This window comes from Pseudarthrobacter sp. TAF60_1 (assembly GCF_052113505.1).
GTDB lineage: Bacteria > Actinomycetota > Actinomycetes > Actinomycetales > Micrococcaceae > Arthrobacter.
Genome location: NZ_JBFRDI010000008.1, coordinates 1 through 55,767, shown reverse-complemented (window position 1 = coordinate 55,767; position 55,767 = coordinate 1). Strand labels below are relative to the sequence as shown.

At 67.2% G+C, this 55,767-nt stretch carries 52 protein-coding genes and 1 pseudogene (1 of these 53 only partly in view); 22 read left to right on the top strand and 31 right to left on the bottom strand.

Going from position 1 to position 55,767, the window contains the following annotated elements:
* On the top strand, positions 1-453 hold the end of the coding sequence (locus AB4Y73_RS11015; protein WP_441871474.1) for a PHP domain-containing protein. It extends 567 nt beyond the left edge of the window; the window shows 453 of its 1,020 coding nt (coding positions 568-1,020); the start codon falls outside the window, past its left edge; it ends in the stop codon at positions 451-453.
* Between the two features lie 10 nt (positions 454-463).
* Here AB4Y73_RS11015 and AB4Y73_RS11010 read toward each other — a convergent pair whose 3' ends face one another.
* The gene (locus AB4Y73_RS11010) at positions 464-1,165 is read right to left on the bottom strand and encodes a DsbA family protein (RefSeq protein ID WP_441871473.1); all 702 of its coding nucleotides are present in this window, start codon (positions 1,163-1,165) and stop codon (positions 464-466) included.
* Between the two features lie 127 nt (positions 1,166-1,292).
* On the opposite strand from AB4Y73_RS11010, the gene AB4Y73_RS11005 reads away from it, so the two are divergent.
* From AB4Y73_RS11005 to AB4Y73_RS10990, 4 genes are all read left to right on the top strand, one after another.
* Entirely contained in the window at positions 1,293-2,252 is a 960-nt protein-coding gene (locus tag AB4Y73_RS11005) for a DMT family transporter (RefSeq protein ID WP_441871472.1), read from the top strand.
* A 41-nt stretch (positions 2,253-2,293) separates the two neighbouring features.
* Positions 2,294-2,722, top strand: a complete 429-nt coding sequence (locus AB4Y73_RS11000; protein ID WP_441871471.1) for a metallopeptidase family protein — start codon at positions 2,294-2,296, stop codon at positions 2,720-2,722.
* Between the two features lie 9 nt (positions 2,723-2,731).
* Positions 2,732-3,652, top strand: a complete 921-nt coding sequence (locus AB4Y73_RS10995; protein ID WP_441871470.1) for a cation diffusion facilitator family transporter — start codon at positions 2,732-2,734, stop codon at positions 3,650-3,652.
* 213 nt (positions 3,653-3,865) lie between these two features.
* Positions 3,866-5,368, top strand: a complete 1,503-nt coding sequence (locus AB4Y73_RS10990) for a C40 family peptidase (RefSeq protein WP_441871469.1) — start codon at positions 3,866-3,868, stop codon at positions 5,366-5,368.
* 48 nt (positions 5,369-5,416) lie between these two features.
* Here the strand turns inward: AB4Y73_RS10990 and AB4Y73_RS10985 are convergent, their stop codons facing one another.
* The 5 genes from AB4Y73_RS10985 to AB4Y73_RS10965 form a co-directional block, all read right to left on the bottom strand.
* Positions 5,417-6,328 carry an ABC transporter permease gene (locus tag AB4Y73_RS10985; protein WP_441871468.1) on the bottom strand — a complete coding sequence of 304 codons (912 nt, stop codon included), beginning with the start codon at positions 6,326-6,328 and terminating at the stop codon, positions 5,417-5,419.
* Positions 6,318-7,346, bottom strand: coding sequence for an ABC transporter ATP-binding protein (locus AB4Y73_RS10980; RefSeq protein WP_441871467.1), 1,029 nt, complete (start codon positions 7,344-7,346; stop codon positions 6,318-6,320). The genes AB4Y73_RS10985 and AB4Y73_RS10980 overlap by 11 nt, the downstream gene beginning before the upstream one ends.
* Entirely contained in the window at positions 7,343-8,509 is a 1,167-nt protein-coding gene (locus tag AB4Y73_RS10975) for a hypothetical protein (protein ID WP_441871466.1), read from the bottom strand. Before AB4Y73_RS10975 ends, AB4Y73_RS10980 begins: the two co-directional genes overlap by 4 nt.
* 100 nt (positions 8,510-8,609) lie before the next feature.
* On the bottom strand, positions 8,610-11,330 hold the full coding sequence (locus AB4Y73_RS10970) for a PEP/pyruvate-binding domain-containing protein (RefSeq protein ID WP_441871702.1): 2,721 nt from the start codon (positions 11,328-11,330) through the stop codon (positions 8,610-8,612).
* A gap of 79 nt (positions 11,331-11,409) precedes the next feature.
* Positions 11,410-12,447 (bottom strand): universal stress protein, encoded by a 1,038-nt coding sequence (locus AB4Y73_RS10965; RefSeq protein WP_441871465.1) that lies wholly within the window; start codon positions 12,445-12,447, stop codon positions 11,410-11,412.
* 444 nt (positions 12,448-12,891) lie between these two features.
* Here AB4Y73_RS10965 and AB4Y73_RS10960 point away from each other — a divergent pair, with 444 nt between their 5' ends.
* Entirely contained in the window at positions 12,892-13,530 is a 639-nt protein-coding gene (locus tag AB4Y73_RS10960; protein ID WP_441871700.1) for an FAD-binding protein, read from the top strand.
* Between the two features lie 16 nt (positions 13,531-13,546).
* On the opposite strand, the gene AB4Y73_RS10955 is transcribed toward AB4Y73_RS10960, so the two are convergent.
* Both AB4Y73_RS10955 and AB4Y73_RS10950 read right to left on the bottom strand, forming a co-directional pair.
* A complete protein-coding gene (locus tag AB4Y73_RS10955) occupies positions 13,547-14,188 on the bottom strand; it encodes a copper resistance CopC family protein (RefSeq protein WP_441871464.1) in 642 nt (213 codons plus the stop codon).
* 66 nt (positions 14,189-14,254) lie between these two features.
* Positions 14,255-16,660: an ATP-binding cassette domain-containing protein gene (locus AB4Y73_RS10950; RefSeq protein ID WP_441871463.1), complete on the bottom strand. Its 2,406-nt coding sequence runs from the start codon at positions 16,658-16,660 to the stop codon at positions 14,255-14,257.
* A 177-nt stretch (positions 16,661-16,837) separates the two neighbouring features.
* Between AB4Y73_RS10950 and AB4Y73_RS10945 the strand changes: the two genes are divergently transcribed.
* A complete protein-coding gene (locus tag AB4Y73_RS10945; RefSeq protein ID WP_441871462.1) occupies positions 16,838-18,283 on the top strand; it encodes an NCS2 family permease in 1,446 nt (481 codons plus the stop codon).
* 157 nt (positions 18,284-18,440) lie between these two features.
* Positions 18,441-19,400 carry a formimidoylglutamase gene (gene hutG, locus AB4Y73_RS10940; RefSeq protein ID WP_441871461.1) on the top strand — a complete coding sequence of 320 codons (960 nt, stop codon included), beginning with the start codon at positions 18,441-18,443 and terminating at the stop codon, positions 19,398-19,400.
* Positions 19,401-19,439: 39 nt separating this feature from the next.
* Here hutG and AB4Y73_RS10935 read toward each other — a convergent pair whose 3' ends face one another.
* On the bottom strand, positions 19,440-20,105 hold the full coding sequence (locus tag AB4Y73_RS10935; protein ID WP_441871460.1) for a response regulator: 666 nt from the start codon (positions 20,103-20,105) through the stop codon (positions 19,440-19,442).
* The gene (locus AB4Y73_RS10930) at positions 20,102-21,676 is read right to left on the bottom strand and encodes a sensor histidine kinase (RefSeq protein ID WP_441871459.1); all 1,575 of its coding nucleotides are present in this window, start codon (positions 21,674-21,676) and stop codon (positions 20,102-20,104) included. The genes AB4Y73_RS10935 and AB4Y73_RS10930 overlap by 4 nt, the downstream gene beginning before the upstream one ends.
* Before the next feature lie 283 nt (positions 21,677-21,959).
* On the opposite strand from AB4Y73_RS10930, the gene AB4Y73_RS10925 reads away from it, so the two are divergent.
* The 5 genes from AB4Y73_RS10925 to AB4Y73_RS10905 all read left to right on the top strand — a co-directional run bounded on the left by AB4Y73_RS10925 (position 21,960) and on the right by AB4Y73_RS10905 (position 25,868).
* Complete coding sequence (locus AB4Y73_RS10925) at positions 21,960-22,967, top strand: Bug family tripartite tricarboxylate transporter substrate binding protein (RefSeq protein ID WP_441871458.1); 1,008 nt, start codon at positions 21,960-21,962, stop codon at positions 22,965-22,967.
* Positions 22,964-23,476, top strand: a complete 513-nt coding sequence (locus tag AB4Y73_RS10920; protein ID WP_441871457.1) for a tripartite tricarboxylate transporter TctB family protein — start codon at positions 22,964-22,966, stop codon at positions 23,474-23,476. The genes AB4Y73_RS10925 and AB4Y73_RS10920 overlap by 4 nt, the downstream gene beginning before the upstream one ends.
* Positions 23,476-25,014, top strand: coding sequence for a tripartite tricarboxylate transporter permease (locus tag AB4Y73_RS10915; RefSeq protein WP_441871456.1), 1,539 nt, complete (start codon positions 23,476-23,478; stop codon positions 25,012-25,014). The genes AB4Y73_RS10920 and AB4Y73_RS10915 overlap by 1 nt, the downstream gene beginning before the upstream one ends.
* 50 nt (positions 25,015-25,064) lie before the next feature.
* Positions 25,065-25,466 (top strand): universal stress protein, encoded by a 402-nt coding sequence (locus tag AB4Y73_RS10910; RefSeq protein WP_441871455.1) that lies wholly within the window; start codon positions 25,065-25,067, stop codon positions 25,464-25,466.
* Between the two features lie 144 nt (positions 25,467-25,610).
* The gene (locus AB4Y73_RS10905) at positions 25,611-25,868 is read left to right on the top strand and encodes a hypothetical protein (protein ID WP_441871454.1); all 258 of its coding nucleotides are present in this window, start codon (positions 25,611-25,613) and stop codon (positions 25,866-25,868) included.
* A 70-nt stretch (positions 25,869-25,938) separates the two neighbouring features.
* Here the strand turns inward: AB4Y73_RS10905 and AB4Y73_RS10900 are convergent, their stop codons facing one another.
* The 4 genes from AB4Y73_RS10900 to AB4Y73_RS10885 all read right to left on the bottom strand — a co-directional run bounded on the left by AB4Y73_RS10900 (position 25,939) and on the right by AB4Y73_RS10885 (position 30,727).
* On the bottom strand, positions 25,939-26,175 hold the full coding sequence (locus AB4Y73_RS10900) for a hypothetical protein (protein ID WP_441871453.1): 237 nt from the start codon (positions 26,173-26,175) through the stop codon (positions 25,939-25,941).
* Positions 26,176-26,335: 160 nt separating this feature from the next.
* The gene (gene hutH, locus AB4Y73_RS10895; protein WP_441871452.1) at positions 26,336-27,928 is read right to left on the bottom strand and encodes a histidine ammonia-lyase; all 1,593 of its coding nucleotides are present in this window, start codon (positions 27,926-27,928) and stop codon (positions 26,336-26,338) included.
* A 9-nt stretch (positions 27,929-27,937) separates the two neighbouring features.
* Positions 27,938-29,656: a urocanate hydratase gene (locus tag AB4Y73_RS10890; protein WP_441871451.1), complete on the bottom strand. Its 1,719-nt coding sequence runs from the start codon at positions 29,654-29,656 to the stop codon at positions 27,938-27,940.
* 273 nt (positions 29,657-29,929) lie between these two features.
* Positions 29,930-30,727, bottom strand: coding sequence for an IclR family transcriptional regulator (locus AB4Y73_RS10885; RefSeq protein WP_441871450.1), 798 nt, complete (start codon positions 30,725-30,727; stop codon positions 29,930-29,932).
* A gap of 236 nt (positions 30,728-30,963) precedes the next feature.
* Here AB4Y73_RS10885 and AB4Y73_RS10880 point away from each other — a divergent pair, with 236 nt between their 5' ends.
* On the top strand, positions 30,964-31,176 hold the full coding sequence (locus tag AB4Y73_RS10880; RefSeq protein WP_441871449.1) for a hypothetical protein: 213 nt from the start codon (positions 30,964-30,966) through the stop codon (positions 31,174-31,176).
* Between the two features lie 14 nt (positions 31,177-31,190).
* Here the strand turns inward: AB4Y73_RS10880 and AB4Y73_RS10875 are convergent, their stop codons facing one another.
* Together AB4Y73_RS10875 and AB4Y73_RS10870 are read right to left on the bottom strand one after the other, a co-directional pair.
* Positions 31,191-32,162 (bottom strand): NAD(P)-dependent alcohol dehydrogenase, encoded by a 972-nt coding sequence (locus tag AB4Y73_RS10875; protein WP_441871448.1) that lies wholly within the window; start codon positions 32,160-32,162, stop codon positions 31,191-31,193.
* On the bottom strand, positions 32,159-32,284 hold the full coding sequence (locus AB4Y73_RS10870) for a helix-turn-helix transcriptional regulator (RefSeq protein WP_441871447.1): 126 nt from the start codon (positions 32,282-32,284) through the stop codon (positions 32,159-32,161). Before AB4Y73_RS10870 ends, AB4Y73_RS10875 begins: the two co-directional genes overlap by 4 nt.
* A 177-nt stretch (positions 32,285-32,461) precedes the next feature.
* Here AB4Y73_RS10870 and AB4Y73_RS10865 point away from each other — a divergent pair, with 177 nt between their 5' ends.
* Positions 32,462-33,970, top strand: coding sequence for an amino acid permease (locus AB4Y73_RS10865; protein WP_441871446.1), 1,509 nt, complete (start codon positions 32,462-32,464; stop codon positions 33,968-33,970).
* 166 nt (positions 33,971-34,136) lie between these two features.
* On the opposite strand, the gene AB4Y73_RS10860 is transcribed toward AB4Y73_RS10865, so the two are convergent.
* Positions 34,137-35,000: an SDR family oxidoreductase gene (locus AB4Y73_RS10860; protein ID WP_441871445.1), complete on the bottom strand. Its 864-nt coding sequence runs from the start codon at positions 34,998-35,000 to the stop codon at positions 34,137-34,139.
* A 121-nt stretch (positions 35,001-35,121) separates the two neighbouring features.
* On the opposite strand from AB4Y73_RS10860, the gene AB4Y73_RS10855 reads away from it, so the two are divergent.
* Together AB4Y73_RS10855 and AB4Y73_RS10850 are read left to right on the top strand one after the other, a co-directional pair.
* Complete coding sequence (locus AB4Y73_RS10855; protein ID WP_441871444.1) at positions 35,122-35,499, top strand: winged helix-turn-helix transcriptional regulator; 378 nt, start codon at positions 35,122-35,124, stop codon at positions 35,497-35,499.
* Positions 35,500-35,581: 82 nt separating this feature from the next.
* Complete coding sequence (locus tag AB4Y73_RS10850; RefSeq protein WP_441871443.1) at positions 35,582-35,941, top strand: hypothetical protein; 360 nt, start codon at positions 35,582-35,584, stop codon at positions 35,939-35,941.
* A 35-nt stretch (positions 35,942-35,976) separates the two neighbouring features.
* Here AB4Y73_RS10850 and AB4Y73_RS10845 read toward each other — a convergent pair whose 3' ends face one another.
* Both AB4Y73_RS10845 and AB4Y73_RS10840 read right to left on the bottom strand, forming a co-directional pair.
* On the bottom strand, positions 35,977-36,726 hold the full coding sequence (locus tag AB4Y73_RS10845; protein ID WP_441871442.1) for a 3-hydroxybutyrate dehydrogenase: 750 nt from the start codon (positions 36,724-36,726) through the stop codon (positions 35,977-35,979).
* Between the two features lie 64 nt (positions 36,727-36,790).
* Complete coding sequence (locus AB4Y73_RS10840) at positions 36,791-38,173, bottom strand: MFS transporter (RefSeq protein WP_441871441.1); 1,383 nt, start codon at positions 38,171-38,173, stop codon at positions 36,791-36,793.
* A gap of 129 nt (positions 38,174-38,302) precedes the next feature.
* On the opposite strand from AB4Y73_RS10840, the gene AB4Y73_RS10835 reads away from it, so the two are divergent.
* On the top strand, positions 38,303-39,205 hold the full coding sequence (locus AB4Y73_RS10835) for a LysR family transcriptional regulator (protein ID WP_441871440.1): 903 nt from the start codon (positions 38,303-38,305) through the stop codon (positions 39,203-39,205).
* On the opposite strand, the gene AB4Y73_RS10830 is transcribed toward AB4Y73_RS10835, so the two are convergent.
* Genes AB4Y73_RS10830 through AB4Y73_RS10820 form a run of 3 tightly spaced genes read right to left on the bottom strand, consistent with a single transcriptional unit; the run spans position 39,202 to position 43,203 of the window.
* Positions 39,202-40,101 (bottom strand): spermidine synthase, encoded by a 900-nt coding sequence (locus AB4Y73_RS10830; RefSeq protein WP_441871439.1) that lies wholly within the window; start codon positions 40,099-40,101, stop codon positions 39,202-39,204. The genes AB4Y73_RS10835 and AB4Y73_RS10830 overlap by 4 nt on opposite strands.
* 40 nt (positions 40,102-40,141) lie before the next feature.
* Complete coding sequence (gene rfaE2, locus AB4Y73_RS10825) at positions 40,142-41,722, bottom strand: D-glycero-beta-D-manno-heptose 1-phosphate adenylyltransferase (RefSeq protein WP_441871438.1); 1,581 nt, start codon at positions 41,720-41,722, stop codon at positions 40,142-40,144.
* Entirely contained in the window at positions 41,719-43,203 is a 1,485-nt protein-coding gene (locus AB4Y73_RS10820) for an aldehyde dehydrogenase family protein (RefSeq protein ID WP_441871437.1), read from the bottom strand. The genes rfaE2 (AB4Y73_RS10825) and AB4Y73_RS10820 overlap by 4 nt, the downstream gene beginning before the upstream one ends.
* Before the next feature lie 181 nt (positions 43,204-43,384).
* Between AB4Y73_RS10820 and AB4Y73_RS10815 the strand changes: the two genes are divergently transcribed.
* Positions 43,385-44,503, top strand: coding sequence for a glycosyltransferase family 9 protein (locus AB4Y73_RS10815; RefSeq protein WP_441871436.1), 1,119 nt, complete (start codon positions 43,385-43,387; stop codon positions 44,501-44,503).
* Between the two features lie 31 nt (positions 44,504-44,534).
* Here the strand turns inward: AB4Y73_RS10815 and AB4Y73_RS10810 are convergent, their stop codons facing one another.
* Genes AB4Y73_RS10810 through AB4Y73_RS10780 form a run of 7 tightly spaced genes read right to left on the bottom strand, consistent with a single transcriptional unit; the run spans position 44,535 to position 51,295 of the window.
* Complete coding sequence (locus AB4Y73_RS10810) at positions 44,535-45,236, bottom strand: SDR family oxidoreductase (RefSeq protein WP_441871435.1); 702 nt, start codon at positions 45,234-45,236, stop codon at positions 44,535-44,537.
* 55 nt (positions 45,237-45,291) lie between these two features.
* Positions 45,292-46,674, bottom strand: a complete 1,383-nt coding sequence (gene rfaE2 / locus AB4Y73_RS10805) for a D-glycero-beta-D-manno-heptose 1-phosphate adenylyltransferase (RefSeq protein WP_441871434.1) — start codon at positions 46,672-46,674, stop codon at positions 45,292-45,294.
* Positions 46,671-47,360 (bottom strand): D-sedoheptulose-7-phosphate isomerase, encoded by a 690-nt coding sequence (locus AB4Y73_RS10800; protein ID WP_441871433.1) that lies wholly within the window; start codon positions 47,358-47,360, stop codon positions 46,671-46,673. Before AB4Y73_RS10800 ends, rfaE2 (AB4Y73_RS10805) begins: the two co-directional genes overlap by 4 nt.
* Positions 47,357-48,607, bottom strand: coding sequence for a glycosyltransferase (locus AB4Y73_RS10795; protein ID WP_441871432.1), 1,251 nt, complete (start codon positions 48,605-48,607; stop codon positions 47,357-47,359). The genes AB4Y73_RS10800 and AB4Y73_RS10795 overlap by 4 nt, the downstream gene beginning before the upstream one ends.
* Positions 48,604-49,662, bottom strand: a complete 1,059-nt coding sequence (locus AB4Y73_RS10790) for a glycosyltransferase (RefSeq protein WP_441871431.1) — start codon at positions 49,660-49,662, stop codon at positions 48,604-48,606. Before AB4Y73_RS10790 ends, AB4Y73_RS10795 begins: the two co-directional genes overlap by 4 nt.
* Entirely contained in the window at positions 49,659-50,762 is a 1,104-nt protein-coding gene (locus tag AB4Y73_RS10785) for a glycosyltransferase family 9 protein (RefSeq protein WP_441871430.1), read from the bottom strand. The genes AB4Y73_RS10790 and AB4Y73_RS10785 overlap by 4 nt, the downstream gene beginning before the upstream one ends.
* Entirely contained in the window at positions 50,759-51,295 is a 537-nt protein-coding gene (locus tag AB4Y73_RS10780) for a D-glycero-alpha-D-manno-heptose-1,7-bisphosphate 7-phosphatase (protein WP_441871429.1), read from the bottom strand. The genes AB4Y73_RS10785 and AB4Y73_RS10780 overlap by 4 nt, the downstream gene beginning before the upstream one ends.
* Before the next feature lie 126 nt (positions 51,296-51,421).
* Here AB4Y73_RS10780 and AB4Y73_RS10775 point away from each other — a divergent pair, with 126 nt between their 5' ends.
* Positions 51,422-52,375 carry a glycosyltransferase family 9 protein gene (locus AB4Y73_RS10775; protein WP_441871428.1) on the top strand — a complete coding sequence of 318 codons (954 nt, stop codon included), beginning with the start codon at positions 51,422-51,424 and terminating at the stop codon, positions 52,373-52,375.
* 89 nt (positions 52,376-52,464) lie between these two features.
* On the opposite strand, the pseudogene AB4Y73_RS10770 reads toward AB4Y73_RS10775, so the two are convergent.
* Together AB4Y73_RS10770 and AB4Y73_RS10765 are read right to left on the bottom strand one after the other, a co-directional pair.
* Positions 52,465-53,274 (bottom strand): annotated as a pseudogene (locus AB4Y73_RS10770) (sigma-70 family RNA polymerase sigma factor); the annotation flags it as partial.
* Positions 53,275-53,435: 161 nt separating this feature from the next.
* Positions 53,436-54,068 (bottom strand): hypothetical protein, encoded by a 633-nt coding sequence (locus tag AB4Y73_RS10765; RefSeq protein ID WP_441871427.1) that lies wholly within the window; start codon positions 54,066-54,068, stop codon positions 53,436-53,438.
* A gap of 200 nt (positions 54,069-54,268) precedes the next feature.
* On the opposite strand from AB4Y73_RS10765, the gene AB4Y73_RS10760 reads away from it, so the two are divergent.
* Positions 54,269-55,288 (top strand): hypothetical protein, encoded by a 1,020-nt coding sequence (locus tag AB4Y73_RS10760; RefSeq protein ID WP_441871426.1) that lies wholly within the window; start codon positions 54,269-54,271, stop codon positions 55,286-55,288.
* The gene (locus AB4Y73_RS10755; protein WP_441871425.1) at positions 55,288-55,719 is read left to right on the top strand and encodes a phage holin family protein; all 432 of its coding nucleotides are present in this window, start codon (positions 55,288-55,290) and stop codon (positions 55,717-55,719) included. Before AB4Y73_RS10760 ends, AB4Y73_RS10755 begins: the two co-directional genes overlap by 1 nt.
* Positions 55,720-55,767: the final 48 nt, after the last annotated feature.

The window sequence follows — 55,767 nt, the reverse complement described above, 5'->3', positions numbered from 1 at the left end:
GAGATGCTGGACCGGCTGGACATCGTGGTGGCCAGCGTCCACTCCAAACTCCGCGCGGACCGGAACACCATGACCGAGCGCATGTTGGGAGGCATCCGGGATCCGCACACCAACGTCCTGGGCCACTGCACCGGCCGCCTCGTGGAAGGTTCACGGGGCACCCGGCCCCAGTCCGAGTTTGATGCCAAGGAAGTCTTCGCTGCCTGCGCCGAACACAACGTGGCCGTGGAGATCAACTCGCGGCCCGAGCGGCAGGACCCGCCGGACGACCTGATCCGGCTTGCCCTGGACGCCGGCTGCCTGTTCTCCATCGACAGCGACGCCCACGCCCCGGGGCAGCTCGACTTCCTCCAGTACGGAGCGGCCCGCGCCGCCCGGAACGATGTCCCTGCCGAGCGGATTGTCACCACATGGCCCCTGGACCGGCTTCTGGCGTGGGCGGCGAAGGACTGACGCAGGCCGGCTACTTCACCGCGGCCGCCAGCTTCTCCCGGAAATCCTGCTTGGTCGTCAACGTCAGCTTCTCGCCATTCAGGAAGAAAGTCGGGGTGCTTCTCACGCCCAAGGCCGTGCCGTCCGCAATGTCGGCGCGGATGCGTTCCTTCGTTTTCTCGTCAACCACTACAGCGTCGAACGCGGCAAGGTCGAGTCCAAGTCCCTGGGCGAAGGTCCGGAACAGCGGCCCCTGGGACTCGGTTTTTCCGTGCCACAGGTCCTGGGTTTCAAATAATTTTGCGGACATCGCTTCAAATTTTCCCTGCTGCGCAGCAGCTTCCACAGCGAGCGCGGCCGTGCCGGAGTTCGGATGCCCGGGCAACGGGAAGTAGCGGTTGACGAACGTGACCCTGTCGCCAAATTCCTGTTTCAGTTCCTCCACGAAGGGATGGACGGCGCGGCAGGCTTCGCATTCAAAGTCCAGGAATTCCACCAGCTGCGCCTTTTCCACCGCCGGGGCGGTGAGCCGGTGACTGTCCGTCCGGACCAGCTGTTCGGCGCCTGCAGCGCCTGTGGCAGGCGCTGGGGCCGCCGGGGGCTTGTTCAGCGTCAGCATCGCGTACCAGGCACCGCCTGCCAGGACAATGACACCGAGCAGGATCCAGATGACCAGGCGGATCCGTTTCGCCGGATCCGGCGCGGAGCCGCGGGAACTTGAAGCTGTGACCATGAATCGCATCCTAACCGGGACCGCGGTATCGCCCGCCCATTACGGGCCCCCACCCGCGGCGGGCACCTGACGAGACGTGACCGATTTCCGCCAGCTTCCAGCGGAGGCGCAGGGCTACATTGGCAGCATGGCTTCAACCTCCCCCACCGGCTCCAGGGCATCATCAGCACCTCACACGCGACAGGGCGGCGTCAGCGCCCGGGGAGTCGCAGCCGTGCTGGTCACGGTGGTGCTGTGGGCCTCGGCGTTCGTGGGAATCCGGGCGATCGGACCCAGCTTTTCCCCCGGTTCCCTGACGCTGGGCAGGTTGGCAGTTGCCGCCGTCGTACTCGGTGCCCTGGTGCTGCCGCAGCTGACGAAGAGCAAGATACTGCCGCGCGGCCGCGAATGGTGGCCGATCGTCGGGTACGGCGTGATGTGGTTCGGCGGTTACAATGTGGCGCTGAACGCGGCGGAGCACCTCCTGGACGCCGGCACCGCGGCCCTGCTGATCAACGTCAATCCCGTCCTCGTGGCCATCATGGCGGGCTTCGTCCTCAAGGAAGGCTTCCCCCGCTGGCTGATCATCGGCAGCCTCGTTGCCTTTGGCGGGGTGGCAATGATCGCGCTCGGATCCGGCGCGGCATCCGGCGAACGTTCGACGGCGGATGTTGCGGGCGTGCTGCTCTGCCTCCTTGCCGCGGTGCTCGCCGCTGTCAGTGTCATCATCCAGAAGCCGGTGCTGCGGAAGGTCCCGGCAGGCCAGGCAACGTGGTTCGGGATCATGGTGGGCGCACTCTGCTGCCTGCCATTTGCCGGACAACTGGTGTCCGAACTGCAGGCTGCCCCGTTGTCCGCAACGCTGGGGCTCGTGTACCTCGGCGTCTTCCCCACTGCGATCGCGTTCACCACGTGGGCCTACGCGCTCTCCCTCATCGACGCCGGGAAGCTGGCTGCCACCACGTATTTGGTGCCCGGAAGTACCATCCTGATCTCCTGGCTGCTCCTTAGCGAAGTCCCCTCCCTCTGGGGCCTCGTGGGCGGCGTGGTCTGCCTGATTGGGGTGGGCCTGACCCGCAGCCGGTCCCGTACTGCCGTCCGTCCTTGAGCACAGGCGGGAAGGGCGGAATTCCGCGCTACAGTCGGGAGATGCCCGCCAATCCGCCGCCCGGACTGCCCATCATCCCTGAGGGTCCCCACGAGCCGCTTCCCTTCGAGATGTCCGCTGACGACTTCGAAGCCGCTGTCACGGACGCCCTGGGCCTGATCCCGCCCAAGCTCGCAGCCGCCATGGACAACGTGGCCGTCTTTGTCGAAGACGACTATGTCCCGGGCCCTGGCGAAGACCTGGACACCGTCCTGCTGGGCCTCTATGAAGGCGTCCCCCTGACCGAGCGGGATTCCTGGTGGGACGCCGGTTCGCTGCCGGACCGGATCACTATATTCCGCCAGCCCATCCTGGACATCTGCACGTCCCGGGACGAGGTGATCCAGGAGGTGGCGGTGACGGTGGTGCACGAGATCGCCCACCACTTCGGCATCGATGACCACCGCCTGCATGAGCTTGGCTGGGACTAGCCTGTAGTCATGGGACACGACCACAGCCACACTCACGGCATCACGGCGACGGGCAGGCACCGCAAACGGCTCATCGCCGTCCTGGCCATCACCCTGACGGTTGTCCTGATCCAGGTTGTAGGCGCGGCCCTGTCCGGATCGCTGGCGCTGCTGGCCGATGCCGGCCACATGCTGTCCGACGCGGCAGGCGTGACCATCGCGCTTCTGGCGGCCTGGATCGCCGGACGGCCCGCGAGCGACCAGCGGACCTACGGTTACCAGCGCGCGGAGGTCCTCGCCGCCCTTGCCAACGCGCTCATCCTGATTGTCATCTCCGTGGTCATCTTCACCGAGGCCATCCGGCGGATCGGGTCGACGCCCGAAGTGCACACCGACATCATGCTCTTCGCGGCCATCCTGGGCGCGGTTGCCAACCTGGTGTCACTGCTGATCCTGCACGGCGCGCACCAGGACAGCCTCAATGTGCGCGGCGCCTACCTTGAAGTGCTCGGCGACCTGCTGGGCTCCTTCGCCGTCATAGTCGCGGCGGTGATCATCATGTTCACGGGCTACCAGGCGGCCGATACCATCGCGTCGGTCCTCATTGCCCTGATGATCCTCCCGCGCGCGTGGAACCTGCTCCGCGATGTAGTGGACGTGCTCCTGGAAGCCACCCCCAAAGGCGTGGAGGTGCAGATGATCCGCGAACACATCCTCAGCGTCGACGGCGTGGTGGACGTCCATGACATCCACATCTGGACCATTACCTCGGGCGTGCCGGTGTTTTCCGCCCATGTGGTGGTGGAGGACGGCGTGCTGAACGCCCGGGGCGCAGACCAGGTCCTGGACAAGCTCACGGCGTGCCTCGGCTCCCACTTCGACACCGAGCACTGCACCTTCCAACTCGAGCCCGCGAGCCATTCCGAGCACGAATCGCACCAGCACGCCTAAGACCTCCCCCGCTGATGCCCTCGGGACTAGGCAGACACGCCGACGCTGGTTGTGGCGAAATAACACTGTTGTTGTTTATGTTATTGATGTGACTCCTGTTGCTAAAGTGCAATATGTCACGTAGCCTCTGACTGCTGGGGGATCAGCAGAGGGGCATTTTGTGCCGCCACCAGACCTCGCCCGCCAGCCTTACTATGCTGCGAGGTTCTGAGAATGGGTTTGTCCGGGTCCGGCCTGAAGGCCATCGTGCTGTGTACCGCCGTCGTGCTTTCCGGAACACTCGCCCTCCCTGCCCAGGCATCGCCAACGGCAATGGCGCCCGTCATCCAGCGTCCCGCGTCACCAGACGTGCCCTCCGCCGAGGACATCGCCGCGGCGAAGTCCAGTGAAAGCGCGACGGCGGACCAGGTCACGGCCATCGAGCGACTCCTGGCGGATGCCGCCGGCGCGCAGCAGGTCACCTTCGCGCTGACGCTGCAGGCAAACAACGCCTACAGCGAGGCGCTGGTGGAACTGCAGACCCGCCGGAGCGCGGCAGACGTTGCCACCGCGCGGGCAGAGGCGGCGCTGCAGACACAGGACAAGACCCGCAAACAGGTGGGCCAACTGGCCGGAGGCCTCTACCGCAACGGCGGCCTGAACCCGACGCTCACCACCTTCGTCAGCGGCAATGGTGAGGCGCTCCAGCAGGCCGCAACCTTGGAGGCCATTTCGGCCAGCCGCAGCCGGGCCTTCGAATCCGCGGAGACAGCGGCTGCCGCGGCGCAATCGCTCACCGCCGCCGCCCAGGACGCAAACCGGGCCGCCGACGACGCCGCCAAAACCGCCGAAGCCCGCAAGGCCGAGGCCGAAGGAGCCAACGCAGCCCAGGTCCGGGCAGTGACCGACGCGCGGGCCCAGCGCACCGTTCTGGTGGACCAGCTGGCGCAGCTGAGGAACACCACCGTGGCACTGGAATCCGCCCGGGTGGACGAACTCGACCGGCAACGCGAAGAGGCCACGCTCGCGGCCATCACCGCGGCTGCGGCACAGGGTGCGCCCGGCCAGTCGGTTGGCACTTCCGCTGCGTCGGGCGGAACCCCTCCGGACCGGAATGCCATTCAGGCGCCGGCGGCCCCGCGGTCTGTGCCGACACCAGCTCCCGCGCCTGCCCCTGCCCCTGCTCCCGCCCCGGCACCAGCACCGGCTCCTGCGCCCGCCCCAGCACCCGCGCCAGCGCCAGCACCCGCACCCGCACCGGCTCCTGCCCCCGCCCCAGCACCCGCACCAGCTCCTGCGCCCGCCCCAGCACCAGCTCCCGCGCCAGCACCCGCCCCAGCACCAGCTCCCGCGCCAGCACCCGGCGGCTCGGTGGAGACTGCCATCTCGGTGGCGCTGTCAAAGACGGGGTCGCCCTACTTCTACCAGTACGGCGGGACCGGCCCCACCGGTTTTGACTGCTCCGGCCTGGTCCAGACTGCGTTCGCCGCGGCCGGCAAATACCTGCCCCGCACCGCTGCCCAGCAATACGCGGCTGCTCCGGTACACGTGCCTCTTTCCGAGGCCCGGCGCGGCGACCTGTTGGTCTGGGGTTCGGCCCCGGGCTTTTATCACGTCGCCATCTACCTTGGCAACGGCCAGGTGGTGCAGGCACTCAACCCCGATGAGGGCATCGGGGTCACCCAGCTGAGCCGGATGGCCGGAATGCAGCTCTACCCCTACGCCGCGCGCTACTAAGGTTCATACTCCAAGCGGGCGCGCACTCCGACCACAGGGTTTCCTGCCTCAGGACAGGATGTCCTTGGTGACGAACCGGGCATAGGCGAGCGCTCCGAACACAGCCATGTACCCGGCCTGCAGCAGGGCATTGTTCGCGAAGGAGTCCCACACCACCGGCTGGCGCATGACATCCGCGAACCCGAACCAGTAGTGCGTGAACAGCCACGGGTGCAGCCACTCAAGCTGCGGCAGCTGGTCGGCGATCTGGGACGCCACGGATACCACCACTGTTGCCGCCATCGCCCCGACCGGAACCACGGTCAGGGTGGACAGGAACAGCCCGATCGCCGACAACCCGGCAAGGGACACCGCCAGATACGCCGCGATCAGGACAAGCCGTAGCGCTGCCTCCGGCGGCTGGACCACGTCGCCGGAGAGAAGGGTCACGGGCCCGATCGGGAACAGGGCGGCTCCGATCGCTGCTCCGGCGAGGGCCACCGTGAGGGGAGCGGCGAGGCAGAAAGCCAGCGCACCGGCGTACTTCACCAGCAGCAGCCGGACGCGGCCGGCGGGCGCCACCAGCAGGTACCGCAGGGTGCCCAGGCTCGCCTCGCCCGCGATGGTATCGCCCGCCACCACCCCGATGGTCAGGGGCAGGAACAGCGGCACCGCCACGAGCATCGCAGTGACGGCCACGAACACCCCGTTCTGCGTGATCCGGTCCAGGAATGCCGGCCCGCGGCCGGGAGGAACGGTCGACGAGAGCCTGACGGCGACGGCGATCAGTACCGGTATTGCGGCCAAGGCCGCCAGCATCGCCCAGGTCCGGCGACGACGGAAAAGCGTGGTCAGTTCAGACGCGAGCAGGGACAGGCCGGACGTGGCGGCCGGTGCACTTCCGGGGGCCGGTGCACTCGCGGGATCTGCAGCCCCGTCAGCACTGCCAGCAGGGTCAGCACTGGTGACTTCACTGGGCAACGTCGAACCCCTCCCCCGTCAGGGCAACAAAGCGGTCCTCCAGGCTTTCGCGCTCAACTGAAAAGCCGCGGACACGCACCCCAGCCGCCACGAGCCCGGCAACAATGTCTTCCGGATGGGGCAAGTCCGGCTCTGGCGGCTGTTGCACGTTACCCGCGGCAGTCGCCGCACTCGCCGCCGGGGCAGCAACTGCCGCCCCGGCGGTGACCACTTCGCCGTCCACACCGTCCCCGCGCTCCGTAGTCATGCCCAACCGCAGCAGGACCTCACAGGCGGTGCCGGCGTCGGGCGTTAACAGCCGGATCCGCATGTCGCCGCCCCGGCGGAGCTCCTCAAGCGGCCCCTGGGCGACCAGCCGGCCGGCACTCATGATCGCCGCGTGCGTGCAGATCTGTTCCACTTCGGCCAGCAGGTGGCTGGAGACGAAGACAGTGGCGCCGTCGGCGGCGAGGGAGCGGACCAGGCTGCGCACCTCACGCGTGCCCTGCGGGTCCAGGCCGTTGGTGGGCTCATCCAGTACCAGCAACTCGCGTGGCGACAGCAGCGCGTTGGCGATCCCGAGCCGCTGCTTCATGCCCAGCGAATAGGCGTGCACCCGTTTGCCGGCGGCGTGCGAGAGCCCCACCCGCTCAAGCGCTGCCGCCACGCGCGCGTTCCTGGTGCCCGGCGTTCCATACCGGCTTGCAGCGTCGAACCGGTGCAAATTGGCGGTGCCGGAGAGAAAGGGATAAAACGCCGGCCCCTCCACCAGCGCACCCACGCGAGGCAGCACCTCCTGCAGGCGATGGGGCATCGGCATACCGAGGACGCTGACAGTTCCGGCGGACGCCGCGGCGAGGCCAAGCAGCATCCGGATAGTGGTTGTTTTGCCGGATCCATTGGGCCCCAGGAATCCGAAGACGGCGCCGTGGGGCACGGCAAGATCCACATCGTTCACCGCCACCTGGCGGCCGAACCGTTTAGTCAGGCCCCGCGTTTCGATGGTCAGACCGGCAGCAGTGCTGCCGGCCGCGCTCACGCTGCGCCGGCGGCGGCTTCAAGCCGCTCCGCCGGAACCATCCCCACAAAGATCCTGCCGTCGTCGGTCAGCAGGACGTTGACCAGCGCCGTGGACAGGAGCCGCCCGCCGGGTACGACGCCGGCGGCCTGGGACAGGAGCGGGTCCTTCAGAATCGTTTCGGTCAACTGAGCGCCCTGTCCATCAGGTGCCGCCGGGAACCCCACCACAGATTCCCAGCCCGTGCCGGTCACAGTGGGCGTGGGGCCGTCATGATGCCGCAGCTTAGCTGCGTCGCCCGGGACATGGTCCGGGCTGCCCATTCCGGGCTTCCCGGGGAGGCCGGACATGGGCGGGACGGCAGGCGCCTGCAGCTGTTTGACCGTGGCTCCCGGCGGGGCCACGAAGTTGAACGTGGCATCCTCAGGGGCAGCAAGGGACAGGCTGGTGAACCCTGCCTCGAAGGCGGGTTTCACTTGGCCCCGGGCGGACACCGTCACCCTGAGCGGCATGCCGGTCTGGCCGTCGACGGCGATGGCCACCTTCGCGAGCAGGGTCCCGTCGGTGCGCGGTGCGAGCTCCAGGCTGTAGGCGGACCGGCCGGCCACCTGCACCTCGGGGCCAACGGTCACAGCCGTGGAGCTGTCAACCTTGGCGAGGAACTTCGCGGCCAGGTCTTCCGGGGTGGGGAAGGCCTTCGTTGGCTGGTCCGAAGTGGACCCGTCGTGGCCCGGCAGGTCCTTGGCGACGGCTGGCAGGGTCAGGTGGGCGGCGGAGTTGTCCTTGGAGTTATAGAACCAGACCTCCTGGTCGCGCCGGATGACATCGCGTTCGGCCAACCGGTCCATCACCTGGACGCGCATTTTGGCGGGGCCGTCCATAAAAATGCGGGCAGTGTGCTCGCCGGTCAGGAGTTCGATGATCGATGCCGGGCCGCCTGCTGAAGCGGGCCCTGAGGTGGGGGCACCGGCCGGCAGTTCGGGCAGCCCAAGGTTGGAGACCTGCTCAACGGTGCCGGAAAACGTCTTGGTGTTGTGCTGCCCCAACAACGTGAGGACCTCGGCCGGAGACTTCTCCGGCAACGGATCACCCGCCCGCGCGGGAATGGATCCCACCAGCACACCGGCGGCGATCAAGGCGGGTACAGCTGCGGCCGGCACCCAGCGCTTCCATGCGCGGTTCATGCCCGGCCCGCTTCATCGTTGGAGCCCATACGTTCAGGTTACGCCTGCGGACGCCTGCGCACACCCCCGGAGGGACGGCACCGCAGACGGCACCCGAGGGTTACGAAGGCACCACGGTTCCCGCGCCGCCGTCGACCGTTATCTGCTGGCCCGTGGCAAGCCGCAAGGTAGCATCCGGGACGCCCACCACCGCCGGGATGCCGTACTCGCGTGCCACGACGGCGCCATGGGAGTTGGGCCCGCCCATCTCCATCACGAGGCCGCCCGCAGTGAGGAAGAGCGGGGTCCAGCCAGGGTCCGTGGACGGCGCCACCAGGATTTCGCCCGGTTCAAGATGGGCGCCCACCGGATCCAGGATGACGCGGGCAGCGCCCGTGACCGTCCCGGCAGACGCCGGGCTGCCGGTCAGCATTCCTGCCTCCGCCGGCTGTCCCGAACTGCCGGCAGGCTGCACCGCCTCCGGTTCTGTGCCGTCCGAAAGCAGGACCCGCGGCACATGCCGCCGCGCCAACTCCACGTCATACGCCGCACGCCGTTCTGCCACCAGGCCGCGCAGGTCAACATGGCCTGTTCCCGGCTGCCCGCCGGGGCCGCCCTCCGCGACCCTGCGGAGCCCTGCCCTGGCTTCTTCGAGGTTCAGGAAGAAGACGTCATCCGGTGTGTCCAAAGCACCGGCAGCCGTGAGCGCCGTTCCGACCAGCACCAGTTGCTTACGGACTTCGTCAAGTGCCACCACCAGCTGGAACTTGGGCAGTTCCCGTAGGCCGGTAAACAGCCTCGCGCGCCGCAGAGCTGATTCAACCACAGCACCCCGGAGCCGCCCCCGGCCGCGCGCCTCCGCAACAAGCCGCCCGATCTGGGCTTCGGCTTCCTCGGCGGCGTTGCTGAACTGGACGTCCGGCGGGACGGCGCCGGCAGGGAGCCGCAGATAGTTGGCCAACACGCCAAAGATCTGCCGGGGATCGTCGGACCAGCGCGGCATTCCGACGTCGATCTCGGCCACCGCGCGGTGCCCGTACTGATCCATGAACCGCGCCAGTCCGGCCTGCAGCACGGAGGGCAGCTGGCCTGCCCTGAAATCCTCGGCGAGCTCGGCGGCTTTCCGTTCGGTCATGGCGGTGCGGGACCCGCCGTCGTTCCTTATCACCTGGGCGAGGCGCCACAGTTCCAGGTCCATCTCGGTGGTCACATTGTTGGGAAGCCCGCGGAGGACCACCTGCAGGTCATCCCACCTGCCACCGCCCAGCAGCTTCCCGACCAGCCCGAGCGCGGCAAAACCCAGCGCCGGGAGGGGGATGATGGATGGCACCACCGAAAAGAGTCGAACGCTGAGGATGTATTCAGCATGGTCGAGCCGCTGCAGCGGGGTGGCACCAGCCGGAGGCTGAAGGGAGTTGCCGAATTCGCGCGCCTGCCGGTTGGCACGGCGGAGCGCCGCGTTCGGCCGCAGGGCTGCCCGGAAGAGTGTCTCCGGCACCCGAGCGCGCGCCGCGACGGGCACCACGTGCTGCAGCAGACCCAGCGGAGTTCGCCGGGTCACGGAAAACCGCGGGTCCTCGAAGATCTTTCGCAGCACGGTGGCTGAGCGCGCTTCCATCACGTCAAAGACCCTGGGCACGATCCGCCGGCCAGTGGTGCTGCGGGCAACAGCAGTCAGGTCGAAGTAGATGCGCTGGCCGGCCTCGGCGTAGGGTGACGGACCGTTGTGTGGGCGGGGCACGTCGAAGTTCGCAGCGCGGGCCACGGACGAGGCGATCAGCCGGAATGCGGCCAGGCCCATCGGCGTGATGGGGCGGGTCAGGCCCTGCGCGAGGCTGAGGCACAGATACACGCGCGTCCCGCCCGGCGCCGCTCCCCCGGCCGCCGCAGCTTTGTCCGCTGCCCGCTGGGGAATCGGGAACAGGGTGGTGATGGGCCGCGACTGCGTCAGCCACAGGCGTCCGGCGGCGTCGATGGCCCATTCGATGTCCTGCGGTGCGCCGAAGTGCTGCTCCACGCGAAGGCCAAGGACGGCGAGCTCGGCCGCCTGCCGGTCCGTGAGGCATGCCGCAACGCCACCGTTACTGACGGCCACTGTGCGGGTGCCGCCGCCGGAGATCGGCCGGACGGCGATGCGTTTGTCCCCCAGACGCCGTTCCAGGATCCGCCCGCTGACCGGATCAACCACAAAATGGTCCGGATTCACCGCTCCGGACACCACCGCTTCCCCGAGGCCCGTGCTGGCATCGATGACCGCCTGCTCCCGGCGGTTAGTCAGGGGGTTCGCCGTAAACAGCACCCCCGCGGCCGTTGCATCCACCATGCGCTGGACCACCACGGCGAGGGCCACCGCGGCGGGGTCGATCCCTCGGGTGGCCCGGTAGCTGACCGCCCGGTCAGTCCACAGCGACGCCCAGCAGTCCCGCACCGCCTCCACCACGGCGCCAGCACCCACCACGTTAAGGTAGGTGTCCTGCTGCCCGGCGAAGCTCGCAGACGGGAGGTCTTCGGCAGTCGCCGAGGACCGCACTGCCACCGGCACGTCGTTCCCCAGCGCCGCGTAGGCGGCCTCAATGGCGGCTGCGATGTCCGGCGGGACGGGAGCGGCCCGGATGACATCGCGCGCCTGGCCTGCCAGCGCGGCCAAGGCCGGAAGGTCGCCGTCGTTGGTGGATTTCAGGGCCTCGTGGACCGCGGCGAGCTGGCCGGCGCTTCCCTCTGCATGGCTGGCGGTGGCTTGGCGGTAGGCCGCCGTCGTCAGGCAGAATCCGCCCGGGACCGGCAGTCCGGCGGCCAGCAGCTCGCCAAGGTTGGCCGCTTTGCCCCCGACGACGGGCACCATTGCGGCCGTGACAGCCTCCAGCCCGATGGTTGAGGACCCGCCAGCCACTTTCCTGCCGTCCTTCTTCGAAGGCCGGCGGTCAGGCTGCGCCGAGAGCCGGGCCAAACTTCGCCCTGTCCGCCAGCCGCGGATCATCCCGGTCCGGCACCACCATGACCGGTCCCTTGGTGTGGTGCAGGACCCCGTCCGAGGTGGAACCCAGCAACATGCCCGTGAACCCGCCCCGGCCGCGCGTGCCCACCACGACAAGTTCCGCGTGCCTGCTGGCTTCCACCAGGACATCAACGGCCGAGCCGTCCCTCACTTCCGACTCCACCGGAAGGTTCGGGTAGTGGCTCTTCAGCCAGGCCTTCCCGGCTTCGAGCTGTTCACGGATGTCCTCAAACAGGGCCTGCCGGTCCATCGGGGCCGGCACCCACGCCAGCGACCCGCTGAACTGCGGCACGGCACAGATTACCCGCAGGGTTGCCCCGAGCCGTTCAGCCTGGTCCGCGGCTTCCAGCACGGCCACCCTGGCCTGTTCGGACCCGTCCACCCCCACCACCACGACGTTCTCAACCCGTTTGTGCCCCTCCTTGGCCTGCTCGGCCCGGACACGCTTGTCGTCCGTGGTTTCACCCAGCCGGTCCGAACAGATAAGGGGCACAGTTACCGTGGGGCACTTCGCGTGGGCGGGGAGGGCACTGCTCACCGAGCCCAGCAGGCGGCCCACAAATCCGCCGCGGCCGCGCGTGCCGAACACCAGCAGCTCCGCCGTTTCCGACATCTCCAGGAGCACGCCCGAGGCGTCACCGTTCTCCACGGAGGCATCGACGTCGATGTTGTAGCCGGCAACCTTGTCCATCGCCTGCTGGATGATGGCTTCCGCTCCCTCGCGGATCACCGAGTCATCCACTGTGGCGTAGCCGCCGTCCAGCCCGGACGCAGCGAAGATCGGCACTGAGTACGCGGTGACAATGTGCAAGGGCCGACGGCGGCGTTCGGCTTCCCGGGCGGCCCATACGAGGGCGCACTGGCCGTGGTCGGATCCGTCTACACCTACAACGATTCCCTTGGGAGCGGCGGAGCTGGCCACATGGCTCCGTTCCGGGTCCGGTTGCATCTCATGTGCGCCCATCGGGCCGCCTCCTCGCGGTACTGCCTCATATTCCGGCTGGTGTTCCGGCTGGTGTTCCGGCCATTCTGCCAGAAGCTGAGCGCTCCACCAGCACCGGTCGCAGGGACATTGCGGCTGGTCAGGAACACGTTGCTTCCATTTATCACTATTCTCGGTCCTTGAACACTTAGCAAGGGCGCCGCAGCCGGGTGCGGATGGTTATCCACAGCCCATGGCAACCGGTTCGGCAACCGTGTCCATCGTTAAGAAGAATGTTTCCAAATGGGCTATCGCCGGACACCAATTTTCTGTAGTCTTCGAGGCACTGCCGGTCCGTTGATGCCCTCCGCACGAGTGCGTCGCGGGCCGCTGTTGCGGCCGGACTTTGGGGGGTGCGGCAACGCGGGCGGGCAAGGATGCCTGCATCAACCGAATGCCTTAAGGAGGAGAACTGTAGTGTCAACCATGCCTGTGACTGGCGGGACCGAGCGGACCACCACGGTGATCATCGGCACAGGGCTTTCCGGGCTCGCCGTCGGCGCAGAACTGCGGCGGCGCGGCGTGGACGCCATAGTAGTGGACGGACTGGACATCCTCGGCGCCGGGCAACCGGCCAATACCACTTCACTGCAGCGCTGCGACGCAGCGGACTCCGACTCCCTCCGGGAACGCAACGAAATCCTCCGGCATCTGCGCAACTATGCCGCCAGCCATCAGATGGATGTCCGCAACACCACGCGGGCCGTTCAGCTGACCATGGTGGGCGGCGCTCCCGGTACCCCGGACGCGCCTGCTGCGGAGCCGGCCGCCGGCAAGTGGGAGGTCCACACCCCCAACGGCATCCTGTTGGCGGACCACATCGTGCTTACCCGCTGTGCCCACAGCCAGCTGCGCCGCATGCTGAGCGATTTCGGCATCACGGTGGGCCGCAACCTCGTGGCAGCCATGCGGACCATTGGCATCTACCTTGTGGGTGTGGGCGACCTGATTACGCCCTCGCCGAAGGAAGTGCTGCGGCAGGCAAAAACCGTGGGCCAGGCCATCTCAGCCAAGGTTTACCCGGAGGCCGGCCAGGACATCATGTCGGGAAGCTTCGCCGTCTAGGACGTTCAGCCCGCGTCTACGGTTCCTCGGTGTCGTCGTCGCTGCCGGCGCTAAGCCGGCGCTTGGCCAGGATGCCGATCGTCACCAGCAGCCCCAGGGCCACGGCGGCAAAGATCACCAGGCTCCACGGAAACGGTTCTGACGCATCAACTGCCGGTTCCGGCGCCACTGTAACTCCCGGCTGGGGGGTGCCCATGCCGGGAACACCGGCGGACGCCGTCGGACCGGCGCCCGCACCGGCTGTTGAAACGCCCGACGGCGAGGCCCCCGAAGCGGCGGCCGTTGCCGTAAAGCCGAACGTCCCCTCAATGGGGTGCGAATCCGAACTGACCACGCGCCAGGCCACGGTGTAAGCCCCCGCCGGAGCGCCCGCCTTCAGTTTCTGCGAAGCCACGTTGTCGAGAATTTCGACCGCCCCGTCAGCCCACTCGGCGCCAGCGGAGTCCTTCACCGAAAACTGTGCGCCGATCCCCAACGGGTTCTTGGTGAACGTGACGGAGACTTTCTCAGGCGGCGCTTCCAGCGTGGCGCCCTGGGCGGGGCTGCTGGACTCAGCGGTGTCGTGCGCCAAAGCCGGGGCGGAGAACCCCAGCAGCGCGGCGGCGAAAACGAAGGTCCCAAGCAGGACACTCAGCAACTGGCGGCGGATGGATCGCATGGGTGGACTGCTCCCTAAAAAGATGGCTTCCTTTCAAGCCTAGTCCGCCCGGCCTAAGCGCCCACCCTAACCGTCCGTTTGGCCACCGACGTAGAGGGCGAGGTGCTTGCCGGTGAGCGTCGACTTCGCGGCCACCAGCTCGGCGGGAGTGCCCTCGAAAACCACCTTGCCGCCGTCGTGCCCTGCGCCGGGACCCAGGTCGATGATCCAGTCAGCATGCGCCATGACTGCCTGGTGGTGCTCAATGACGAGCACCGATTTGCCGGAGTCCACCAGGCGGTCCAGGAGGCCCAGCAGGTTCGCGACGTCCGCCAGGTGCAGGCCTGTGGTCGGCTCGTCCAGGACGTAGACGTCGCCCTTCTCCGCCATCTGCGTGGCCAGCTTGACGCGCTGCCGCTCGCCGCCGGACAGCGTGGTGAGCGGCTGGCCAAGCGTGAGGTAGCCGAGCCCCACATCCACCAGCCGGTTCAGAATCTTGTGGGCCGCCGGTGTCTTGGCCTCCCCTTCGCCGAAGAACACCTCAGCCTCGGTCATCGACATTGAGAGCACTTCGGAGATGTTGCGTCCGCCCAGTTTGTATTCCAGGACCGAGGCCTGGAAGCGGCGGCCCTCACAGTCCTCGCACATGGACTCGACGGTGGCCATGACCCCCAGTTCGGTGAAGATAACCCCCGCGCCGTTGCAGGTGGGGCAGGCGCCCTCGGAGTTGGAGCTGAACAGGGCCGGCTTGACGCCGTTGGCCTTGGCGAACGCCTTGCGGATCGGCTCGAGCAGGCCCGTATATGTTGCGGGGTTGCTGCGGCGCGAGCCCTTGATGGCGCCCTGGTCGATCACCACCACGCCGTCGCGGCCGGCCACCGAGCCGTGGATCAGCGAGCTCTTGCCCGAACCAGCCACGCCCGTGATGACGCACAGCACGCCGAGCGGAACGTCGACGTCGACGTCCTTGAGGTTATGCGTGGAGGCGCCCCGGACCTCCATGGCGCCGGCGGCTTTGCGCGTTGCCGGCTTGACCGCGGCCCGGTCATCCAGGTGGCGTCCGGTGATGGTGTCGCTGGACCGCAACCCCTCCACGCTGCCCTCGAAGCAGACACTGCCGCCCCTGGTGCCGGCGCCCGGGCCGAGGTCAACCACGTGGTCTGCGATGGCGATGGTCTCCGGCTTATGCTCCACCACCAGCACCGTGTTGCCCTTGTCGCGCAGCTGCAGCAGCAACTGGTTCATCCGTTCGATGTCATGCGGGTGGAGGCCGATGGTGGGCTCATCGAAGACATAGGTGACGTCCGTGAGGGACGAGCCCAAGTGCCGGATCATCTTGGTGCGCTGGGCCTCGCCGCCGGACAGCGTGCCGGCCGGCCGGTCCAGGGAAAGGTAGCCCAGCCCGATCTCGGAGAACGAGTCGAGCAGGTGCTGCAGGCCCTTGAGCAGCGGCGCCACCGACGGCTCCTTCAGGTCCCGGACCCAGCCGGCGAGGTCGGTGATCTGCATCTTGCAGAGGTCGGCAATGTTCTTGCCCTGGATCTTTGCGGACCGGGCCTCGGCGCTGAGCCGCGTGCCCTCGCACTCGGGGCAGGCCTGGAAGGTGATGGCACGCTCCACGAAAGCCCGGATGTGGGGCTGCATGGCGTCCACGTCCTTGGAGAGCATGGACTTCTGGATCTTGGGGATCAGGCCTTCGTAGGTGAGGTTGATGCCTTCCACCTTGATCTTCGTGGGTTCCTTGTACAGAAGATCGTGCATTTCCTTCTTGGTGTACTTCGCGATGGGTTTGTCCATGTTGAAGCCGGCACCGCTGAAGATGCGGCCGTACCAGCCGTCCATGCTGTACCCGGGGACGGTCAGGGCGCCCCCGGCAAGTGACTTGCTGTCATCAAAGAGTGCCGTGAGGTCGAAGTCGGACACGGAGCCCATGCCCTCACAGCGCGGACACATGCCACCGAGGTAGACGGCGTTCTGCACCACGCTCTTATCCACCCGGCCGCCGGCCTTTTCGGTGCTCATCACACCGCTGGCCTTGCGGGTGGGCACGTTGAACGAGAATGCCGTGGGCGGGCCCACCTGCGGGGTGCCCAGCCGGCTGAAGAGGATCCGGAGCATCGCGTTCGCGTCCGTGGCGGTACCCACCGTGGAGCGGGGGTTCGCGCCCATCCGCTCCTGGTCAACGATGATCGCCGTGGTCAGCCCCTCAAGGCGGTCCACATCGGGCCGGGCCAGGTTGGGCATGAACCCCTGCACAAAGGCACTGTAGGTCTCGTTGATCATCCGCTGCGACTCGGCCGCGATGGTGGCAAACACGAGGGAACTCTTGCCCGAGCCGGACACACCGGTGAACACCGTGAGCCGCCGCTTGGGGATGTCGATGCTGATGTCCTTGAGGTTGTTCTCCCGGGCGCCCTGCACACTGATCAGGTCATGGCTGTCGGCCACGTGCGCCGCGGGGAGCTGCTCGTCTGTGGTGGTGGCAGTGGTCATCGTGTCTCCATCGTTTTGCACGCGCGGTGTGAAGTTCCTGACAGTCATTCTAGGCTTGGCCCGTCAGCGCGCGCCCGCGCGTGGAGCCGGGCTGTGACGGGGCAGACGTTGAGCCGGGGCGCGCGTCCCCGCCGTTTAGGATTCATATAAACCCAAGACACTTTCTCCGGAGGACCAATGCTGAAGCAGGGCTCTGCACTCGACCGGTATTTCAAGATTTCCGAGCGGGGGTCCAACTTCTCGCGCGAGATCCGCGGCGGCTTTGCGACCTTCTTCGCCATGAGCTACATCGTGGTGCTGAATCCGCTGATTCTCGGCGGCCCCGATTCCTCCGGCGCCACCCTCGGTTTCCCTGCCGTGGCAGCCGCCACCGCGTTCGTCGCAGGCATCCTCACCATCCTCATGGGCGCCTGGGCCAAGCACCCGTTCGCGCTTGCCACCGGCTTGGGCGTTAACGCCTTCTCCGCCGTCACGGTGGCCACCAACCCGGGCCTGACCTGGCCGGACATGATGGGCCTGATCATGCTCTCCGGCATCACCATGCTGATTCTGGTGCTGACGGGGTTCCGCACCGCGGTGTTCAGGGCTGTCCCGGACGGCCTGAAAACAGCGATCGTGGTGGGGATCGGCCTGTTCATCGCGCTGATCGGGCTGGTCAACGCCGGATTCGTGCGCCGCATCCCCGATGTCGCCGGCACCACCGTCCCGGTCGGCCTGGGCTTCGACGGCAAACTCCTGGGCTGGCCCACCCTGGTGTTCGTCTTCGGCCTGGTCCTGACCATCGCCCTGGTGGTCCGCAAAGTCAAGGGCGCCATCCTGATCGGCATCATCACCTCGACCGTCTTCGCCGTGATCCTGGAGTTCACGCTGCACATCGGCCCCAGCGTTCAGCCGGGTAAGCCCTTCAACCCGCAGGGGTGGTCGCTGGTGGCACCCAAGTTCACCGAATGGGCCGCGCCGGACCTCTCCCTGATCGGCAAGGCCAACCCCTTCGGCGCCTTTGAGCACCTCGGCGTGGTGGCCGCCGCGCTGCTGGCCTTCGTCATCCTGCTGAGCATCTTCTTTGACGCCATGGGCACCATGGTGGGCCTCGCTACCGAGGCCGGCACCATCGACAAGGACGGCAACATCCCCAACGTGGACCGCGTGCTGCAGATTGATGCGATTGGCGCGATCGCGGGCGGCGGCGCGTCCGTGTCCTCCAACCAGATCTTCGTCGAATCGGGCGCCGGCATCGGTGAGGGCGCCCGGACCGGCCTGGCCTCGATCGTCACCGGCCTGCTGCTGTTGGTCGCCATGTTCTTCACCCCGCTGATCAACCTCGTCCCGTTCGAGGCCGTGGCGCCCGCCCTCGTCGTGGTCGGCTTCATGATGGTCTCCCAGGTCGGCAAGATCGACTGGCAGGACTGGGGTATCGCGATCCCTGCGTTCCTGACCTTCACCCTGATGCCGTTCACCTACTCGATCGCCAACGGCCTCGGCGCCGGGTTCATCGCGTTCGTGCTGATCCGGAGCTTCCAAGGCCGCGCCCGCGAGGTGCATCCGCTGATGTGGGCAGTTGCCGCCGCGTTCCTGTTGTTCTTCGGAATCGGTCCCATCGAGGCCGCGCTCGGCATGAAGTAGGAGCCCGGTCTCTCCGTCGAGATGGCACTTCGCGGCAGTGTTTTGCGCAAACACTGCCGCGAAGTGCCATCTCGCGTTAAGGCGAGGGTCCGGGATTCCGGACAGTACGACGGCGGCGCGGCTGGTTTTCCCGGCCGGGCTGCGGTGAGCTAGGGTCATGGATTCTTCCGCGCTCTCCGTTGACGTCCCGCCGCAGCCCTGGATAGGGAGGTTCGACGGCGACGGCACCGAACACCGCCGCTGGTGGCAGGCAGTTTCTCCTTACGTCCCCGGAGCGGAGGTGCCCCGCAACTCCGGCCCCGCGCCCGCCGTGATCCTCGGGTTCGCGAGCGATGAAGGCGTCCGCCGCAACAAGGGCCGGATCGGAGCCGCGGCAGCGCCCGCAGCTATCCGGGCTGCGCTTGGTCCGCTGGCGTTTCACTTGGACCGGCCCGTGGCCGACGCCGGGGACGTCGTGGTGGCGGACGGCGCCCTCGAAGCCGGCCAGGCCCGCGCCGGGCAGGCCATTACCGCCATGCTCGACGCCGGCAACCTCACGGTGCTGCTGGGCGGCGGGCACGAAACCGCCTACGCCAGCTACCTGGGGGTGGCAGGGTCTGAAGCAATGCGCGGTGGCCGGCGCTTGGGGATCCTGAACCTGGACGCCCACTTCGACCTCCGGGCTGAACCCGTCCCCAGTTCCGGGACGCCGTTCCTCCAGATGGCTCACGCGGAAGGGGCCGCCGGGCGCGAATTCAGGTACGCCGTCGTCGGAATTTCCGAGCCGAACAACACCAAGGCACTCTTTGCCACCGCAGGACAACTGGGTGTGCAGTACCTGGCCGATGAGGACTGCACGCCCGGGCAAGTGGAGGACTTTGTTGCGCAGTTCCTTGATGGCGTGGACGTGCTCTACCTGACAATCGACCTTGACGTCCTGCCGGCGTCCGTTGCTCCCGGGGTGAGTGCCCCTGCCGCTTACGGAGTTCCGCTGCCCGTAATCAGCGCGGTCTGCCGTCAGGTGGCCGAAAGCGGCAAGCTCCTGCACGTAGACGTGGCGGAACTGAACCCCGCTTTCGACCTCGACGGCCGGACTGCGAAGGTTGCCGCCAGGCTGGTGAACACCCTGCTTCGCTAGGCGACGCTGCACTGCTCCGGGGCGGCCGCGCCCGTCCGGTTAAGCTTTCAGCAGGTAGCGCCGCTCGGGCCGGCCCACGCCGTACTTGAGCCGGACTTCCAGCACCCCTTCATCGTTCAGGTACTCAAGGTACCGGCGGGCACTGACCCGGGACGTGCCCAACTGGACGGCAACCTCGTTGGCGGACAGGTCGCCGTCGGCCTCTTTCAGGGCGGTTTCCACCAGCTTCAGCGTCTCGATGCTGCAGCCCTTCGGCAGCGGCCGTTCGGTGCGGTCCAGGCCGAACACCCGGTTGACGTCCGACTGCTCCGCCACGTCCTTGGACGAGTCCAGGCCCTGGTAGGCACTGCGGTAGTGCTCCAGCCGTTCCTGCAGGTCAGTCTGCGAGAAGGGCTTGATGAGGTAGTGCACAATCCCGCTTCGAAGGGCCTTGCGCACCGTGTCCACCTCACGGGCGGCGCTGATCACCAGCACGTCCAGGTCCGGCGCCACTTCGCGCAGTTGATGCATCAGGTCAAGGCCGTTGACGTCCGGGAGATGGATGTCCAGCAGCACCAGGTCCGGCTGCAGCCGCTCAGTTTCGGCAACTGCCTGGGCGCCGGTGTGGGCTGCTCCGACAACGCTGAAGCCGGGAGTGCGCTGGATGAACCCAGCGTGGACTTTGGCCACCATGAAGTCGTCATCAACAATCAGGACTTTGATCAAGGCTCGGTTTTCTTTCTCTTCAGGACGGCCGTAAAAACCGCCCCATTATTGTTGGCCACCGCCAGATCGCCGCCGCTGCGCCTGCAGACCACCCTCGAAAGCGCCAGGCCGAAGCCCCGGCTCCCCGCGGGGCCCGGTTCCTTGGTGGTAAAACCCTGCCGGAAGATCTCGCCCGTGTCCCCGGCGACGCCCGGACCGGTATCGCTGACGGTGACGGTCACGGCGTCGGCAGTGTCCTCGACCAGCACGCGCACCGCGGGTTCCGGAAGCCCGGCGACGGCGTCGAACGCGTTGTCCACGAGGTTTCCGACGACGGTGGTCAGGTCGCGCGACAGCTCATCGTCAACGCGCTCCAGCCCCGATTCGGGGGCCAGTTGAAGGGCGACGCCGCGTTCGGTGGCGAGGCTTGACTTGGCAATCAGCAGGGCGGCGAGCGCAGGGTCCTGGATGCGGCTGGTGACCTCGTCGTTGAGCCGGGTCCTGTCCACCGTGACGCCGTTGACGAACTGGACCACGGATTCGTATTCGGCGATCTGGATGAGGCCGGAGATCACGTGCAGCTGGTTGGCGAATTCGTGTGCCTGGGCGCGGAGGGTGTCGGTGGCCGTCCGCGTGGTGCCCAGCTCGCGTTCAAGGGCGGAGAGTTCCGTGCGGTCACGCAGCGTGGTGACGGAGCCGATATCCCGGCCCCGGGAACGGATGGGGACGCGGTTCAGCACCACCAGCCGGTCACCCACCAGCACCAGCCGGTCCGGCCCGGGCTGCTCCCGCGTCAGGACGTCCTTCAGGGCAGGCTCCACCGAAAGCGTGTGCAGCCGCTTACCCACGCAGTCAGCGGGAAGCCCCAGCAATGCGCGGGCACTGTCGTTGACCACCGTGATGCGCTCATGCGGGTCGAGGGCCACCACACCTTCCTTCAGGCCATGCAGCATCGCCTCCCGGTTCTCCACCAGGCCGGTAATTTCACTGGGTTCCATGCCGAGTGTCTGCCGTTTCACCCGGCGGGCCAGCAGCAGCGACCCGGCAATCCCGAGCACGCTCGCCACCCCCAGATAGGTAAGGAGGTTTGGCACGGCATCTCCGAGCCGTTCAAGCGTTGAAGGGTAGTTCCGGCTGATGGACGCGATGCCAATCATCTTCCCGTTGTCGTCCAGGACCGGCACGTGAGCCGACAGGGATTGTGAGCCTGCCCCGCCCACCGGGCCCGTCCAGGCACGGCCTTCCATGACCCTGCTGGCCCCGAGATCCAAGGGATTCCCCAGCAGATTGGGATCGGACGAAGCCACGACCGTGCGGTCGAGCTGGGCGAGCGCCACCTGCGAGGACCCTGAAACGGTGCGGACCGACTCCGCCACTGCCGCCAGGCTGGCGCTGCCCCGCGGTTCAGCCGAGGGAAGCAGCGCGCGGACGGCCGGGTTGTTGCCCAGGGCCTCGGCAGCGGACAGCGCCCGCCGACCCTCGATCCGCTCAAACGTTGCCGCGGACTGCGCCAGTGAGATGGCAACCACTGCCACTAGGACGGCCAGGACGATCAGCAACTGGAGCAGCAGATACTGCCCTGCGAGGGACATTCCTCTTCGTCGAGTCACTGTAGGTCTTTCGTCTGGCGTGGTGCGCTCCGGTTGGTCATGGCGCGGGCGGGGCTACCGGAACTATACCCCCACCGTACCGGGACTCCTGCCTCGGCGAACGCCCTCCGAGCACCAGTAAAGTCCAAGGGTGGGAGGGCGGAAACGTGAACGCAATGAACTTAACTTTCTCTGCGTACACAAGAGTGATGCCGGTCACCCCGCCGCCTAGCATCGGATCACCAGTCAGTCCTGCTGAACAGTTTTTATTGAGAAGAGGAATACCATGCGCCAGATCCGCGCATTGCGAATCGCTGCCGTCGCCGCCGGCATCGCCCTGATGGCCACCGGCTGCGGTGCCACCGGAAAGACCGCCACCGACTCCAAGAGCTCCGGCTCTGCCGGCCCCGTGACCGGCCTCCAGATCATGGTTCCCAACACCCCGGGAGGCGGCTACGACACCACCGCACGGGTTGCCGCGAAGGTCCTCGACGACGAGAAGATCGCCACCAACACCGAAGTCTTCAACCTCGCCGGCGCCGGCGGCACTGTCGGCCTGGCCCGCGTGGTCAACGAAAAGGGCAACGGCGACCTCGCCATGCTCATGGGCCTGGGCGTGGTGGGCGCCAGCTACACCAACAAATCCGAGTCCAAGCTGACAGCCACCACCCCCTTGGCCAAGCTCATCGAAGAGCCCGGCGCGATCATGGTCAACAAGAACTCACCCTTCAAGACCATCGATGACCTGGTGACCGCTTGGAAGGCCGACCCCGGCTCCATCAGCGTGGGCGGCGGCTCCTCCCCCGGCGGCCCCGACCATCTGCTGCCCATGCAGCTCGCCGGTGCCGTCGGAATCGATCCCACAAAGGTGAACTTCGTGTCCTACGACGGCGGCGGAGACCTTCTTCCGGCCATCCTGGGCAACAAGGTGGGCTTCGCGGCATCCGGTGCCGGTGAGTACCTCAAGCAGATCGAATCCGGCGAAGTCCGCGTCCTGGCAACCAGCGGCGAGAAGCGCCTTGCCGGTGTTGACGCACCCACGCTGAAGGAATCCAACATTGACCTGGTGTTCAGCAACTGGCGCGGCCTGGTTGCCCCTCCCGGCATCACCGACGCCGATAAAGCCAAGCTGATCGCCGCCGTGGAGAAGATGCACAGCAGTGCCGCCTGGCAGGAAGCCCTCAAGACGCACAGCTGGACGGATGCCTTCATCACCGGCGAAAAGTTCGAATCCTTCCTGAAAGAGCAGGACAAGCGGGTGGCCGACGTTCTCACGAAGCTTGGCTTGGCGTGAGTTCCTCAACCACATTGGCTGCAAAGCTCAAAGGCCGCTCCGAGCTGGGGGTTGCCCTCCTGCTCGGAGCGGCCGGGGCCGTGGTTATCGCAGACGCGGCCCGCATTGTCACCCCCTACTCCCGGTCTGATCCTGTAGGACCGAAGACCCTGCCGTTCATCGTGGGCGGCATGCTGCTGGTCTGCGCCGTCATGCTGGCCATCAACGTCCTCCGGGGCGGCAAAGGCGAAGCAGAAGGCGGCGAGGATGTGGACCTCACCCACCCCGCCGACTGGAAGACCGTACTGCCACTGGCCGGAGCCTTCATCGCCAACATCCTGCTGATCGACTGGGCCGGCTGGGTGATCTCGGGAACCGTCCTGTTCTGGGGCAGCGTCTGGGCACTGGGCGGCCGGAACTACATCCGTGACGGCCTCATCTCGGTGGCCATGTCCCTCCTGACCTTTTACGGCTTCTACCTCGGCCTTGGCATTGCACTGCCCGCCGGTCTCCTGGAAGGGATTCTCTGATGGATGTCTTCTCCTCCCTGATGGACGGCTTTGCCACCGCCCTGACCCCCATGAATTTCCTCTACGCCGTCATCGGCGTTGTCCTGGGTACCGCCGTCGGCGTCCTTCCGGGCCTGGGCCCGGCCATGACCGTGGCACTGCTGCTTCCGGTCACCTACGCGCTGGAACCCACCAGCGCCTTCATCATGTTCGCCGGCATCTACTACGGCGGCATGTACGGCGGCTCCACCACCTCCATCCTGCTTAATACGCCGGGTGAGTCGTCATCGGTGGTCACGGCCATCGAAGGCAACAAGATGGCCAAAGCCGGCAGGGCCGCCCAGGCACTGGCGACCGCGGCCATCGGTTCGTTCGTGGCCGGCACCATCGGCACCACCCTCCTGGCGGTCTGCGCCCCCATCGTGGTGAAGTTCGCCATCAGCCTGGGCGCGCCGAGCTACTTCGCCATCATGGTTCTCGCCCTGCTGGCGGTCACCGCCGTCCTTGGCTCATCACGCCTGCGGGGCTTCGCGTCCCTTGGGCTTGGGCTCGCCATCGGCCTGGTGGGCCTGGACTCAGTCACGGGCCAGGCCCGGCTGACTTTCGGCGTGCCGCTCCTGGCGGACGGGCTGGACATCGTGGTGGTGGCAGTGGCCATCTTCGCGGTCGGCGAGGCCCTGTGGGTTGCCGCGCACCTGCGCCGGACGCCGATGCACATCATTCCTGTGGGTCAGCCGTGGATGGGCAAGCAGGACTGGAAACGCTCCTGGAAGCCCTGGCTCCGTGGAACCGCGTTCGGCTTCCCGTTTGGAGCCCTGCCGGCCGGCGGAGCTGAGATCCCCACGTTCCTGTCCTACGTCACGGAAAAGCGCCTCAGCAAGCACCCCGAGGAATTCGGCAAGGGTGCCATCGAAGGCGTGGCCGGCCCCGAAGCAGCCAACAACGCTGCGGCCGCCGGTACCCTGACCCCGATGCTTGCCCTGGGCCTGCCCACCAACGCCACCGCCGCGGTGATGCTGGCAGCCTTCACGCAGTACGGAATCCAGCCGGGTCCGCAGCTGTTCGAAAGCCAGGGGCCGCTGGTCTGGGCCCTGATCGCGAGCCTCTTCATCGGTAACCTCCTGCTCCTGATCATCAACCTGCCGCTGGCTCCCCTGTGGGCGAAGCTCCTGCAGATCCCCCGGCCCTACCTGTATGCCGGCATCCTGTTCTTCGCTACCCTGGGCGCCTACTCGGTGAACCTGCAGGCCTTTGACCTGGTACTCCTGCTGGCGCTCGGTGCCCTCGGGTTCATGATGCGCCGCTTCGGTCTCCCGGTTCTGCCGCTCATCCTGGGCGTCATTCTCGGTCCGCGCCTCGAAAAGCAGCTTCGCCAGACGTTGCAGCTCAGCGCCGGCGACCCTGCCGGGCTCTTCGGCGAGCCGATCGCCGTCGGGATCTACGTCATCGTGGCGATCATCCTGCTGTGGCCGCTGCTGTATAAGCTGTTCCGGCGCAACCGTCCGGCCCGCAGCTCATTGCTGCCCGCCAATTCAGGTGCAGCTGACTACAGTGACTGAACAGCAACCGAGCCACTCCCTACCCCATTCAGCAAGAATAAGGAGCAACCATGACGATCGTGGTGGGATACGTCCCTACCCCTGAGGGCGAAGCAGCGCTGACCCAGGCCATCGAGGAGGCCCGGAAATCGAGCGCGACCCTGCTGGTCATCAACTCCTCCAAGGGCGATGCCCTGGTGGATAACCGGTACGCGCAGGAAAACGAGATGCAGGGCATCGAGGAACGACTGGCCTCCCACGGGATCGACTATGTCATCAAGCAGCCGGTCCGGGGCCACGACGCAGCAGCCGAGGTCCTGGACGCGGCCGAGGAGCACAACGCGGACTTGATTGTGATCGGCCTGCGCCGCCGGACTCCGGTGGGCAAACTGATCATGGGAAGCACGTCGCAGCGCATCCTGCTTGAGGCCGATTGTCCTGTGCTGGCGGTGAAGGCGGCCGCCGGCAGCTAAGGCTGCCAGCCTCGGACCGAAGCTTGTTCGCAAATCCTCCCCTGAAGGGCCGGGTTCCGCGAACAAGCTTCGGTTTTTTGCTGTTCAGCCATCTCAAAGGGCAGTCATCTGACATATGTTGACCAGCCCGGTACACTTGAAGGTATGACTACAGCTATTTTGGAACGCCCCTTGACCGCCAGTGCGGACACGGCGGCGTCAGGCGCCCGGTCCCTCGACCTGCAGTTTGCCACTGCCGAGGAGATGCGCGAAGGACTGGACAACGCTGTTGCCACCCTGATCGACACTGCCAAGGACGCGGCCTGCGGCATCCTGGTGACCCGGCTGCGCCCCGGCCATTTTACCGTGGCCCTGGACAACTCAGTCCCCTTCGGCGAGACCTACGAAGCCATCGCGGCTTAACCTAACGCCGCTCACAAAAAAGTCCCTGCCGCCCGGTTCACCGGGCGGCAGGGACTTTTTTCGTGCAGGGTCAGCTTCGCCGAACCTGTACGCCATCGGATTTCAGGAACAGTTGCTCCTCTGACGGTTCGCCCGGCACGAGCCACAAGACATTCCCGCTCTGCGATACTTCCTCAACCTCGCCCGCCGCAATGACGTGAGCGTGTTTGATGATTTCCACCCTGTCCCCAGGCTGGAATGTTCCCCAGTCCGAGACGAAGGTGGAATGAGCGTTGCGCCTCGACAGGACAGCCCCACGTGCTTTCATTTGAACTTCTACCCCTTTGTATACGTTCCGTCACAGCCTCGTTGATGTGACTTTAACTACATCTTCATTTCTACTACAGTTCCCGGACCGGGAATGTGCGTGTTGCACCATGTTTCAGCATTGGTCCGAAAGGGCCGCTGCCGCCGAAGAATATTCCCGCCTAGGCAAGAATTCCGACGGCGGATTCGGCCGCCGCAATCAGGTCCCCGGAAGCCACCAGACGGTCAGCGGTTTCCAGTTCCGGCGAGAGGAACCGGTCGGCGCCGGGACCCTCAACATGCTCCCGCAGGACCCCGATAACGGCCGTACCCGCCGGGCCGGGAAGCAGCTCTCCGCCCGACAACTGGGTGCGGATATCGATGGCGCGTGCGCTGGTGACCAGTTCGATCGCCAGGACACGGCGGAGGTTCTCCACGGCCTTGCGCAGTTTGCGGGCCGCGTGCCAGCCCATGGAAACGTGGTCCTCCTGCATGGCCGAGCTCGGAATGGAGTCCACCGAAGCCGGGACGGCCAGCCGCTTGTTGTCCGAGACCAGTCCGGCCTGCGTGTACTGCGCGATCATTAGGCCGGAATCAACGCCCGGGTCTGCGGCGAGGAAGGCAGGCAGTCCGTGGGACCGTGCGGGGTCCAGCATGCGGTCCGTGCGGCGTTCGGCGATCGAGCTCAGGTCCGCCACGGCGATGGCAAGGAAGTCGAGCACGTAGGCCACCGGGGCGCCGTGGAAGTTGCCGTTGGAGCTCACGCGCCCGTCCGGCAGGACCACCGGGTTGTCGATGGCGGCAGCCAGTTCGCGGGAAGCCACCAGTGCGGCATAGTCCACGGTGTCCCGGACAGCGCCGGCCACCTGCGGGGCACAGCGTAGCGAGTAGGCGTCTTGGACTTTGGAGTCCCCCACGCGGTGCGAGGCCACAATGGGAGAGTCGGACAGCACCCGCAGCATGTTGTCCGCACTCGCTGCCTGGCCCGGGTGCGGGCGCAGAGCCGCGTGCAGCTCGGGCAGGAACACCTGGTCCGTACCGAGCAGCGCCTCGACGCTCATCGCCGCGGTGATATCCGCCGTCGTCAGCAGTTTGCGGATGTCCGCGATGGCCATCAGCAGCATGCCCAGCATGCCCTCGGTGCCGTTGACCAGCGCCAGTCCTTCCTTTTCGGCGAGCGTCACGGGCTCGATGCCGTGTTCGGCGAGCAGCACGGCGACCGGCTGTTCGCCGCGGCCGCCGTACGTCACGCCGTCGGGCCCTGCCGCCTCCCCCTCGCCCATCAGCACGAGGGCGCAGTGGGACAGCGGCGCGAGGTCGCCGGAGCAGCCCAGCGAACCGAATTCACGGACAACGGGCGTGATGCCGGCATTCAGCACGTCCACCATGGTCTGCAGGACCACGGGGCGTACGCCCGTGCGGCCGGAGGCGAGGGTCTTGGCGCGCAGGAACATGATGCCGCGGACCACCTCGCGCTCCACGGCGGGGCCCATGCCCGCGGCGTGACTGCGGATGAGGGACTTCTGCAGTTGGGTGCGGAGTTCGTTCGGGATGTGGCGGTTGGCCAGCGCGCCGAAGCCCGTGGATATGCCGTAGGCGGGCGTCTCGCTGTGCGCCAGGCTGTCGATGTGTGCGCGGACCTTGGCGACGTTGTCGAGGGCGTCCTGGGCAATGGTTACCGTGGCGTTGTGGCGGGCGACGGCGACGACGTCCTCGGGCGTGACGCCGCTGGAGCCGAGGGTGACGGTGAGCGGTTCGTGGGTTGTAAGGGTCACTTGTGGTTCCTACTTCTTTGCTTCTGCGGAATCTGCCGATTCCTTCATGGGGATGCGGACGCCGCGTTCCTTGGCGACGTCGAGGGCCCGCTCGTAGCCAGCGTCGGCGTGGCGGATGACGCCCATCCCGGGGTCGTTGGTCAGCAGGCGTTCGAGCTTCTGTGCGGCGAGGTCGGTGCCGTCGGCGACGGAGACCTGGCCAGCGTGGATGGAGCGGCCGATGCCGACCCCGCCGCCGTGGTGGATGGAAACCCAGGTGGCGCCGGAGGCGGTGTTCAGCAGGGCGTTGAGCAGTGGCCAGTCCGCGATCGCATCGGAGCCGTCTGCCATGGCTTCGGTCTCCCGGTAAGGGGAAGCGACAGAGCCGGAGTCGAGGTGGTCGCGGCCGATCACGATGGGCGCCTTGACCTTGCCTTCCTTGACGAGCTGGTTGAACAGGAGGCCGGCTTTGGCCCGTTCGCCGTAGCCCAGCCAGCAGATACGGGCCGGGAGGCCCTCGAACTCGACCCGTTCCTGCGCGGCGTCAATCCACCGGTGCAGGTGCTTGTTCTCAGGGAACAGTTCCTTGATGGCTTCGTCGGTGACGCGGATGTCCTCGGGGTCACCGGAGAGAGCCACCCAGCGGAACGGGCCCAGGCCCTCGCAGAACAGCGGGCGGATGTAGGCCGGGACGAAGCCGGGGAATTCAAACGCCCGGCTGTAGCCGCCCTTGCGGGCCTCATCGCGGATGGAGTTGCCGTAGTCGAAGACCTCGGCGCCGGCATCCTGGAATTCGACCATGGCCTGGACGTGCCTGGCCATGGAGGCCTGGGCTTTCTTGGTGAAGCCCTCAGGGTCCGCCTCGGCTTCACGGTGCCATTCCTCCACCGTGATGCCCTCGGGCAGGTAGCTCAGCGGGTCGTGAGCCGAGGTCTGGTCCGTAACGATGTCCACCGTAAACTCGCCGGCGTTGTGGCGGCGCAGAATCTCCGGGAACACCTCGGCAGCGTTGCCGACGTAACCCACGGACCAGCCGCGGCGCTCCTCCTTGGCCTTGAGGACCTTGGCGATGGCGGCGTCGAGATCGGTTTCCACCTCGTCGAGGTAGCGCTTGCCGGCGCGGCGGCGCAGCCGGGTTTCGTCGACGTCGACGATCAGGCAGGCGCCGTCGTTCAGTGTGACGGCGAGGGGCTGGGCGCCGCCCATGCCGCCGCATCCGCCGGTGAGGGTCAGGGTGCCGGCAAGGGTGCCGTTGTCATCCCCGGTCAGTTTGCGGGCGATCGCGGCGAAGGTTTCGAAGGTCCCCTGCAGGATGCCCTGCGTGCCGATGTAGATCCAGGACCCGGCGGTCATCTGGCCGTACATCATCAGGCCCTCGGCCTCGAGCCGGCGGAATTCGGGCCAGGTGGCCCAGTCGCCCACCAGGTTCGAGTTGGCCAGGAGCACGCGCGGCGCCCATTCGTTGGTGCGGAAGACGCCGACGGGCTTGCCGGACTGGACCAGCAGGGTCTCGTCCTTCTCCATCGTTTCGAGGGTCCGGGTGATGGCGTCGAACGCGGCCCAGGACCGGACGGCGCGGCCGGTGCCGCCGTAGACCACCAGGTCATCGGGGCGTTCGGCAACCTCAGGGTCAAGGTTGTTCATGAGCATGCGCAGCGGGGCTTCCGTCTGCCAGCTCTTGGCGGTGAGCTCGGTGCCGCGGGCTGCTTTGACCGGGCGGGCACCGGTGGTGAAATCGGCGGGTGCCATGGGGGCTCCTTCTCGTATTGGTGCGTTAGGGAAGAGGTTCTGCATCTACTAAAGCCCCTTCACGGCGGGGCAGACAGGGCTTTGCGGGTGGTGCTGTCCGGGATTCCAGACGTGGGGGGCTGGCTCTCGGCTTTGGCCGGCTGTCGCCAACCGCGTGCGGATTCTGCACCATCATTCGCCCAAACCGAGGCGCGCCGAGCGGGTTGCCGGGGCTGCCCCGGCTCTGGGCGGGAATGATGGCGCAAAATCCGACAGCCTGCCAGAGGGGGTGTGTTACTTGGCCGGCCGGCCGTGGATGCGGACCGAGAGCTCGTCCGCAACCTTCTGCACACGGGCGGCGAGCGCTGGCCACTGGTCCGCAGGCAGCTTGTCCTCCAGGAACGTGACGGCGACGGCCGCGGTCGGCCAGCCAACGTGGTCGGTGACAGCGGCGGCGATGGAGCCGAAGCCGGGCGTCACTTCACCGTGTTCGGTGGCGTAGCCCCGCTGCCTGACCTGGTCCAGATGCGAGGACAGGGCCGAGTACTTCGTGATGGCGCCCTCCACCTCGTGCCGGGCGGTGAAGGCTGCGGCGTTCGGGTAAAGCGCACGGACCTGCGACTTCGGCAGCGCCGCCAGGATTGCGCGGCCACTGGCGGTGAGGTGGCTGGGGAGGCGGACGCCGACGTCGGTCACCAAAGACGGTCGGTTCTTGGCCCGCTCTTCCACGATGTACAGCACGTCACGGCCATGAAGCACCGCCAGGTGGGCGCTCTCCCCGATCACATCCACCAGCGAGGCCAGCAGGGGCCGGCCCAGGCGGGACAGCGGCTCCTGCCGCGAATACGCCGAGCTCAGTTCGAAGGCGCTGATGCCCAGCCCGTACCGCTGTTCCTCGTGCAGGTGAAGCACAAACCCGTTCGCCTCCATCACCCCCAACAGGTGGTAGACGCTGGAACGCGGCAATCCCAGCGATGTGGCAATGCTCGACGCCGCCATCGGCCCGCGCTTCGAGGCCAGTAGTTTGAGGATGCGAAGGGTGTTCTCGGCGGCGGGGACTTTGGACGTCACCTTTGCTTGTGTGTCTGCCACAGTGTTCTCCGATATCTCGCCGTCTTCTTCGCCGGGTGTCCGGGTTACCGTACTTAAGCTTGAGTCCCGCACTGGGCTCCCCGCACCATTCCACACCCCCACATGTCTGGGATATCAGACTATTCCTCATCCAAGGTCGGGGTGCGGTTCGGTAGAGTGCGGGCTATGGACGAAAAAGAGACGCTGCATCATTATCTGCGCGTCCGGCGGGACATCGAAGCTGCGGCGAGGCAGGCATGAGCACGCGGGACGTTCCTGCACAGATCGGGGATCTGCCCCCGATTGGCAGGCCTGCCAACAGCGCCCTCCTCCAGGCGGGCGTTACGTCCTTGGCCGAGGTGGCCGCGCTGGGCCGGAGGGAATTGCTTGCCATGCACGGCGTCGGCCCGAAGGCCGTAAGGATCCTCGAAGCCGCCGCCACGGAACGCGGTCTTACCTTCGAGGCGTGAGCCCGGGTTCCTGCTCAGACCCGGACAACCACCTTGCCGCGCACCCGCCCTTCATGCAGATAAGCGACGGCGGCCGGCGCTTCCGCGAGAGGGTAGACCTTGTCAACGAAGGGCTTCACGCGGCCCGCCTCGAACAATGCCGACAGCGCTTCGAGGTCCTGGTGGCTTTCCTTGGCCACGAGCCCTTTGAATGTCTGGCCGGACAAGAGGGAGGCCAGTGGCGCAGCCATCGAGCGCTCGAATCCACCGGTCACGTTCCCGCCGCCTTCGCCCCCAACAATCACCAGCGTCCCCTGCGGCGTAAGCGCCTTCCGAAGGACCGAGAGGCGGCGATTCCCGGCAGTATCGATGATGACGTCGTACAGAACACCCGAGCTGGCAATATCGTCCCGGGTGTAATCGATGACGTGATCAGCGCCCAGGGACCGGACCAGGTCCACTTTCCCTGTGCTGCAGACGCCGGTGACCTCCGCGCCGGAGTCCTTGGCGATCTGCACGGCAAAGGATCCCACTCCCCCGCCCGCGCCAATCACCAGCACTTTCTGGCCAGCGGCGACCTGCCCGGCATCGCGGACGGCCTGCAACGCCGTGACAGCAGAGATGGGAGCAGCTGCGGCTTCCTCGAAAGTCAGGTTCGCGGGCTTACGCGCCACCAGCGTCTCCTTCGCGCAGACGTACTCGGCGAACGACCCCTCACAGGTGCCGAAGACCTCGTCACCCGGCTGGAAGCGCGTTACATTGGCGCCAACCGCTTCGACGACGCCGGCGACCTCCCTGCCGCGGACAGCAACCTTCGGCTTCTTCAGCCCGTATCCCAAGAGCCGCACCAGGTACGGCTTTCCAGTCATCAGGTGCCATACGCCTTGGTCGACGCCGGCAGCCCTAACCTGCAGGAGCACCTCGCCGCTGGCGGGCACCGGCTTAGGGATGTCCCGCAGCCCTAACACGTCGGAATCCCCGTAAACGTCCTGAACGATAGCTTTCATGATGTTTCTCCTTCGTGGTGCGGGTACTGGAAAACGTCCTCGAGCTGGACACTAAGGGCAAGGGCGATCTGGAACGCCATCTCGAGGGACGGCGAATGCCGGCCCTGCTCGATGTCCGCCAAGTGTCAAGAAATCATCACATGGTGTCAATAGTCCCCAACCCAAAATGCGGACACCCCCAAGGCAAACCCACCCAGTCTGAGATCGAAGACACCAAGCACCCGTGAGGCTCATCACGTCGGCCCCGAAAGTGGTCTGCTGGTTAGCGATCCCCCTCCCAATGACGAGAAGGTATTTGTATGCAGCAAGCACCAAGCGCAGCCAGCCAGGAAACCAGCCACAGCGCAAGCCCAGCCGAAAACATGACTGAAGGCACCGCCGTCGGACGCGTCCTCAACAGCACTTTGAGCCGCGGACTGAACGTCCGGCACATCCGCTTCATGGCGCTCGGCTCGGCCATCGGTACGGGGCTGTTCTACGGCTCTGCTTCGGCGATTCAAAAGGCCGGCCCGGCGGTTCTGCTCGCCTACATCATCGGCGGCGCCGCGGTGTTTATGGTGATGCGGGCCCTCGGTGAGATGGCCGTGCGGCACCCTGTTTCCGGCTCGTTCGGCCAGTACGCCAGCCGCTATCTGGGACCGCTGGCCGGATTCGTGACCGGCTGGACCTACGTCTTTGAGATGGCCATCGTGGCGATCGCCGACGTGACAGCCTTCAGCATCTATATGGGGTTCTGGTTCCCCGAGGTGGACCGCTGGATTTGGATTCTGGCCATTATTTTCTTTCTGGCGGCCATGAACCTGCTCAGCGTGAAGGTGTTCGGCGAACTCGAGTTCTGGTTCTCGCTGATCAAGGTGGTGGCCATCATCGCCATGATCGCTGGCGGCGCGGCGATTATCGCCTTCGGCTTCCAGGCCGGCGGTTCCACCGTGGCGCCGGGGCTGGGCAACCTCGTGGAACACGGCGGGATATTCCCCAACGGCTTCGAAGGCCTCCTGGCATCGTTCGCCGTGGTGATGTTCGCGTTCGGCGGCATCGAGACCCTCGGCATCACGGCAGGCGAGGCCGCGGATCCGAAGAAAGTCATCCCCAAAGCCGTGAACACAGTGCCTATCCGCGTCCTGCTGTTCTACGTGCTGACCCTTGGCGTTCTGATGAGCCTCTTCCCGTGGAACGAGATCGGCACCAACGGCAGCCCGTTTGTGCAGATCTTCAGCGGCCTCGGCATCCCGGCCGCACCGCACATCCTCAACGCGGTGGTGATCACCGCGGCGCTGTCCGCCATCAACAGCGACATCTTCGGCGCCGGGCGCATCCTCTTCGGGCTGTCCGGCCAGGGCCATGCGCCGGCGGTGTTCGGCAAGGTTTCCCGCCAGGGCGTTCCGTGGATGACGGTGGTCATGATGGCTGGCATCCTGCTGGTGGGCGTGGTCCTGAACGCCGTGATTCCGGAGGACGTGTTCATCGTGATCGCCTCTATTGCCACGTTCGCCACCGTCTGGGTGTGGGTCATGATCCTTGCCTCGCACGTGGCCATGAAGCGTGAGATCGCCCGGAAGGGCCTGCCGGCGTCGGAGTTCCCTTCTCCGTGGTGGCCGGCCGCGTCCGTCATCACCATCGCCTTTATGGCGCTGGTGATCGGCGTCCTGGGCGCCTTTGAGGACACCCGGGTGGCGCTGTACGTGGGAGCCGTGTGGCTGGGGCTGCTGGTTCTTGCTTACCGCCTGTGGGTCAAGGGGAACGGACGACGCCGTGCGGAACTGGTGGACGAAACGTCACCGCTGCCGGTGCTCACCTCAGCCGGGTAGAGAAACAAGCCTCCCGGGCCGAACTGCCACCGACGCTCTCTCACTTAATGCGGCTTAAAACCGAACGCTCTATCACTCTCTTGAAGAAAGTGATAGAGCGTTCGCCCAAAAGGCCCATTAAGTGAGAGAGCGTCCCGGGGGGCCGGGGGGGGTGGGGCGGGGGTGGTTAGACGGCGGCGAGCGCTGAACGAACGGCGGCGGGCATCGGCGTCGTGGGCCGGCCGATCAGCTGGCGGAGGTCCGAGCCGCTGACAAGGAGATCGCCCCGGGCAATACCGAGGTCCGAGTCGGCCAGGATGTCAGCGAAGGGCTGCGGAACCCCGAAGCCCGCCAGCAGGCCGGCGTAGTCGCTGGCCGGAAGGTCCTGGTAGTCCACGGTCTTGTTGGCAGCGGCGCTGATTTCCCGCGCCAGCTCCTTGAGTGTGAAGGCGTGGTCACCGCCGAGCTCGTAAACCTTGCCGGCCTGGTTTTCGGCGACGAGGACGGCTGCGGCAGCCTCGGCATAGTCCAGGCGGGACGCCGCACTGACTTTGCCTTCGCCGGCGCTGCCGGCGAGGGCGCCCTGCGCAAGAGTTCCCTGCAGTTGATCCGTGTAGTTTTCCAGGTACCAGCCATTGCGGAGGAGAGCGAATGGCACTCCGGAGTCTTTGATGATGTCCTCGGTGGCCTGATGCTCGGCGGCCAGCTTCATGCCGGTGGTATCCGCGTTGGCGATGCTCGTGTACGCGATGAGCTCCACGCCCTCTGCCTTGGCGGCCTCGATGACGGTGCGGTGCTGTTCAACCCGCTGGCCCACCTCGCTGCCGGAGATCAGCAGGACTTTGGTGGCACCTTCGAGCGCTCTCGCCACGGAAGCGGCGTCCCTGTAGTCCATCGCCCTGACCTGCACACCGCGTGCTTCAAAGTCGGCCAGTTTCCCGACGGAACGGCCGGCGGCCACGATCTGTGCAGCCGGAACGTTGCGCTTGAGGAGGGCTTCGACGACGTGGCGGCCAAGCTGTCCGGTTGCTCCGGTAATAACGATGCTCATGGGTGGTTCCTTTCACCATCTGCAGGGGGTCACCGTGCACAACCAGCCCTTTCCTCAAATACTTCCCAAGGGAGGGTACGCACTTTGAAGTAAGGTACTCACCTTTTGGTAAGTTGGATGCATGGAAGCAGAGACATTTCCGGGCCGCCTGCCAGCCGGCTTGGCCGACGGCGTGTTTCCGGCGGGGTGCCCCAGCCGGACGGTGCTGGACCATATCACCAGCAAATGGGGCGTGCTGATTCTGCTGGCGCTTTCCGAAGGCGAACAGCGGTGGAGCGAACTGCGGCGGCGGGCCGAAGGCATCAGCGAGAAGATGCTGGCACAGACCTTGAAAACATTGGAGAGCGACGGCCTGGTGCTGCGCCATGCCCAGCCGGTCATTCCACCCCGGGTGGACTACAGCCTCACAAAGCGCGGTTATGAATTGACGGCCCTGCTCGTTCCACTGGTGGCCTGGGCCTACAACAACGCCGAGGAAATCCTCCAGGTCCAACGCTGAATGCCTAGGTACCGGCCCCTCAAATAGTCGAGTACATGTTACTGGTGTGACTGGTGTGAATAGCGCTTAGCCTATTTGTAAGGTGCCAGCCACGACTAGGAGGATCATCCTCTGCTGGGAGCTGTCCGGCTACCGCACCGCAGTGGGCGGCTCCACGCCGCTTCAAGGAGTGGTTCGCATGGTGAAAGCGCATGTCCAGGACCTGGCCAGCATGGGCAGGCCCGTCAAACTTTCCACGCTCATCGTCCGTGCCTGGTGCCGGGTACTCGCGGCGATTGGCCCGAAGTCCCCCTACCGGGTGGGCGATGCCGTGGTGGGCGAGGACCCCTTCAACGGCCGCCAGGAAGGAATAGTGCTGTCCCACCGCGGTCCGTCTGTGGAGCTGAGCGCCGCGGCGGGAGTGTTCTACTACGACCACCGCCACCTGAGGCCGCAGGATTAGCTGCCTCAGGTGGCGGGAGTTCCAACGGCGAGGATTTAGCGCGCCGACCAGCCACCGTCCATGGTGTAGCTGGCTCCGGTGACCATGCCGGCGTGATCGGACGCCAGCCAGGCCACCAGGGAAGCCACCTCGGCCGGCTCCACGAGGCGCTTGATGGCGGACTCGGTGAGCATGACCTTGGCCAGCACCTCGGATTCAGGAATCCCGTGCACTTTCGCCTGGTCAGTGATCTGCTTCTCCACCAGCGGCGTTCGGACATAGCCCGGGTTCACACAGTTGGAGGTGACGCCGTGCTCCCCGCCTTCAAGCGCCGTCACCTTGCTCAGCCCTTCCAGGCCGTGCTTGGCGGATACGTACGCACTCTTGAACGGGGAGGCACGGATGCCGTGCACCGAGGACAGGTTGATGATGCGCCCGAACCCATTGGCGTACATGTGCGGCAGGGCGGCCCGGATCAGCAGGAACGGGGCTTCCAGCATCAGGGCGATGATCCGGCGGAATTCCACGGGATCGAACTCCTCGATGGGACTGATCCGCTGGATCCCGGCGTTGTTGACCAGGATGTCGCAGTCCAGGCTCAGGGTGCCGAGCTTGTCCACGTCCAGCAGGTCAACCGCCCAAGAGGTGCCGCCCACTTCGTCAGCGAGTGCGGCAGCGCCGGAGGCGTCGACGTCGGCAACCACCACCTTCGCCCCCCGGGCGGCAAGCTCCCGGACACACGCGGCGCCGATCCCGCTGGCGCCCCCTGTGACAACTGCCTTGCGGCCGTTCAGTGTGTTTTCCATTGCAGATCCGGTTCCCATCGTGTGCAGTTCCATCAGGCTTCGCGGTTGAGGCTGTTCAGGCGGCTCAGCGTGAGCGGGCCGGGAGCAATCCCTCGCGGGCAGCGTCGGCCTTGTCCACTTCCTCCAGCGCGATGCCCTTGGTCTCCTTCAGGCTCAGCACCGCTACCGCGGTGATGGCGCAGGCGACCACCAGGTAAATGGCGGTGGGAACCCAGGAGCCTGTGTCCTTGAGCCACTGGGTGGCCAGCAGCGGAGCCAGGGACCCCGCGAAGATGGACGTCACCTGCGAGCCCAGCGAAACGCCCGAGTAGCGCATCCGGGTGGGGAACAGCTCAGCCATGATGGCGGGCTGGCCGGCGTACATAAAGGCGTGCAGGCAGAGGCCGATGGTCACGGCGAGGACGATCACCACGGCGTTGCGGGTGTCGAACATGGGGAAGGCGAAGAAGGGCCACGCAGCACCGGTGATGGCACCGATGAGGTAGACGGGCTTGCGTCCCACTTTGTCCGCGAGCCGGCCAATCTGCGGAATGACCAGGAAGTGGATGACGTGGGCAATCAGCAGCGCCAGCAGGAGCGAGGAGGTGTCGTACTTGTGGACGCTCTTGAGGTAGACGATGGCGAAGCTGACCACCAGGTAGTACATGATGTTCTCCGCGAAGCGGAGCCCCATAGCCTGCAGGATGCCCTTGGGGTACTTGCGCACCACCTCGAAGACGCCATAGCTGACGGCCTGTTCCTTCTCCACGAGGGCCTTGGCCTCAAGGAAGATGGGGGCTTCGGTGACGTGCGTGCGGATGTAGTAGCCCACGAAGACAATCACGGCGGAGAGCCAGAATGCCACACGCCAGCCCCAGCCAAGGAACGCTTCCGGGCTCAGCGTGGTGGACATGACAAAGAGCACCAGCGTTGCGAGCAGGTTGCCCACCGGAACAGCGGCCTGGGGCCAGCTCGACCAGAAGGCGCGCTTGCTGTTGGGGCTGTGCTCGGCCACCAGCAGCACGGCGCCGCCCCATTCACCACCGAGCGCGAAGCCCTGGATGAAGCGCAGGGCAACCAGGAGGGCGGGGGCCGCGTAGCCGATGTCGGCGAAGCCCGGGAGGCAGCCCATAAGGAATGTGGCCACGCCGACGATCACAATAGTCAGCTGCAGGGTGGGCTTACGGCCCAGCTTGTCGCCGATCTGGCCGAACACGATTCCCCCGAGCGGACGGGCAACAAAGCCCACAGCATAGGTGATGAAGGCCTGGATGATGCCGTCCAGTTCATTGCCGGTGGGAGGGAAGAAGTACTTCCCGAACACGAGGGTTGCGGCGGTGGCGTAGAGGAAGAATTCGTACCATTCCACCACCGTTCCCACCATTGAGGCGGCCACGATTTTCTTGAGGCCGGATCCCTTGGATGCGGGTCCGGCGGCATTGTCTGCCGAGCGCTGCTCTACGCTCATGAGTTTCTCCTTAGTGTCCACTTTGACACGTGCTGTGATCCACAGCACTAATGGCTCCATTGAGTATTACTGCACAAAGTTGCCCATTCAATGGCCAATGCAGCACCTGCTATGTGCACAATTGCAGATATGAACGCCAATCCCGATGACCTGCTGGTCCTGCTTGAGGTATCCCGTTCGGGGAAATTTACGACGGCGGCGCAGGCCCTGGGCCTGAACCACACCACCGTGTCCCGCCGGGTCGCCGCACTGGAGAAGGCGCTGGGTGGCCGGGTGCTGGCCCGCGCCGCGGGCGGCTGGGAACTCACGGAGCTCGGCTCGGACGCTGTCCGGGTGGCGGAACAGGTGGAGGCTGCGGTGAGCGGGCTGGGACCGGCTGGCAAGGCACCCGACCCGGTTGCCGGCGTCGTACGCATGACGGCAACTGACGGTTTCAGCGCATACATCGCGGCACCCGCCGTGGCCCGGCTGCGCCGGGACCACCCGGGCCTTGCCGTGGAGGTGGTGACCATGACCCGGCGGGCTTTGCAGCAGCGCTCGGGCCTGGACATCGAGGTGGTGGTGGGCGAACCCCAGGTCCACCGGGCCGAGGCCGTCCGGCTCGGCGAGTACATGCTGGGAATGTATGCCTCACGCGGTTACCTGGCTGAGTACGGAACCCCGGCCAGCGTGGCAGAACTGACGGAACATCCACTCGTTTATTTTGTGGACTCGATGCTCCAGGTGGACGACCTCGACGCACCCCGCCGGCTGGTTCCTGCCATGCGGGACGGCCTCACCTCAACGAACGTTTTTGTGCACGTGGAGGCCACCCGCGCGGGAGCCGGCATCGGATTTTTGCCGTGCTTTATGGGCGACCTGCATAACGACCTGGTTAGGCTGCTGCCCGACGACGTCGCCGAGCTGCTCCCTTACTGGATGGTCCTGCGGCCGGATTCGATGCGCCGCCCGACGGTGGCCGCCGTCGTCCAGGCGCTGCGGGACCAGACGGCGGCGCACCGGGAATCGCTGCTGGGACGGGGCCGGGCTTAGTCACCGGCCGGGTCGTGGCGCACCGGGGAGTTGGCCGCGAAGGCGCGGACCTGTGCGTCATCCCAGATGTGGGCAGGGACCGCGCCGCCCAGGAGCCGCCGGGCCAGCTGGGGATCCCCGTCCAGCGGGGTGTCGCTGCCGGCCATGACCATGTTGCCGTAGCGGCGGCCTTTGAGCATGGCGGGATCGGCAATGATGAGCGTGTGCTCGAAGGCGGCGGCGATAGTGGCGGCGTCCTCGCGGGCGTTTTTGAGGTCCGGGGCGTCGCCGGAGTTGACCACGTAGATGCCGCCCGGCGCGAGCACGCGTTTGATGTGCTCAGTGAACTCGGCCGTGGTGAGCGGCCGCGGAGTCAGTGAACCGGCAAAGACATCGCGGATGATGAAATCGCGGGTGTCCGCCGTCAGTGTCTCGGTGACCTCCCGGGCCTCCCCGACCCGGAGGCGGAGCAGCGGCGCTTTGGGAAGGTCGAACCAGCCGCGGACGTACTCGGCCAGCTTGCCGTCGAGTTCCACCACCACCTGACGGGCGTCCGGGTACGCCGCGTGGAAGTAGCGGGCCAGGGAACAGGCGCCCCCGCCCAGGTGCAGCCCGCGTAGCCTTCCTCCGTCCTTTGGCGGCCAGCGGGATTCAATAAGCGCGGCCATCCAGCGCATGTACTCGAAGTCCAGGAACAGCGGATCGGCGAGATCGATGTGGGAGCTCATCACACCGTTGATCCTCAGCAGCCAGCCGTTGGAGTTGTCCTGGTCGGCGATGAGCTCGCAGTCGCCGGTGTCGATGTAGTAGACACCCTCAACGGGACCGTCCGGGCGGGTGCCCCTGGGCACCTCGACCACGCCCGCCGTCGAACGCTGGCTGCCGCTCCTGCCGCCTGACTTACCGCGCTTCGCCATTACCCGTGTGCCGCTTCAGTCATGCTTCAACCCTAGTTGTTCACCCCAAATCGGCGGCCTTGGAGAGCTGTTCTGCCCCCGCCCCGTCGCGGATGCGCTGGACGACGGCGGTCGTGGAGCGCTCTGCGACGTAGTCCAGGATGGCGACGCGTCCGCCGTACTCCTCCACGGCGTCGGTTTCCGACAGCATTTCCGGCGTGTAGTCACCGCCTTTGGCGTAGACGTCGGGCCGGAGCAGCGTTACCAGCGGGCTGGCCGTGGGGGTATCGAAGATGGTCACGTAGTCCACGCAGCTGAGGGCGGCGATCACCGCAGCCCGGTCGGCCCCGTTGTTGATGGGCCGGCCGGGACCCTTGAGCCTGCGGACGGATTCGTCGCTGTTCAGCGCCACCACCAGTACATCGCCCAGCTGTTTGGCCTGGTTCAGGTAGCGGGTGTGCCCGCTGTGCAGCACGTCAAAGCAGCCGTTGGTCAGCACGATCCGTTGGCCCTTGGCCCGGTGCTCAGCCACCTGCCGGGCAAGCTCGTCGGCGCCGAGGGCTGTGTCAGCGAAGCTCTCCAAATGCCGGCCCAGTTGAGCAGTGCTGCAGACGGAGGTTCCCGGCTGGTGTACCACCACATCCGCGGCAGTCTGGGCAAGATCGAGGCTGGTGGTCAGGGGGAGGCCCGCCGATCTGGCCAGTGTCAGGGCGGCCACAAAAGTATCGCCCGCGCCGGACGCCTGTTTCTCGGCTGCCGGCCGCGCCCATGTGCGGTGCGTGCCGCCGTCGGCCGCGAACAGCACGGTCCCGTCCTTGTCCAAGGTCACCACCACCGATCCCGCTCCCGTTGCCGCCAGCAGGGCCTCGCTGTGCCTGGTCAGGGATTCCACCCGGCCGGGTCCGGCCGGCAGGCGCAGGTCCAGCAGCCGGGCAGCTTCCTGGGCGTTGGGCGTGACCAGGTCCGGCCGGAGCCCGGCCCAGGGGCGGGGATCGTGCGCATCCACCACCGTCAGGGGGCGCGCGGACGTTTCGACGGCGGTGCCTTCCTCAGCAGTTCCCTCCCCCGCCAGCGCTTCCTCAAGGGCAACCCTGACGGCGTCGGCCAGGACGCCGGTTCCGTAGTCGCACACCAGCACGGCGTCCTGATGTCCGACGGCGGCGCGCACCGAGGAAGCCAACGCGGCCAGCGCGTCGGCCGGCACAGCCCTGGCGGAGTCGTCGATCCGGAGCATCACCTGGCCGCCGCTGCTGATCCTGATCTTGGTGGTGGTGACCATGTCCGGATGGGAACATAGGTGCTTCACGTCGATGCCGGCTGATTCGAGTTTCCGCCGAAGCGTTGCCCCGGCGTCGTCCGTCCCGATGATGCCGGCCACGGACACCCGGGCTCCGAGGGCTGCCAGGTTCATCGCGGTGTTTGCGGCGCCTCCCGGTGCGAACTCGCGGGTGGCGATGTCCACCACCGGTGCGGGGGCCTCGCGGCAGAGACGTTCGATGGCGCCGCTCCACCAGCCGTCCAGCATCACGTCCCCAATAACCAGGATGGCGGGCCGCTCGGCGGCAAGGCGGCGCGGCAGCCCGCCGGACAGGGCACGCTCGCTGCCAAGATCGCCCGCGCCGGCTGCCTGCGCCGGACTCATTGCCGGCTCCCGCTCCGGTCCTGCAACTGCTCGGCCGGCACCGGGTCGGGCAACGGCTCGTCCGGCAATTGAAGTGCATACGGGGGCGGTGCCGCCACGTGGACCACCTTCACGCGGGTGAATTCGTCCAGAAGTTCGGGGCCGTAGCCGAAGCCTTCGCCGCTGGCGCCGCGGGGCTGGGCTGATCCGCCCGGCGCACCGCCAAACACCTCGTTGATTTTCACGGTGCCCACCGGGAGGGCCGCAATGGCCTTCTGGACGTGTGCGATGCTGCCCGTCAGGACCGTGGCGGCAAGCCCGTAGCGGCCGCTGCCCGCAAGCTGCAGCCCGTCGTCGAACGTCGGGACAACCCGCACCGCAGCCACCGGGCCGAAGGTCTCTTCAGTCATCACCTGCATGTCGTCGGTGCAGTCGAGCAGCACCGTTGCCGGGTAGAACGCACCGGGCCCCTCTGGAAGAACGCCGCCTTCCACAGCACGCGCGCCCTGCTCGAGGGCCTCCGACACCTGGGCATGGACGCTGTCACGGAGCCTGGCGTCCACCAGCGGGGCCACGCTGCCGTTGTGGTTGCGCAGCGCCGCTTCCGTTTCCAAGGCTGCGCAGAAGCGGGCCGCGATCGCCTGGTGGACGTAGATCCGTTCCACTGCCGTGCAGATCTGTCCGCTGTTGCTGAAGGCGCCGATGGCAGCCTGCTCGGCGGCCCACACGGGGTCCACGTCCCGGTCGACCACAAGGGGATCGTTCCCGCCGTTCTCGCGGATCACGTGGGCTCCGGTTTGAGCCCCGGCGCTGGCGATCCGGGTTCCGGAGGCGCTGGATCCCACGTGGGCGATGACGTCCACCGCGGCCCGGGTCAGCAATGTGCCCACGCCGGCACCGCCGGACACCGTGAGCAGGACCCCCGGCGGAAACGCCGTTGCCAGCACCTCCCCCAGGGCCTCGCCGAGGCGGGGGCAGCGTTCGCTCGGTTTGTGCACCACCGTGTTGCCGGTCACCAAGGCGGCGCCGATGAGCCCGCTGGCCACGGCAACAGGATCGTTCCACGGGGTGAGGAGCACGGCCACGCCGCGGGGTTCGGCAACGGTGTAGTCAGAGGCGGACCTGCTGCCGAGCAGGCTGTGGCCGCGGTGCAATGGGCCAATCTCGGCGTACTGCTCAAGGGTGGAGACCCCCGCCGCGATTCCGGCGAGCGCCTCGATATAGGGGCGTCCGGTTTCGCTGTTGTTGAGGGCCGCCAGTTCTTCTGCCGCGGCGTCCAGGGCGCGGGCCGCGCTGCGGAGGGCGGCCCCCCTTTCCGCCGGTGCGACGGCGGCCCATCCGCTGGCCGCGCTCCGGGCCATCTCGACGGCGTCCTCCACCGCGCCCGGTCCGGCCTCGGGGACGGACCAGAGATACTCGCCTGTGCGGGGGTCGGTGATGGTCAGCCCGGAGCCGTTCCGGGGCAGGTCGGCGGTCGTTGTGGGCGTGGCAGTGGTATGCATGGATCTCCTCCGTACGTACTTCTCCTTGCGGTGATGTACCCCGGGAAACGATGTTTACACGGCGGATGCCGGGGAGAATCCACGTGTAGCCAGCGGCGCCGGCCGTCCGTAGGGTGGCACCACAGGCAGGACCACAGGCCGCAGGGTCCGGTGGTAATGCAGCACGGGGAAGGGGCACTGCATGGAACGAACCGCTGGGGTTGGACCGCTACTGGACAGGTTTGCCGGGGTTTCGCGGATCGCGCTGCTGCGCGGCGGCGGACTCGGCGACCTGATGTTTGCCCTCCCCGCCGTGTCCGCGCTGAAGGCCGCCTATCCCGGCAGTACCGTCACGCTGCTGGGCACACCAGTCCATGAAGCCCTCGTTGCGGCCACCCACACCGCCGTGGACGATGTGATGGTGCTGCCCGTTGCCGAGGGCGTCCGCCCCGGCCGTGAGGATCCGGCCGCCGTGGCAGCCTTCGTCAGCGCCGCCCGGGAACGGCAGTTCGACCTCGCGGTGCAGCTCCATGGCGGCGGCAGGTTCTCCAATCCGTTCCTGCTGCAGATCCAGGCGCGGCATACGGTGGGATCGGGCACGCCGGACGCCGCCCCGCTGGAACGCACCCTGCCCTACACCTACTACCAGCACGAACCCACCCGCGCCCTCGAAGTTGCCGGGCTGGCCGGCGCTGCACCGGTCCTGCTGGAGGCGCGGCTCAATCCGCTGGCGCAGTTCGTGGCACGGCTTCCGGCCCTTTTGGGTGCCGCGCTGCCGAGGGAGGGCCAGCCGCTGCTGGTGCTGCACCCCGGCGCCACGGATCCCAGACGGCACTGGCCGGCAGAGAGTTTCGGGGCGGTTGCCAGGGCAGCGGCCGACGACGGCGCCCGGGTTTTGGTGGTCGGTGACCACAGCGAAACGGACCTGGCGGAGGCCGTGGTGCGTGCCGCCGTCGGGCGTTCCACTGGAGACGGCCAAGTGTCCTCGGTGGCCGGAACGCTGGGCGTCGGCGAACTGGCAGCCCTGCTCGCCCGCGCCGATGCGGTTCTGGCCAATGACAGCGGTCCGCGGCACCTTGCCCAGGCGCTGGGTACACCCACCGTGGGGATCTATTGGGCCGGGAACGCCCTGACCGCAGGGCCCCTGGGGCGCGGCCGGCACCGGGTCCACCTTTCCTGGGTGACACACTGCCCTGTGTGCGGCGCGGACGTCACGCAGGTGGGCTGGACGGCCCCCCGGTGCCCGCATGACGATTCGCTGGTGGCCGGGATCCGGTGGGACGACGTGTACGTGGATGTGCGGAGCCTGCTGGCGCTGTAACCAGCGCAGCAGGCTCCGGACACGGGCCGCATCACGGCCAGGAACCTTCTTCCGCGTGGCAGATCAGCATCTCCCGCACCTCGCATCCCTGCGGCTGGGACAGCACAAACAGGATGGCCTGGGCCACGTTGCCGGGGCTATTCAGGCGGGAATCGTCCTGCGGCTTGTACTGCTCCGTCCGGTCATCGAAGAAGTGGGTGTTCATGCCGCCCGGGATCATGGCGGTCACGCCGATCTCCCCGCCGGTCTCCGCCGCCAAGGCGTGGGTGAAGCCGACGACGCCGAACTTGGACGCACAGTACGCCGTGGCGTCAGCCACGGCCCGCTTGCCCAGCGTGGACGCGACTGTCACCACGCGGCCGTGCGAGGTTTTGAGATAAGGCAGGGCGGCCCGGACCACCGACACGGTGCCCAGCAGGTTAACGCCGATCACCTTCTCCCATTCCTCCGCGGCAACGTCCGCCAGTTTGCCGCAGCGGTCGATGCCCGCCGCGGTGACCACAGCATCGAGCCCGCCGAGCGTCTCCGCCGCCTCCCGGACCGTCTGCTCCACCGCGGCACGGTCCGCAACGTCCACCTCAAAGGCCTTGACGCCGGACACACCACTGATGTCGCGGTCCAGCACCACAGGCGTCCCGCCTGCCCTGAGCACGGCATCGACGACGGCGGCGCCCAGTCCGGAGGCGCCTCCCGTGACCAGGACCCGGCCGGGCCAGGATGACTCAGTGTTCATGGTGTTCCTTCCACTGGGGATTGGTTCTGAGGATTAACAAATTTGGGCCGAGCTTTCAGCTGACTTTCGCGAGGGCCTCGGCCAGCAGGGTTGAGGAACGGGCCGGGTGGTAAGGGACGGTGACGCAGCGACCGCCCCAGCTCTCCACCAGGTCGGCTTCGGGCAGCCGTTCACCTTGGTAGTCGCCGCCCTTGACCCAGATGTCGGGACGCAGCCGTTCCAGTGCGGCTTCGGGGGTGTCCTCGTCAAAAATCATGACCGCGTCCACGCATTGCAGGGCCAGCAGCAGCTCTGCCCGGTCCTGCTCGATCATGATGGGACGCTCATCGCCCTTCAACCTGCGAACGGAAGCATCCGAATTCAGGCACACGATCAGGCAGTCGCCCAGTTCCCGCGCAGCAACGAGCGACCTGACATGGCCGGCATGGAGCAGGTCGAAGCACCCGCCCGTGGCCACCACCTTGCCACCGTTGTCCCGGACCCGGCGGACCAGCAGCAGAGGCTCCGCGGGCCGGCGCCGGAATTTGCCCGTGCCGTGCCGGTCCGGCAGCGAAGCCACGCCGCCGGACGCCAGGAACTCGGCTGCCTCGTGGACGGCCAGGACGGCAGCGTCCTCGAGGTCCCGCCCTTCGAGCAGGTGGACGGCCACGCTCGCGGCCAGCCTGTCCCCGGCCCCGCAAGGATCGGCCGCCTCCACCCGCGGTGCGTGGATGGGGCGCGGTGTGCGGTCCCGTTCGAGCAGCAGCGTGGCACCCCGCGCCCCGGTGGTGACCAGGACCGCGCGGCTGCGCCACTCGTCCAGCAGGATGCCGGCCACCCCGCCTGCACCGTCCTCGGCGGCCGGCCCGAAGGGACCGCCGGTCCGGGTGCCCGCCGCCTGATGCGCCTCCGAAAGGTTGGGCGTCACCACTGCGACGCCGACGACGGGCCGGGCGCCGGAAGGGTGCGGGTCCCACACTATGGGCACGTCATCGGCCATCCGTTCCAGCAGTTCCCTGAGCTGCGGATTGCCGGCAAGGCCGCGCCCGTAATCGGCCACAATGATGGCGCCGGCCTTGGCCACCGCCCGGAGCATGGCGGGCGTGACGTCCGGGGCCTGCGGCCGGCCGCAATCCTCATCAAACCGGACCACTGCGTGGGTTCCTGCCCGGACACGGGTCTTGACGGGCGTCGGGGAGCCGCTTGGGCCGGCCACCACCTTCACCCCGGCGAGCGCAGCCTCCACATGCCGCCCGGCGTCGTCGTCCGCCAGCACCGTTACCAAGGTGACGGGCCAGCCATCCTCCGCCAGCATGCGGGCGACCAGCCCGGCGCCGCCGGCGCGCCGCCTGGTGCTCGAAACATCCACCACGGGGACAGGCGCGTCCGGGCTGAGCCGGGTGGCCTCACCGCACAGGTCCACGTCCAGGATCACATCGCCCACCACAACGATCCTCATGGCAGGCCCGTCCGCGAGGTCCGGCTGCGAACCTCCAACTCGAAAGCGCGGCAGAGCGCATGCAAGGCGATCAGGTGCCCTTCCTGCGCGTTGGCGTTGACGGCGTCGATCAGGACCGCCTCATCACAGGCCGCGGCGAGCGGATTGGGTCCGGGCCCCGTGAGCGCCCAGGTGGTGATGCCCACGCGGCCGGCCGCTTCCACCGCGCGCAGCAGGTTGGGGCTGTTGCCGCTGGTGGACAGCAGGACCAGCACATCGCCGATGCGGCCGTGGGCGCGGACCTGGCGGGCGAAGACTTCCTCGTAGCCGTAGTCGTTGGCGATAGCGGTCACCGCGGAACTTTCCGCATGCAGCGCGATGGCGGAAAACGGAACTCGGTCGCCGTCGAACCTGCCCACCAGTTCCGCGGTGAGGTGTTGCGCCTCAGCCGCCGAGCCGCCGTTCCCCGCGGCGAGGAGCCGCTGGCCGCTGAGCAGCCGGTTCGCCAGTTCAACGCCCCACGCGGCAAGGCGGCCGGACTGGCTCCGGAGCGAATCCAGCGCCGGAAGGACGTTGTCCAAATGCACTTGCACGGCGTCCTGTGCGGCGGCGTTGTCCGCAGCCAGCCCCGGCAGTGCTGCAGGAAAGGCCGCGTCCCCGGTCAGGGTCTGGAGGTCCTGTTCGCGGACGGACCATTCGGCAGTCACAGCGCAGCCCCTTCCATCCGGACCTCACCGGCGGGCACGCCTGCCACCGCCTGCTGGTAGGCCTTTTCGGTTTCGGCCGCCACCCGGTCCCATGAATAACGCGAGCGGGCTCGCCGCTGGCCCGCAGCACCGAGTTCCTCGCGCAGGGCGGGATCGCCGAGCAGGCGGGCAAGCGCTGAGGCGATCGCTTCCGGATCCCGCGGCGGCACGTGGATCCCCGTGGCACCGTCCACAACGGTGTCACGGAGGCCCCCGACGGCGGCAGCCACCACCGGCACCCCGCACGCCATCGCTTCCAGCGGCACGATGCCGAACGGCTCATACCAAGGCGCGCACACCACGGCGTCAGCGCTGCGGAAAAGCGCGGGCATCTCCGCCCGGGGCACATGCCCGAGCAGGGTCACTTTGTCCCGGACCCCAAGTTCCGCGGCCAGCGCCATCAGCCGCCGCACCTCAGGATCAGAGTCCAGCACCCCCAGGTCGGCGCCGCCGCCCACGATCAGGAGTTCGACGTCGTCGCACCCCGCTGCGGAAAGGTGCGGCAGCGCACGGATCACCAGGTCAACGCCCTTGCGGGGCACCAGGCGCCCCACGGAGAGGATGCGGTGGCGGCGTGACCTCGGGGCTGCCGAACCAGCGGCCGCGAAGAGCCCCAGATCCACGCCGCACGGTGCAATGGACACCTTGCCGGTGTCAATGCCCATGGCCTTCAGCTCAAAAACCTCATCGGGGCAGGTGGCAATGATCCGGTCGACGGAGCGTCCCACGCCGGGTTCCAGCCAGCGGCGCTCCCGCGGGCTCGTGTCCCCGGCGCCCTGGTGCCGGCGTTTCACGGTGCCCAGCGCATGGAACGTCTGCACCACCGGAACCCGGAAACCCGCGTCCCGCCCGGCCGCGTCAAGGGCCGCCAGCCCCGACATCCAGAAATGGCCGTGCACCACATCCGGCCGCTGCCGGGCCCAGTCGCTGGCGATGCCGTCGGCCAGAGCCCCCATGAAAGGGAGCAGCTCATCCTTGGGAATCTGGCGGGCAGGTCCTGCGTCAACATGGACAACCTCCAGCCGGGGTCCCACCGCAACCCGGCGGGCCAGCCCTGGCGCGTCCCGCCGGGTGTAGACAGTCACGCTGTGACCCCTTTTGGCGAGCGCCTCGGAGAGCGCCGCCACATGGACGTTCTGCCCGCCGGCGTCCACTCCGCCCAGCGCCGCAAGCGGACTCGCGTGTTCTGAAACCATGGAAATTCTCACAGGGACTTCCTCTCTCGCGCCGGAACAAGGATCTGCTCTTCCAGGAGTTCGTTGGACGGGTTGCCGGCACCGTGGCCCCTGCTGCCTGTGCGTCGGCGCGGAAACTCCGCAAGCACAGCGTCCCAGTCAGCCAGGAACCTGCCCAGGCTGTAACGGGCCAGGGCCGCCTCCCGGGCGGCGACGCCCCGCCGTCGGGCTTCTTCCGGATTGGCGAGGAGGCGTGCGGCGGCGTGGAGGAGCTCCCCGACGTCGGCGGACACCGCGCCTGCCTCCGGCGGGACCGCCCGGGGTGCCTCCGTGGTGGCGAGGGCGAGGACCGGCATGCCCAGGTGCATCGCCTCCAGGAGGGACAGTCCCAACGACGTCCAGCGCATGGGGTGCACGTAAACCCGGCAGCGGGCCAGTTCCCGGTGGAGCTCGCGGGGTTTGAGGTCACCCCGGAGACGGAGCGGGGCGTTTTCGAACCCGGCGGCGGCCGCCAAACCTTCCGTCTTCATCCCGAACACGTGGACTGGTGCCACGGCGGCGAACTCCGGCAGCAGGTCTGTTCCGGTCACCCGGCCCCGGCGCACGGGCTCATTCACCACCACGGCCAACTCCGGCAGTTCGCCGGTATAGAGCTGGCCGGGGTCCGGGATGCCGTGTTCCACCACCAGCGCCGGGGCCCATCCGGTGTCCCAGGCGAGCTTGTTGAAGTGCGTCACGTGCACCACCGGAATGATGTCCTGATCGGCCAGCGGATGGCGGGTAAAGGGGAAATTTCCCTTCGGCGTGTTGTGCTCAACGAACACCGCAGGGAGGTCAGCGCCCGGACGCCGGCCCAAACGGGCCGTCACCTCGCCGATTTCCTCCGGCCGCTGAAGGACGACGGCGTCGATCGCGTCGCCGTCGAGGTCGGCCAGGGTCACCTCCCGGACGGAGTCCGGCCAGCCGCGGCCCGCGCGGCCCAGGCCCCAGGGGCCGCCCTCCGGAAGGACGGGCACGAGGTATTCGTGGCTGCCGCGGACAAAAGCGTCCGTCCACGATCCGTGGACATGCCATAACAGGATCCTCATGAAAGGCGGTCCTTTCTGCGCGTGCTGAGCCGGGTGCTCGCGTGCGTGCTGAGCGAGGCCACACCGCCGATCAGGCGTTCCACCGCCTGCATCACATCTTCCGGCGACACCGAATCCAGGCAGGGGTGCCCGGGGACGGGACAGATCCGCGCCCGCGTCAGGCGGCAGGCCGCATTCTGGTCGCCGAGCAGTTCCAGGGGGACGCCATACGGTGCCCAGCGCACGGCAGGGACCACCGGGGAGAACAGGCAAACCACCGGGGTTCCCACTGCTGCGGCCAGGTGGGCCGGTCCCGTGTTTCCGGTCACCACCGCCTCCGCCCCTGCCAGGACCCCGGCCAGGGTGCGGAGGTCCGTCCGGCCGCCAAGGTCCTGTGCCGACGGTCCTGCCACCGTGGCGGTCAGGGATGTCTCGGCCGGCCCGCCGGTCACCACCACGCGATGCCCCGCTCCCGCCAGGAGTTCGACGGCGGCGGCGTGATGGAGCGGCGGCCATGCCCTGGCGGGTACGGCGGCTCCGGGGTGGACCACGACGTATGGCCCTTCCCCCACCAGTTCCTTTACTTCCGGAACAGAATTGACCCGGAGTTTTCCGTCGTCTCCGCGGGGCAGGGTGAAGCCTGCTGCCCGGGCGATCCCCAGCGCCCGTTCCGCCTCGGGCTGGTCCTCCGGAATGTCCTCCCCCGGCCTGAGCCGAACGTCCAGCAGGGAGCCCGCATAGTCGGTTGAGGCGCCGCTGATCCGCTCCACCCCGGCCAGCCGCAGCAGCAGGGCCAGGGGCAACGGGGACTGATGGAAGGAGGTCAGGATGACGGCTTCCGTGATCCTGGAGTTCCGCACGTAGTCGATCAGCCGGTTGGCATGGGGTCCCGTCATCTGCGGCGCGGGGTTCATGATCCAGGGGCTGTCCCAGCTGTAGACCTCCCCCACGCCGGGCAGCATGGCCGCGGCCGTTTCGCCCTGCCGGCCGCAGAGCATCACCACGTGATTGGGCTGGCTCCCATCCCGCTGGCGGCCGTTGGCCACGGCACGCACGGCCGGCCCGGCCAGCAGGACATCGCCCAGGCTGTCCAGCCGGGCCACCAGCACGCGGCCCGTCACAGGTCCCCCAGCAACAGGTCAACAGCCCCCGCCAAATCCCGTGCCACCAGCTTTGCTTCTGTGATTTCCTCGGACCGCGTAACCGGGGTGGGCACCAGGACTCCCCTGGCCCCAGCGGCTTCGGCCGCCCCGACGTCGCTGCCGATGTCGCCGATCAGCGCCGCCTCAGATGGGTGGATGCCCAGGCGCTGGCAGGCACTGTGCACCATGCCCGGCGCCGGTTTCCTGCATCGGCAGCCATCTGCCGGCCCGTGGGGGCACACCTCCCACACGTCAAAGGGGCCCAGGAGCTCCTCCACCCTGGCGTTGACACTGGCCACGTCGGCCCCAGTAAGGAGGCCCCTGGCAATCCCCGACTGGTTGCTGAGCACTCCCACTGCCAGGCCCCGCGCACGGAGCGAATCCAGCACACGCTTGGCTTCCGGCATGGCCCGGACCAGGCCAGGGTCGCCGTTGTAGGGCACGTCTACCACCAGGGTTCCGTCCCGGTCGAACAGGACAGCCCTGAGCTGCGGTGTTTCGGAGCTTCCCATACGGACGTAGTTCCCCGGCAGGGCGGTCCCTAAACAGGGCGCCGGGCATTTCCCCGGAATAGACTCCTTGGAAGTGCCCCGATCACCGGCGCCGACATGAGTGGCCCACGACGGGAAGGCGGCAGGATGGCGGATCAGAAGGAGGAACAAGGACGTGCCAGTCCCCGACTCCTGGTGCTCCGCGCGCTTGGCCTCGGGGATCTCCTGGTCGCCGTTCCTGCCCTGCATGCCCTGCGAAGGGCCTTTCCGGGCCATCGCTTGCTCTACGCGTGCCCCGAATGGCTGGCCGACGCCGTTGAGCTGGTGGGCGCCTATGAACTGCTGCCCGTCCGCGGAGTGGATGAGCCGCTTCCCATCCCGCACGGGGCTGTGGACATCGCCGTCAACCTGCACGGCAAAGGCCCGCAAAGCACACGCCTGCTGCAAGCAGTCAGTCCCCGGGTCATCATGGCGCACAGCGGCGGCGGAGTCGGCGGGCCGGACTGGGTGGAAGACCTTAACGAGCGCTCGCGGTGGACACGCCTTTTGCAGTGGCACGGGATAGCCGCCGATCCCCGGGATGTTTCGCTGAGCGTCCCTTCGGTCGCCGCACACCTTCCTGGCGCAACCGTAATCCATGTGGGCGCCGCATTTGCCAGCAGGCTTTGGCCAGCAGAGCGGTTTGCCATGGTTGCACGGCGTCTGTCGGAAAACGGCCACCGGGTGGTTTTCACGGGAAGCGCCCAGGAGCGGCAGCGCGCAGTGGAAATTTGTGACCAGGCCGGACTGCCCGGCAGCGCCGTGCTGGCGGGCAGCCTTCAGCTGCGGGAGTTCGCGGCCTGCATCGCGGCGGCGAGGCTGGTCATCTCTGCGGACACCGGAGCAGCGCATCTGGCCTCTGCGTACGCCCGCCCGTCCATTGTCCTTTTCGGGCCGGTGGGTCCCGAGCGTTGGGGTCCGCCTCCGGGCCCTCACCTGGCGTTGACGCGGGACGATCTGCGCCGCGGTGACCCGTTCGCGGACAGCCCGGACCCCGCCTTGCTGGGTGTGACGGTGGACGATGTCTTGTCGGCCGCAGCCGAGCTGGCGCCTGCACCATAACCGCTCTCCAAGAGCCGGCTGCTGTCCACGAGCCGATGCTGCAGGTCCACCAGGACGCGCGCCAGGCGCCGCGAAACTTGCATTTGCGTCATACCGAGCCGTTTGCCGAGCTCCACCTGCGTCTCCTCGCAGAAGTACCGGCGGTACAGCAGCTCCCGGTCGGCAGCGTCCAGGTCCTGCATGGCCTCGCGCAGGCAGGAGAGCTCCTCCAGCCGTTCAAGGGGCATGTCGGCGCAGGCAAGCACCTCCGAAGCGGGCAGCGCCCCACCGTGGGAAGGGACGGCGTCGAGCGAGTCAGGGTGGAGGCTGCTGGAAGCGTTGATCGCCTCCCGCACCTCCCCGGATTCCACGTCCAAATGCTGCGCGAGTTCGGAGACCGTGGGATTCCGACCCAAAGCCTGCGCAAGTTCCGGCTCGGCGCGGAAGATCCGCGAGCGCAAATCCTGGATGTGCCGGGGCGGCCGGACCATCCAGCTGCGGTCCCGCAGGTACCTTTTCAGTTCGCCGGTGATGGTGGGAGCGGCGTACGCGGGAAAACTTTCCCCTTTGCTTCGATCGAAGCCCTTCGCAGCCTTCACGAGGCCAAGGTAGGCCACCTGGTTAAGGTCAGCCCGCTCGCGGCCGCGGGCTTCGAACCGTGCAGCGAGCGCTTCCGCCAGATCCAGGTAGTCCAGCACCAGCCCGTTTTCAAAGGCCTCCCGGAGCGTTCCCCCCTTGGGCGTGGGCGGTCCAGGCAGCCCCTCAGGCGGCTGTGGCCGGGACTGTCCTGGCGGCTGCTGCGGCGGCAGCCCGGTCGCGAGACAGGGAGGAATTTCCGCGGGCAGCCGGTCGGCTGGAGCGGTGTTTCGAGCTAGCGCTGGAGCGGTGTTTCGGGCAAGCGCAGAGAGGAGTTCGGGCATTGTCAGCGTCCTCCGGGTGATGGTCCGAAAGCCTGTGGCAAGACTTAGAAGTAGGAAATCATAAGCCTGCTTATAAAACAATGCCTGCGGGGCAGTTGGCCGACTGGTCCGCCAACTGCCCCGCAGGAACCCTCTAAATAGGTCCCGAAGAATTCAGGAGCTTAGATTCCGGAGCGCGGCGTGTCGCCATCGGTACGTTCGCGGCGCCGCCGAAGGTCCTCAGCCTGGACATGCTCGGCTCCGTCGACCCGCTGGGTCTCGCCTGCATTTTCAACGAGCGGCTCAGCCTGCCGGGTACCGCTGCCGGCAGCCTCGGTGCGATCAACCGGGTGCGTATCCCGCCCCATGGTTCCCTGTCCCCGGCCAAGATCCGCGTCCTGATCCACGCGGGCATCACGGTGGGCATCCCGACCCATGGCGTCCAGACCCCGGCCGGCGTGGTCATCCGCGCGGACATCGGGGTCAAGTGCGTTGGCCTTTTCGGTATGCTTCGCCACTTCCTCGCGGAGGGAGCGCGCATCACCGGATTTCTGCTCGGCTTCCTGCTTCAGCCGCGCAGCCTCAACCTGAGCCTGTTCGGCGTCAGCGCGGGCACGGCTCGCCCGGGCTTCCTTCTCACGCGCGTCGAGCTCCACTTCCTCGGCCTTCCGGCGTATTTCGGCGGCTTTTTCGCGGTTCGCTTCGTCCCGCTTTTGCTCCATTGCCCGGCGTCGACGGCCCGTCACCAGGAACACGACGAGCAGGACCACCACAACAAGGCCAATAACAACCCAAATCCAGGGTGCAATGTCCAAGCTACCCACCTCTTTCCATTCTGTTCGATCGGGCGCCGCGCCGCCGGACTGGCCGGCACCGGACCCGCTGATTCGGTCACTCGTTTGAAAATAACTTGCAGGGGTACTTATGTTCTATTAGTAACCATGCTTACTATTTTACGGCCAGCATGGCTGGTTCTTGATCAGCAACCGGCCTTCTTTGGAAAGAGAGAGCGAAGATGACAGAGAACCAACGGCCCGAAGACCCGGCATTTACGGCTTCTCCAGGCCTTTCCGGCTCCACAGAAGAATCCAGCTTCACCGCAGAACGCAGCCCCAGCACGTTCCCCGCGGCCGCCACCACCGGCGCAGTGTCGACCCCGTCCGCAACCCCGGTAGCGCCCTATGGGGACGGCGCTGCCGGATCCCGCACGGACGCTGCGAAGGGCGAGGCGGCAGATGTCGCCCGGACCGCCGCGGATTCAGCCCAGAACGTGGCGGAAACCGCCAAGACTGAAGCCGCGAATGTCGCATCCGAGGCTAAAGCTAACGCGAAGGACCTCCTTTACCAGGCACGCACTGACCTCACCGATCAGGCCGGCGCCCAGCAGCAGAAGGTTGCCAGCGGCCTGCGGTCAATGTCCGATGAGCTGCACGCAATGGCCCGGGCATCGGACCAGCCCGGCGTTGCCTCGGATCTGGTCCGCCAGGCCGCAGAGCGTTCCTCGGCCGTGGCAGCATGGCTGGACGGCCGCGATCCCGGCTCGCTCCTGAACGAAGTGAAGAGCTTCGCCAGGCAGCGTCCCGGCACCTTCCTGCTCCTTGCCGCCGGTGCCGGCGTCCTCGCGGGGCGGCTCACGCGCAGCCTCAGTGCCGGCGCACCGGAGTCCGCAAAGGGCTACACGGATGCCGGTTACACGGGCACTGGCGGCCAGCACGCGGCGGGCCCGGGCGGCTACACGCCGTCGGGCGGTGCCTACACACCTGCGGGTGGCGGCACAGTCCCGCCGCCTCCGGTTCAGCTGCCCGGCCCGGCCACCACCACCGCAGGGTTCGACGGCGGCGCTCCGGGCAGCAGCTACGGTGACCCTTCCCGCCCCGCCAGCCCCTTGGACAGCCCGCAGCTCGTGGAGGAGCCCTGGTCGGATAACCGCCTTGCGGACGATCCGTTGCGGCAGCGGGAGCTCGCCGACGATCCCATGGCCAATGACCCCCTGACCCGGGACCGCTCCGCGGACGGCCAGAATGGCAGGCTGTGATGAGCAGCCAGATTCCGGAGCCTCCTCCCTCGGCGGCGCATGTGAAGGCGGATAACACCTCGTTGGGTGACCTGCTCGGTGAGGTCACGCGCGATCTGTCCACCCTGATGCGTCAGGAAGTCGAACTCGCCAAGGCCGAACTGAAGCAGTCCGCCACCAAAGCCGGCAAGGGCAGCGGCATGCTCGCCGGCGCCGGCATCGCCGGGCACTTCGTCCTGCTCTTCCTCTCGATCGCCCTCTGGTACGCCCTGGGCGAACTGATGGGACTGGGCTGGTCCGCCGTCGTGGTCGCCGTGCTCTGGGGCATCATCGCCGCCGTGCTGGCCTCCATCGGCCGGAAGGAAGTCAAAGCGGTCAAGGGCCTGCCCCAGACCACCGAAACACTCTCAGAAATCCCCCCAACCCTGAAACCCGGTGAGGTAAAACGATGAGCGAGAACCCGGACGCAATCCGTTCAGACATTGAAGCAACCCGCGCCC

Bases quoted from the DNA above. Each gene is read 5' to 3' on its own strand.
- AB4Y73_RS11010 (WP_441871473.1), bottom strand. From the start codon at position 1,165: ATGGTCACAGCTTCAAGTTCCCGCGGCTCCGCGCCGGATCCGGCGAAA.
- AB4Y73_RS11005 (WP_441871472.1), top strand. From the start codon at position 1,293: ATGGCTTCAACCTCCCCCACCGGCTCCAGGGCATCATCAGCACCTCAC.
- AB4Y73_RS11000 (WP_441871471.1), top strand. From the start codon at position 2,294: ATGCCCGCCAATCCGCCGCCCGGACTGCCCATCATCCCTGAGGGTCCC.
- AB4Y73_RS10995 (WP_441871470.1), top strand. From the start codon at position 2,732: ATGGGACACGACCACAGCCACACTCACGGCATCACGGCGACGGGCAGG.
- AB4Y73_RS10990 (WP_441871469.1), top strand. From the start codon at position 3,866: ATGGGTTTGTCCGGGTCCGGCCTGAAGGCCATCGTGCTGTGTACCGCC.
- AB4Y73_RS10975 (WP_441871466.1), bottom strand. From the start codon at position 8,509: ATGAACCGCGCATGGAAGCGCTGGGTGCCGGCCGCAGCTGTACCCGCC.
- AB4Y73_RS10970 (WP_441871702.1), bottom strand. From the start codon at position 11,330: ATGGTGCCCGTCGTCGGGGGCAAAGCGGCCAACCTTGGCGAGCTGCTG.
- AB4Y73_RS10965 (WP_441871465.1), bottom strand. From the start codon at position 12,447: ATGGGCGCACATGAGATGCAACCGGACCCGGAACGGAGCCATGTGGCC.
- AB4Y73_RS10960 (WP_441871700.1), top strand. From the start codon at position 12,892: ATGCCTGTGACTGGCGGGACCGAGCGGACCACCACGGTGATCATCGGC.
- AB4Y73_RS10955 (WP_441871464.1), bottom strand. From the start codon at position 14,188: ATGCGATCCATCCGCCGCCAGTTGCTGAGTGTCCTGCTTGGGACCTTC.
- AB4Y73_RS10950 (WP_441871463.1), bottom strand. From the start codon at position 16,660: ATGACCACTGCCACCACCACAGACGAGCAGCTCCCCGCGGCGCACGTG.
- AB4Y73_RS10945 (WP_441871462.1), top strand. From the start codon at position 16,838: ATGCTGAAGCAGGGCTCTGCACTCGACCGGTATTTCAAGATTTCCGAG.
- hutG (WP_441871461.1), top strand. From the start codon at position 18,441: ATGGATTCTTCCGCGCTCTCCGTTGACGTCCCGCCGCAGCCCTGGATA.
- AB4Y73_RS10930 (WP_441871459.1), bottom strand. From the start codon at position 21,676: ATGTCCCTCGCAGGGCAGTATCTGCTGCTCCAGTTGCTGATCGTCCTG.
- AB4Y73_RS10925 (WP_441871458.1), top strand. From the start codon at position 21,960: ATGCGCCAGATCCGCGCATTGCGAATCGCTGCCGTCGCCGCCGGCATC.
- AB4Y73_RS10915 (WP_441871456.1), top strand. From the start codon at position 23,476: ATGGATGTCTTCTCCTCCCTGATGGACGGCTTTGCCACCGCCCTGACC.
- AB4Y73_RS10910 (WP_441871455.1), top strand. From the start codon at position 25,065: ATGACGATCGTGGTGGGATACGTCCCTACCCCTGAGGGCGAAGCAGCG.
- AB4Y73_RS10905 (WP_441871454.1), top strand. From the start codon at position 25,611: ATGACTACAGCTATTTTGGAACGCCCCTTGACCGCCAGTGCGGACACG.
- AB4Y73_RS10900 (WP_441871453.1), bottom strand. From the start codon at position 26,175: ATGAAAGCACGTGGGGCTGTCCTGTCGAGGCGCAACGCTCATTCCACC.
- AB4Y73_RS10890 (WP_441871451.1), bottom strand. From the start codon at position 29,656: ATGGCACCCGCCGATTTCACCACCGGTGCCCGCCCGGTCAAAGCAGCC.
- AB4Y73_RS10880 (WP_441871449.1), top strand. From the start codon at position 30,964: ATGAGCACGCGGGACGTTCCTGCACAGATCGGGGATCTGCCCCCGATT.
- AB4Y73_RS10875 (WP_441871448.1), bottom strand. From the start codon at position 32,162: ATGAAAGCTATCGTTCAGGACGTTTACGGGGATTCCGACGTGTTAGGG.
- AB4Y73_RS10865 (WP_441871446.1), top strand. From the start codon at position 32,462: ATGCAGCAAGCACCAAGCGCAGCCAGCCAGGAAACCAGCCACAGCGCA.
- AB4Y73_RS10860 (WP_441871445.1), bottom strand. From the start codon at position 35,000: ATGAGCATCGTTATTACCGGAGCAACCGGACAGCTTGGCCGCCACGTC.
- AB4Y73_RS10855 (WP_441871444.1), top strand. From the start codon at position 35,122: ATGGAAGCAGAGACATTTCCGGGCCGCCTGCCAGCCGGCTTGGCCGAC.
- AB4Y73_RS10845 (WP_441871442.1), bottom strand. From the start codon at position 36,726: ATGGAAAACACACTGAACGGCCGCAAGGCAGTTGTCACAGGGGGCGCC.
- AB4Y73_RS10840 (WP_441871441.1), bottom strand. From the start codon at position 38,173: ATGAGCGTAGAGCAGCGCTCGGCAGACAATGCCGCCGGACCCGCATCC.
- AB4Y73_RS10835 (WP_441871440.1), top strand. From the start codon at position 38,303: ATGAACGCCAATCCCGATGACCTGCTGGTCCTGCTTGAGGTATCCCGT.
- AB4Y73_RS10830 (WP_441871439.1), bottom strand. From the start codon at position 40,101: ATGGCGAAGCGCGGTAAGTCAGGCGGCAGGAGCGGCAGCCAGCGTTCG.
- rfaE2 (WP_441871438.1), bottom strand. From the start codon at position 41,722: ATGAGTCCGGCGCAGGCAGCCGGCGCGGGCGATCTTGGCAGCGAGCGT.
- AB4Y73_RS10820 (WP_441871437.1), bottom strand. From the start codon at position 43,203: ATGCATACCACTGCCACGCCCACAACGACCGCCGACCTGCCCCGGAAC.
- AB4Y73_RS10815 (WP_441871436.1), top strand. From the start codon at position 43,385: ATGGAACGAACCGCTGGGGTTGGACCGCTACTGGACAGGTTTGCCGGG.
- AB4Y73_RS10810 (WP_441871435.1), bottom strand. From the start codon at position 45,236: ATGAACACTGAGTCATCCTGGCCCGGCCGGGTCCTGGTCACGGGAGGC.
- rfaE2 (WP_441871434.1), bottom strand. From the start codon at position 46,674: ATGAGGATCGTTGTGGTGGGCGATGTGATCCTGGACGTGGACCTGTGC.
- AB4Y73_RS10790 (WP_441871431.1), bottom strand. From the start codon at position 49,662: ATGAGGATCCTGTTATGGCATGTCCACGGATCGTGGACGGACGCTTTT.
- AB4Y73_RS10780 (WP_441871429.1), bottom strand. From the start codon at position 51,295: ATGGGAAGCTCCGAAACACCGCAGCTCAGGGCTGTCCTGTTCGACCGG.
- AB4Y73_RS10775 (WP_441871428.1), top strand. From the start codon at position 51,422: ATGGCGGATCAGAAGGAGGAACAAGGACGTGCCAGTCCCCGACTCCTG.
- AB4Y73_RS10760 (WP_441871426.1), top strand. From the start codon at position 54,269: ATGACAGAGAACCAACGGCCCGAAGACCCGGCATTTACGGCTTCTCCA.
- AB4Y73_RS10755 (WP_441871425.1), top strand. From the start codon at position 55,288: ATGAGCAGCCAGATTCCGGAGCCTCCTCCCTCGGCGGCGCATGTGAAG.